This is a genomic window from Microbacterium sp. cx-59 (genome assembly GCF_020805625.1).
GTDB lineage: Bacteria > Actinomycetota > Actinomycetes > Actinomycetales > Microbacteriaceae > Microbacterium.
The window spans coordinates 620345-676445 of the sequence record NZ_JAJHGO010000007.1 but is presented as its reverse complement, the minus strand read 5'-3'; the positions used below and the strand labels follow the sequence as shown (position 1 = coordinate 676445).

Annotated in this window: 58 protein-coding genes (2 of these 58 cut by a window edge); 18 read left to right on the top strand and 40 right to left on the bottom strand. The window is 67.7% G+C overall.

The genetic code is table 11. From position 1 onward, the window contains the following. Positions 1-86 carry the 5' portion of an alpha/beta fold hydrolase gene (locus LMI96_RS10685; protein WP_228361453.1) on the bottom strand. It extends 763 nt beyond the left edge of the window, so the window shows 86 of its 849 coding nt (coding positions 1-86); its start codon is at positions 84-86; its stop codon lies beyond the left edge, outside the window. A gap of 138 nt (positions 87-224) precedes the next feature. On the opposite strand from LMI96_RS10685, the gene LMI96_RS10680 reads away from it, so the two are divergent. From LMI96_RS10680 to LMI96_RS10655, 6 genes are all read left to right on the top strand, one after another. After that, positions 225-902: a response regulator transcription factor gene (locus tag LMI96_RS10680; RefSeq protein WP_223721951.1), complete on the top strand. Its 678-nt coding sequence runs from the start codon at positions 225-227 to the stop codon at positions 900-902. Further along, positions 868-2193, top strand: coding sequence for a HAMP domain-containing sensor histidine kinase (locus tag LMI96_RS10675; protein ID WP_228361452.1), 1326 nt, complete (start codon positions 868-870; stop codon positions 2191-2193). Before LMI96_RS10680 ends, LMI96_RS10675 begins: the two co-directional genes overlap by 35 nt. Positions 2194-2249: 56 nt before the next feature. Next, complete coding sequence (locus LMI96_RS10670) at positions 2250-2927, top strand: PepSY domain-containing protein (protein ID WP_228361451.1); 678 nt, start codon at positions 2250-2252, stop codon at positions 2925-2927. 97 nt (positions 2928-3024) lie between these two features. Further along, on the top strand, positions 3025-3462 hold the full coding sequence (locus tag LMI96_RS10665) for an MmcQ/YjbR family DNA-binding protein (protein WP_228361450.1): 438 nt from the start codon (positions 3025-3027) through the stop codon (positions 3460-3462). Further along, positions 3459-4790 carry a replication-associated recombination protein A gene (locus LMI96_RS10660; protein WP_228361449.1) on the top strand — a complete coding sequence of 444 codons (1332 nt, stop codon included), beginning with the start codon at positions 3459-3461 and terminating at the stop codon, positions 4788-4790. The genes LMI96_RS10665 and LMI96_RS10660 overlap by 4 nt, the downstream gene beginning before the upstream one ends. Positions 4791-4851: 61 nt before the next feature. After that, positions 4852-5388 (top strand): HutD family protein, encoded by a 537-nt coding sequence (locus LMI96_RS10655; protein WP_228361448.1) that lies wholly within the window; start codon positions 4852-4854, stop codon positions 5386-5388. 47 nt (positions 5389-5435) lie between these two features. Here LMI96_RS10655 and LMI96_RS10650 read toward each other — a convergent pair whose 3' ends face one another. The 4 genes from LMI96_RS10650 to LMI96_RS10635 form a co-directional block, all read right to left on the bottom strand. Continuing rightward, positions 5436-6515 (bottom strand): transaldolase family protein, encoded by a 1080-nt coding sequence (locus tag LMI96_RS10650; protein ID WP_228361447.1) that lies wholly within the window; start codon positions 6513-6515, stop codon positions 5436-5438. An 89-nt stretch (positions 6516-6604) separates the two neighbouring features. Further along, positions 6605-7483: an ATP-binding cassette domain-containing protein gene (locus tag LMI96_RS10645; protein WP_228361446.1), complete on the bottom strand. Its 879-nt coding sequence runs from the start codon at positions 7481-7483 to the stop codon at positions 6605-6607. Further along, positions 7480-8523 (bottom strand): ABC transporter permease, encoded by a 1044-nt coding sequence (locus LMI96_RS10640; RefSeq protein WP_228361445.1) that lies wholly within the window; start codon positions 8521-8523, stop codon positions 7480-7482. The genes LMI96_RS10645 and LMI96_RS10640 overlap by 4 nt, the downstream gene beginning before the upstream one ends. A 62-nt stretch (positions 8524-8585) precedes the next feature. Further along, positions 8586-9572 (bottom strand): sugar ABC transporter substrate-binding protein, encoded by a 987-nt coding sequence (locus tag LMI96_RS10635; RefSeq protein ID WP_228361444.1) that lies wholly within the window; start codon positions 9570-9572, stop codon positions 8586-8588. 154 nt (positions 9573-9726) lie between these two features. On the opposite strand from LMI96_RS10635, the gene LMI96_RS10630 reads away from it, so the two are divergent. Next, positions 9727-10911 (top strand): Gfo/Idh/MocA family protein, encoded by a 1185-nt coding sequence (locus LMI96_RS10630; RefSeq protein ID WP_228361443.1) that lies wholly within the window; start codon positions 9727-9729, stop codon positions 10909-10911. A gap of 49 nt (positions 10912-10960) precedes the next feature. On the opposite strand, the gene LMI96_RS10625 is transcribed toward LMI96_RS10630, so the two are convergent. The 8 genes from LMI96_RS10625 to iolC all read right to left on the bottom strand — a co-directional run bounded on the left by LMI96_RS10625 (position 10961) and on the right by iolC (position 20072). Next, positions 10961-11749 (bottom strand): TIM barrel protein, encoded by a 789-nt coding sequence (locus LMI96_RS10625; protein ID WP_228361442.1) that lies wholly within the window; start codon positions 11747-11749, stop codon positions 10961-10963. 12 nt (positions 11750-11761) lie between these two features. After that, positions 11762-12772: an inositol 2-dehydrogenase gene (gene iolG / locus LMI96_RS10620; protein WP_228361441.1), complete on the bottom strand. Its 1011-nt coding sequence runs from the start codon at positions 12770-12772 to the stop codon at positions 11762-11764. A 46-nt stretch (positions 12773-12818) separates the two neighbouring features. After that, the gene (locus LMI96_RS10615) at positions 12819-13736 is read right to left on the bottom strand and encodes a sugar phosphate isomerase/epimerase (protein ID WP_228361440.1); all 918 of its coding nucleotides are present in this window, start codon (positions 13734-13736) and stop codon (positions 12819-12821) included. Continuing rightward, a complete protein-coding gene (gene iolD / locus LMI96_RS10610; protein WP_228361439.1) occupies positions 13733-15661 on the bottom strand; it encodes a 3D-(3,5/4)-trihydroxycyclohexane-1,2-dione acylhydrolase (decyclizing) in 1929 nt (642 codons plus the stop codon). Before iolD ends, LMI96_RS10615 begins: the two co-directional genes overlap by 4 nt. Continuing rightward, positions 15661-16575, bottom strand: a complete 915-nt coding sequence (iolB, locus tag LMI96_RS10605) for a 5-deoxy-glucuronate isomerase (protein WP_228361438.1) — start codon at positions 16573-16575, stop codon at positions 15661-15663. Before iolB ends, iolD begins: the two co-directional genes overlap by 1 nt. Positions 16576-16645: 70 nt before the next feature. Beyond that, positions 16646-18199, bottom strand: coding sequence for a CoA-acylating methylmalonate-semialdehyde dehydrogenase (locus LMI96_RS10600; RefSeq protein ID WP_228361437.1), 1554 nt, complete (start codon positions 18197-18199; stop codon positions 16646-16648). Between the two features lie 17 nt (positions 18200-18216). Next, complete coding sequence (locus LMI96_RS10595) at positions 18217-19116, bottom strand: class I fructose-bisphosphate aldolase (protein WP_228361436.1); 900 nt, start codon at positions 19114-19116, stop codon at positions 18217-18219. Beyond that, entirely contained in the window at positions 19116-20072 is a 957-nt protein-coding gene (gene iolC / locus LMI96_RS10590; RefSeq protein ID WP_228361435.1) for a 5-dehydro-2-deoxygluconokinase, read from the bottom strand. The genes LMI96_RS10595 and iolC overlap by 1 nt, the downstream gene beginning before the upstream one ends. Positions 20073-20241: 169 nt before the next feature. On the opposite strand from iolC, the gene LMI96_RS10585 reads away from it, so the two are divergent. Continuing rightward, on the top strand, positions 20242-21000 hold the full coding sequence (locus LMI96_RS10585; protein WP_228361434.1) for a GntR family transcriptional regulator: 759 nt from the start codon (positions 20242-20244) through the stop codon (positions 20998-21000). Between the two features lie 116 nt (positions 21001-21116). Here the strand turns inward: LMI96_RS10585 and LMI96_RS10580 are convergent, their stop codons facing one another. The 4 genes from LMI96_RS10580 to LMI96_RS10565 all read right to left on the bottom strand — a co-directional run bounded on the left by LMI96_RS10580 (position 21117) and on the right by LMI96_RS10565 (position 24552). After that, positions 21117-22031, bottom strand: coding sequence for an ABC transporter substrate-binding protein (locus LMI96_RS10580; RefSeq protein WP_223721956.1), 915 nt, complete (start codon positions 22029-22031; stop codon positions 21117-21119). Between the two features lie 72 nt (positions 22032-22103). Next, positions 22104-22826, bottom strand: coding sequence for an ABC transporter permease (locus LMI96_RS10575; RefSeq protein ID WP_228361433.1), 723 nt, complete (start codon positions 22824-22826; stop codon positions 22104-22106). Beyond that, positions 22823-23473 (bottom strand): ABC transporter permease, encoded by a 651-nt coding sequence (locus tag LMI96_RS10570; RefSeq protein ID WP_223721958.1) that lies wholly within the window; start codon positions 23471-23473, stop codon positions 22823-22825. The genes LMI96_RS10575 and LMI96_RS10570 overlap by 4 nt, the downstream gene beginning before the upstream one ends. Beyond that, a complete protein-coding gene (locus tag LMI96_RS10565; protein ID WP_228361432.1) occupies positions 23470-24552 on the bottom strand; it encodes an ABC transporter ATP-binding protein in 1083 nt (360 codons plus the stop codon). Before LMI96_RS10565 ends, LMI96_RS10570 begins: the two co-directional genes overlap by 4 nt. A 184-nt stretch (positions 24553-24736) precedes the next feature. Between LMI96_RS10565 and LMI96_RS16165 the strand changes: the two genes are divergently transcribed. Both LMI96_RS16165 and LMI96_RS10560 read left to right on the top strand, forming a co-directional pair. Further along, positions 24737-25207: an aromatic amino acid lyase gene (locus tag LMI96_RS16165; RefSeq protein WP_267059504.1), complete on the top strand. Its 471-nt coding sequence runs from the start codon at positions 24737-24739 to the stop codon at positions 25205-25207. After that, positions 25110-26192 (top strand): aromatic amino acid lyase, encoded by a 1083-nt coding sequence (locus LMI96_RS10560; RefSeq protein ID WP_267059502.1) that lies wholly within the window; start codon positions 25110-25112, stop codon positions 26190-26192. The genes LMI96_RS16165 and LMI96_RS10560 overlap by 98 nt, the downstream gene beginning before the upstream one ends. 15 nt (positions 26193-26207) lie before the next feature. Here the strand turns inward: LMI96_RS10560 and hutI are convergent, their stop codons facing one another. The 5 genes from hutI to LMI96_RS10535 are packed head-to-tail and all read right to left on the bottom strand — an operon-like array spanning position 26208 to position 32718. Continuing rightward, positions 26208-27347 (bottom strand): imidazolonepropionase, encoded by a 1140-nt coding sequence (hutI, locus tag LMI96_RS10555; RefSeq protein ID WP_228361474.1) that lies wholly within the window; start codon positions 27345-27347, stop codon positions 26208-26210. Positions 27348-27385: 38 nt separating this feature from the next. Continuing rightward, on the bottom strand, positions 27386-29092 hold the full coding sequence (hutU, locus tag LMI96_RS10550) for a urocanate hydratase (RefSeq protein WP_228361431.1): 1707 nt from the start codon (positions 29090-29092) through the stop codon (positions 27386-27388). A gap of 27 nt (positions 29093-29119) precedes the next feature. Then, positions 29120-30319: a formimidoylglutamate deiminase gene (locus LMI96_RS10545; RefSeq protein WP_228361430.1), complete on the bottom strand. Its 1200-nt coding sequence runs from the start codon at positions 30317-30319 to the stop codon at positions 29120-29122. Further along, positions 30316-31512 (bottom strand): allantoate amidohydrolase, encoded by a 1197-nt coding sequence (locus LMI96_RS10540; RefSeq protein WP_228361429.1) that lies wholly within the window; start codon positions 31510-31512, stop codon positions 30316-30318. Before LMI96_RS10540 ends, LMI96_RS10545 begins: the two co-directional genes overlap by 4 nt. 3 nt (positions 31513-31515) lie before the next feature. Then, entirely contained in the window at positions 31516-32718 is a 1203-nt protein-coding gene (locus LMI96_RS10535) for a cytochrome P450 (RefSeq protein ID WP_223721964.1), read from the bottom strand. Positions 32719-32885: 167 nt separating this feature from the next. On the opposite strand from LMI96_RS10535, the gene LMI96_RS10530 reads away from it, so the two are divergent. After that, on the top strand, positions 32886-33887 hold the full coding sequence (locus tag LMI96_RS10530) for a PDR/VanB family oxidoreductase (RefSeq protein WP_223721965.1): 1002 nt from the start codon (positions 32886-32888) through the stop codon (positions 33885-33887). Between the two features lie 43 nt (positions 33888-33930). Here LMI96_RS10530 and LMI96_RS10525 read toward each other — a convergent pair whose 3' ends face one another. From LMI96_RS10525 to LMI96_RS10515, 3 genes are all read right to left on the bottom strand, one after another. Further along, a complete protein-coding gene (locus LMI96_RS10525; RefSeq protein WP_223721966.1) occupies positions 33931-34758 on the bottom strand; it encodes an IclR family transcriptional regulator in 828 nt (275 codons plus the stop codon). Then, positions 34755-35441, bottom strand: a complete 687-nt coding sequence (locus LMI96_RS10520) for an IclR family transcriptional regulator (RefSeq protein ID WP_223721967.1) — start codon at positions 35439-35441, stop codon at positions 34755-34757. The genes LMI96_RS10525 and LMI96_RS10520 overlap by 4 nt, the downstream gene beginning before the upstream one ends. A gap of 332 nt (positions 35442-35773) precedes the next feature. Next, on the bottom strand, positions 35774-36043 hold the full coding sequence (locus LMI96_RS10515) for a hypothetical protein (protein WP_228361428.1): 270 nt from the start codon (positions 36041-36043) through the stop codon (positions 35774-35776). 979 nt (positions 36044-37022) lie between these two features. Here LMI96_RS10515 and LMI96_RS10510 point away from each other — a divergent pair. Together LMI96_RS10510 and LMI96_RS10505 are read left to right on the top strand one after the other, a co-directional pair. Then, entirely contained in the window at positions 37023-37688 is a 666-nt protein-coding gene (locus tag LMI96_RS10510; protein ID WP_223721969.1) for a hypothetical protein, read from the top strand. Positions 37689-37714: 26 nt separating this feature from the next. Continuing rightward, complete coding sequence (locus LMI96_RS10505; RefSeq protein ID WP_228361427.1) at positions 37715-38170, top strand: hypothetical protein; 456 nt, start codon at positions 37715-37717, stop codon at positions 38168-38170. Between the two features lie 266 nt (positions 38171-38436). Here the strand turns inward: LMI96_RS10505 and LMI96_RS10500 are convergent, their stop codons facing one another. Then, complete coding sequence (locus LMI96_RS10500) at positions 38437-38799, bottom strand: hypothetical protein (protein WP_223721971.1); 363 nt, start codon at positions 38797-38799, stop codon at positions 38437-38439. 587 nt (positions 38800-39386) lie between these two features. Further along, a complete protein-coding gene (gene dnaB / locus LMI96_RS10495; RefSeq protein WP_223721978.1) occupies positions 39387-40751 on the bottom strand; it encodes a replicative DNA helicase in 1365 nt (454 codons plus the stop codon). A 610-nt stretch (positions 40752-41361) separates the two neighbouring features. Here dnaB and LMI96_RS10490 point away from each other — a divergent pair. Together LMI96_RS10490 and LMI96_RS10485 are read left to right on the top strand one after the other, a co-directional pair. After that, a complete protein-coding gene (locus LMI96_RS10490; RefSeq protein WP_228361426.1) occupies positions 41362-42375 on the top strand; it encodes a hypothetical protein in 1014 nt (337 codons plus the stop codon). 84 nt (positions 42376-42459) lie between these two features. Beyond that, positions 42460-43989: a chaplin family protein gene (locus LMI96_RS10485; RefSeq protein WP_228361425.1), complete on the top strand. Its 1530-nt coding sequence runs from the start codon at positions 42460-42462 to the stop codon at positions 43987-43989. Positions 43990-44152: 163 nt separating this feature from the next. Here LMI96_RS10485 and rplI read toward each other — a convergent pair whose 3' ends face one another. The 6 genes from rplI to LMI96_RS10455 all read right to left on the bottom strand — a co-directional run bounded on the left by rplI (position 44153) and on the right by LMI96_RS10455 (position 47592). Beyond that, positions 44153-44605, bottom strand: coding sequence for a 50S ribosomal protein L9 (rplI, locus tag LMI96_RS10480; RefSeq protein ID WP_228361424.1), 453 nt, complete (start codon positions 44603-44605; stop codon positions 44153-44155). A gap of 11 nt (positions 44606-44616) precedes the next feature. Then, complete coding sequence (gene rpsR, locus LMI96_RS10475) at positions 44617-44871, bottom strand: 30S ribosomal protein S18 (protein ID WP_223721982.1); 255 nt, start codon at positions 44869-44871, stop codon at positions 44617-44619. Positions 44872-44927: 56 nt separating this feature from the next. Next, entirely contained in the window at positions 44928-45482 is a 555-nt protein-coding gene (locus LMI96_RS10470) for a single-stranded DNA-binding protein (protein ID WP_228361423.1), read from the bottom strand. Positions 45483-45487: 5 nt separating this feature from the next. Beyond that, entirely contained in the window at positions 45488-45844 is a 357-nt protein-coding gene (gene rpsF / locus LMI96_RS10465) for a 30S ribosomal protein S6 (RefSeq protein ID WP_223722536.1), read from the bottom strand. A gap of 174 nt (positions 45845-46018) precedes the next feature. Further along, entirely contained in the window at positions 46019-46660 is a 642-nt protein-coding gene (gene ribA, locus LMI96_RS10460; RefSeq protein ID WP_223721984.1) for a GTP cyclohydrolase II, read from the bottom strand. After that, positions 46657-47592, bottom strand: coding sequence for a VOC family protein (locus LMI96_RS10455; protein ID WP_228361422.1), 936 nt, complete (start codon positions 47590-47592; stop codon positions 46657-46659). The genes ribA and LMI96_RS10455 overlap by 4 nt, the downstream gene beginning before the upstream one ends. Positions 47593-47678: 86 nt before the next feature. Here LMI96_RS10455 and LMI96_RS10450 point away from each other — a divergent pair, with 86 nt between their 5' ends. Further along, positions 47679-48167, top strand: coding sequence for a MarR family winged helix-turn-helix transcriptional regulator (locus LMI96_RS10450; RefSeq protein WP_228361421.1), 489 nt, complete (start codon positions 47679-47681; stop codon positions 48165-48167). Positions 48168-48415: 248 nt separating this feature from the next. Here LMI96_RS10450 and LMI96_RS10445 read toward each other — a convergent pair whose 3' ends face one another. From LMI96_RS10445 to LMI96_RS10415, 7 genes are all read right to left on the bottom strand, one after another. Further along, positions 48416-49162: an amino acid ABC transporter ATP-binding protein gene (locus LMI96_RS10445; protein ID WP_308015761.1), complete on the bottom strand. Its 747-nt coding sequence runs from the start codon at positions 49160-49162 to the stop codon at positions 48416-48418. Continuing rightward, complete coding sequence (locus LMI96_RS10440; RefSeq protein ID WP_223721987.1) at positions 49159-50025, bottom strand: amino acid ABC transporter permease; 867 nt, start codon at positions 50023-50025, stop codon at positions 49159-49161. The genes LMI96_RS10445 and LMI96_RS10440 overlap by 4 nt, the downstream gene beginning before the upstream one ends. Before the next feature lie 4 nt (positions 50026-50029). Continuing rightward, positions 50030-50890 (bottom strand): ABC transporter substrate-binding protein, encoded by an 861-nt coding sequence (locus LMI96_RS10435; RefSeq protein WP_228361420.1) that lies wholly within the window; start codon positions 50888-50890, stop codon positions 50030-50032. 73 nt (positions 50891-50963) lie between these two features. Continuing rightward, entirely contained in the window at positions 50964-51404 is a 441-nt protein-coding gene (locus LMI96_RS10430; protein WP_223721989.1) for a cupin domain-containing protein, read from the bottom strand. Next, positions 51401-52705 carry an amidohydrolase family protein gene (locus LMI96_RS10425; RefSeq protein ID WP_223721990.1) on the bottom strand — a complete coding sequence of 435 codons (1305 nt, stop codon included), beginning with the start codon at positions 52703-52705 and terminating at the stop codon, positions 51401-51403. The genes LMI96_RS10430 and LMI96_RS10425 overlap by 4 nt, the downstream gene beginning before the upstream one ends. Continuing rightward, positions 52702-54279 carry an adenosylhomocysteinase gene (locus tag LMI96_RS10420; protein ID WP_228361472.1) on the bottom strand — a complete coding sequence of 526 codons (1578 nt, stop codon included), beginning with the start codon at positions 54277-54279 and terminating at the stop codon, positions 52702-52704. Before LMI96_RS10420 ends, LMI96_RS10425 begins: the two co-directional genes overlap by 4 nt. A 67-nt stretch (positions 54280-54346) precedes the next feature. Further along, positions 54347-54601 (bottom strand): hypothetical protein, encoded by a 255-nt coding sequence (locus tag LMI96_RS10415; RefSeq protein ID WP_228361419.1) that lies wholly within the window; start codon positions 54599-54601, stop codon positions 54347-54349. Positions 54602-54781: 180 nt separating this feature from the next. On the opposite strand from LMI96_RS10415, the gene LMI96_RS10410 reads away from it, so the two are divergent. Both LMI96_RS10410 and LMI96_RS10405 read left to right on the top strand, forming a co-directional pair. Continuing rightward, the gene (locus tag LMI96_RS10410) at positions 54782-55771 is read left to right on the top strand and encodes a hypothetical protein (protein ID WP_228361418.1); all 990 of its coding nucleotides are present in this window, start codon (positions 54782-54784) and stop codon (positions 55769-55771) included. Beyond that, positions 55768-56101 carry the 5' portion of a hypothetical protein gene (locus LMI96_RS10405; protein ID WP_228361417.1) on the top strand. It continues 803 nt past the right edge of the window, so only the first 334 of its 1137 coding nucleotides appear in the window; the start codon lies at positions 55768-55770; its stop codon lies beyond the right edge, outside the window. The genes LMI96_RS10410 and LMI96_RS10405 overlap by 4 nt, the downstream gene beginning before the upstream one ends.

Sequence of the window (56101 nt, the reverse complement as noted above, 5' to 3'; positions counted from 1 at the left end):
AATTCGCGGTAGACGATATCGACTCCGTCGACCGTCACGGTCCGCGTGGCGGCATCGCGGAACCGGATGGTGCCTTCGAGCGTCATGGTCAGCCTTTCGCTAAGTTTTCCGAGCTACCTCAATCCTGAGCGCACTCATATATTTTGTCAAGAGCCACCGTGGCCTCTCGAGGCGTCCGCCGCGCTTCAGCCGCGGTTCAGGCTGCGCCCGCCACACTGAGAAGGATGCGAATTCTGGTGGTGGACGACGAGGTGCGCCTCGCGGATGGCGTACGCCGAGGCCTCGAGGCCGAGGGCTTCGCGGTCGACGTCGCGAACAACGGTGTCGACGGACTCTGGCGGGCGCGCGAGACCCGGTACGACGCGATCGTGCTCGACCTGATGATGCCCGGCATGAGCGGATGGAAGGTCTGCGCCGCCCTCCGCAGCGAAGAGAACTGGACACCCGTCCTGATGCTCACCGCCAAGGATGGCGAGTGGGACCAGGTCGAGGCCCTTGAGACCGGCGCCGACGACTTCGTCACCAAGCCGTTCTCGTTCGTCGTGCTCGTCGCACGACTTCGCGCACTGATCCGCCGCGGCGGTGTCGCGCGGCCGGTCGTGCTCGAAGCGGGCGACCTTCGCGTCGACCCGGGCGCCCGACGGGTGTGGCGCGGCGAGACGCCGATCGAGCTGACCGCGCGCGAGTTCGCGGTGCTGGAGCACCTCATCCGCCACCGCGGTCACGTGCTTTCCAAGCGAGATGTCCTCGATGGCGTGTGGGACGACGATTTCGACGGCGACCCGAACATCGTCGAGGTGTATGTCGGTCACTTGCGACGAAAGGTCGACCGCCCGTTCGGTCGCGAGGCGATCGAGACTGTGCGCGGTGCCGGATACCGACTGGCGGCAGACGGTGGCTAGGCTCCGCTCGGTGCGCGCCCGGGCGACGCTCGGCGCGACGCTCGTGGTGGCGGCGGTCATGATCGTCGGCGCCCTCGGCTTCTCCCACCTGTTGAGCACGAGCATGCGGGATGCCGTCGATCGCGCGGGAGAAGTGCGCGCGGAAGAGCTCGCGGCGCGGATCGAGGCCGAGGGCCCCTCGGCCGTCTCCACCCGCGAAGACGAGATCGTGCAGCTTCTCTCCCCGGACGGCGACATCATCGCGGCCAGTGAGGACGCGGCGGGGCTCGGCGCCGCATCCGCCGATGAATCGCGCGTCGTCACGATCGATGACGAGCCCGTTCTGCTGGTGAGCGAAGAGCTCGACGACGACCGCATCCTTGTCGTCGGCGTCTCGATGGAAGACGACGTGGAGACCCTCGGAACCGCGGCGGCGCTGCTGACGGTCGCCGTGCCCGCGGTGATCCTGCTGGTCGCGGGAACCACGTGGGTCGTCGTGGGTCGCGCGCTCCGCCCGGTCGCGCGCATCCGGGAGAAGGTCGACGTGATCTCGGCGGATCGGCTGAGTGAACGCGTGCCCGTGCCGAGCTCGGGCGACGAGATCGCCGCCCTGGCGACGACGATGAACGGGATGCTCGACCGCCTCGACGACGCCGCGCGAGCGCAGCGCCGATTCGTCTCCGACGCGTCGCACGAATTGCGTTCTCCCCTGGCGACCATCCGTCAGTACGCCGAGCTCGCCGACGCGCACCCGGAGACGACGAGCGTGACCGAACTGGCGCAGGTCGTGCGCGAAGAGGGCCTGCGCCTGCAGGGCCTGGTCGACGCGCTGCTGCTGCTCGCGCGGCTCGACGAGGGCGACGACGGCCGCCGGGAATCCGTCGACCTCGACGACGTCGCGCTGGCGGAGGCCGCACGGTTGCGGGGGATCGGGATGGATGTCGACAGCTCGGGCATCGGCCCGGCGCGGGTGTCTGCGGATCCTCGCTTGATCGGCCAGCTCGCACGCAACCTCGTCGACAATGCCGCGCGTCACGCCCGCGGGCGCATCGCGGTGAGCGTGACGCAGCGCGGGAACGTCGCGGTGCTCGTCGTGGAGGACGACGGGGAGGGGATCGCCCCCGAGGAGCGCGACCGCGTGTTCGAGCGGTTCGTGCGTCTCGACGATGCGCGGGCGCGGGATGCGGGGGGCAGCGGCCTCGGGCTCTCAATCGTGCGCGGCGTCGCGGAGGCCGCACACGGCTCGGTGACCGTCGACGACTCGCGCTGGGCCGGAGCGCGGTTCACGGTGACCCTTCCCGCCGCTTCCTGAAGGACCCTTCAGGAGACTTCAGGTGCGCTTCAGCACCCCGGCGGCACCATCGGGTCATGACCGATTCGCGTAACAACACTCCGACCAGCCCGTCCGACTCCCCCGCCGTCGTCCCCGACGACACGTCGCCCGCACCCACCCGCTCCCGCGGTCGCCGCGGCCTGTGGATCGGCGGCGGCGCGGTTCTCGCCGGCCTCGTGCTCGTCGGCGGCGGTGCCGCGATCGGGGCGGCCATCGCCGATGACCACGACGACGATCGCGACAGCTCGGCCGTCGCGGCCCGAGACGGGCAGACCGGCGCCGTCTCCGCCGCGAACGTGGGCACCGCATCCGCGGCCGACCTCATCCGCGTCGTCGAGAGCGCATCGACCCTCGCGGAGGGCGACGCGATCGCGATCGACGCCGAGCGCGACGGCGCCTGGGACGTCACCTTCGTGACCGCCTCGGGTGACGAGTCCGAGGTGCGGGTGCCCGCATCCGGTGCCCCCTCCGTCCTCTCGACCGAGATCGCCGACGCCGACGACACCCGCCCCGCGGGCGCGCTCGACAACGCGACGATCGAGTCGATCGTGGCCGCGGCCCTCGCCGACACGGATGGCACGGTCACCCAGATCGAGATCGACGACGACGGCCGTGGCACCTACGACGCGGTCGTGCAGGTCGCCGACGGTCGCACGGTCGACATCGAGCTCGACGCCGACCTGACGGTCACGTCGTCGCGCATCGACGACTGACCCGCGGCGCCGCCCTGCGGTCTGCGTGTCGGTGCCCGTGTGTAGCATCGCACGCACATCCGGGTCGTCGTGTGCCGGCCGGGGGAAGGACTCGGACATGGACGGCGATGCGCTGCAGCAGCGCGCCCGGAACCGGGTGAACGAGCTTCCCGGTGCTGACCTCGAGCACCCGTTCGGCCCGGAGTGGGACGTCTTCAAGGTGCGCAACAAGGTGTTCCTGCTCATGACAGAGCGGAACGGCGCGCCGGTCATGACCGTCAAGGTCGACCCGGAAGACGGCAAGGCGCTGTGTGAGCAGTACGCGGGCATCACGCCCGGCTACCACATGAACAAGCGGCACTGGATCACCGTGTATCCCGACGGAGGCGTGCCGGCGTCTCTCCTGGAAGATCTCGTGACGGAGTCCTACCTACTCGTCGTCGGCACGCTTCCGCGCGCGAAGCGGCCGGTCGATCCCGCCCTGTTCGGTGACCACCGCTCCCGAGACATCCCGCCTGAGCGCACCGTCGACGACGCCGGAGAGAGCTCGTCGTGAACGGGCAACCCTCGCTGTTCGACGTCGACGACGCCTCCCGCCCCCTCGCGGATCGCCTCCGCCCGCGCACCCTGGAGGACGTCGTGGGGCAGGGACACGTCTTGGGGGCGGATGCACCGATCGGTCGGATGGTTGCCGCGCAGCGGCTGGCGTCGATGGTGCTCTGGGGTCCGCCCGGATGCGGCAAGACGACCATCGCCCGGCTTCTCGCCGAGCAGACCGACCTCGCGTTCGAACCGCTCTCCGCCACGTTCTCGGGTGTCGCAGATCTGCGCAAGGTGTTCCAGGCCGCGCAACGACGTCGCGAGATCGGTCAGGGCACGCTGTTGTTCGTCGACGAGATCCACCGCTTCAATCGCGCGCAGCAGGACTCGTTCCTCCCCTACGTCGAGGACGGCACGGTCGTGCTCGTCGGGGCGACGACCGAGAACCCCAGCTTCGAGCTCAACGGGGCGCTGCTCTCGCGCACCCAGGTGTTCGTTCTGAAGCGGCTCGACGATGCGGCGCTCGGCACCCTCATCACCCGCGCGGAAGCACTCATCGGGCATCCGCTGCCGCTGACCGATGACGCGCGCCAGGCGCTGATCGCGATGGCGGATGGCGACGGCCGGTACCTGCTGAACATGATCGAGCTGGTGCAGTCCCTGCCCACACCCGTCGACTCCCCCGCGTTGGCCGCTGCCGTGCAGAAACGCGCTCCCCTGTACGACAAGGCGCAGGAGGGGCATTACAACCTCATCTCCGCGCTTCACAAGTCGATGCGCGGTTCCGACCCGGATGCCGCACTGTACTGGTTGGCGCGGATGCTCGACGGCGGAGAGGACCCGCTGTTCATCGCGCGCCGCATCACGCGCTTCGCCACGGAAGACATCGGCATGGCCGACCCGAACGCCGTGCCGCAGGCCCTCGCCGCCTGGGACGTCTACGAACGGCTGGGCTCGCCCGAAGGGGAGCTCGCGATCGCGCAGGCCGTCGTCTACCTCGCGACCGCACCGAAATCGATCGGCGTGTATCGCGCGTTCAGCGCGGCCCGCGCTGCGGCGAAGCGCACGGGATCGCTGATGCCGCCCGCGCACATCCTGAACGCCCCGACCCGGCTGATGAAGAATCTCGGCTACGGTGCAGGGTACGAGTACGATCCCGACACCGCTACCGGGTTCTCGGGCGCGAACTACTTCCCCGACGGGATGCCCCGGCAGACCTACTACGAACCCACATCCGGCGGCTACGAGCGCGCGATCGCCGAACGCCTGCGCCACTGGGCACAGCTTCGCGAGGGCGGACCCGGCCTCGAGAAGCACGAGCCGGATGGCGACGACACGGCGTGATGCGCGTGAGCGGCGCGCGGTGACAGCCGGTCGCCGCTCACCGATTGCCTACACTTCCGAGGTGACCAGTCTCGAGGTGCGCCGGCCCTTTTCGGCGCGTGCCGCCCGCCCATGGGCGAACGGTGCGGGAACGACCACGGAGCTCGTGGATTTCGGCGAGAGCGCCCTCCTCACACCCGAATCATCCCGCTGGCGGCTCAGCGTCGCCCGGCTGGATCGCGCGGCACCGTTTTCGCGATTGCCTGGTCACCGACGGATGTTCGTCCCGATCGGCGGGGACGTGGTCCTCGACATCGACGGACGCGCCCAGGAGGCACCGGAGGGGATGGTGGTCGAGTTCGACGGCGGCTCGGAAGTGACCATGTCCTGGTTGTCGTCGCCCTGCCATGCGGTGAACCTGATGGTCGACGACTTCTCCGCGCGGTCGCCCTCCCTGTCCTCAGCGACGACGGAGTTGGCGATCGATGACGGGGTCGTTGTGGTCGTCGCGTTGAGCGCAGGGCCGGAGTTCGGGATGTTCGATCTGCTTACCCCGTCTCATCGCACGGAGGGCCTCGAGATGCCCGGAAGAGCGTCCGTGGTCACGTTCGGGCGCTGAATACGCCCGGTGGAAGAGCGCACCGAATCATCGACCGTCGACGCACTTCACGCAGCGGGGACGATGACGTCACGGACCAATGCGTCCAGTTGCGCGTCGGCGTCGAGGAACTGGCGCAGCGTATTGCGGGTCGCGCCGAAGTCGCCGAACTCAGCCGGCGCCATCCCCTCCTCGTCGTACGCACGGCGGAACTCGCTCAACGTGAGCAGCTCGTCGAGGATCGTCGGCGCGACGGGTATGGCGATCCGATCCACGGCAGGTATCCCGTTCTCGTTGATCCGAGCCTGCCAATCGAATGGTGGCGAGATGACGAGGTCACCCCCGACGAGTTCACTCCACTGCAGGTGGCTTCTGAACGCTGCCGAAAGGATGCGGCTTCGGTAACCGCGTCGCGTGAAGATCGCGTGCGCATGCTTCAGTGCGGCGACGCCAGCCCAGTCGAGCACCCCCGGAGACGTGAGGATGCGGTGTTGACTCGTCCACCTCTTGAGCCAGTCATCCAAGCGCCCGCCCATGATCGTCACGACATGCCCGAACTCCCGATCGGGAAGACCAGCCGCGGCGCGCCTCTCGAGTGCCCGCTCGAGAGCAGCGCCGACAGCGACGGCCTGCGGAACGCTGAAACTGAGCGTCGCGTTGATGCTCACGCCCCGGAAGGCTGCCTCCTCCATCGCCGCGATGCCGATTTCCGTCGCCGGAATCTTGACGATCATGTTCTCGGCCAACTGCGAGAACTCCACGGCCTGAGCGACGAGCGCCTCGGCATCGCGGTGCAGTCGCGGATCCGTCTGAATCGAAAGCCGACCGTTCCGCCCGCCACTGGCAGCGAACGACGGTTCGAGCAATCGCGCCGCGGTGACCGAGAGCTCTTTGACGGCTTGCCAGCCCAACTCCGACTCACCCCAGGTGGGATGCTCCGCGGCAAGCTCTCGTAGCCGCGGAACCCACACGTCCGGGCTCTGGGTGATCGCGGTGAAAGCGATCACCGGATTGCACGTGGCACCTACCGCTCCGAACTCGATAGAGCGACGCAGCTCGTCGGGATCAGCGGAATCGTTCCACAGAGCCGTCGGCGTGGTGGCCGCCGCACGCGCGAGCGGGGCGAGGAGTTCTTCGGATGTGGACATGATGTTGCTCTCGTCTGAGTCTGAGGATGTCGGGTGCGCCGTGGGAGCACGCCGGCCCATGGGGGTCGCACGCGCCGTCGCGGCAGCCGTCAGCGGCGAACTTCGGGCTCCGCGCGCGAGGCGTCCGGTAGCTCCTCAGCCTCCTTCTCGATCTCACGGACGACCGGAGAGTCCGAGCCCAGCGACTGTTCGAGCTCATGCGCCAGCGAGTCGAGCTCGGCACCACCGGCCATGAGGCTGGTGAGCTCCGCCAGGGTGATCTCCGACTTCTCGTAGTTGCCCATGCTCGTGCCGCGATTGAGGAGGAGGAAGCGGTCTCCTACCGGGAAGGCGTGGTGAGGGTTGTGCGTGATGAACACCACCCCGAGACCGCGGTCGCGCGACCGGGCGATGTACTTCAACACGACGCCAGACTGCTTGACCCCCAACGCAGCGGTCGGTTCGTCGAGGATCAGAACACGCGCCCCGAAGTACACCGCACGGGCGATGGCCACGCACTGGCGTTCACCGCCGGAAAGCGTTCCGATGGGTTGGTCCACATCGCGGAGGTCGATGCCCATGTTGGCGAGCTCGGCATAGGTGATCTGCTTCATGCGCCGCACATCGAGGCGACGGAAGGGCCCGCGGCCTTTCGTGAGCTCGGATCCGAGGAAGAAGTTGCGCCATACGGGCATCAGCGGGACGACCGCGAGGTCCTGATAGACGGTAGCGATCCCCGCATCGAGCGCCGAGCGCGGCGAGGAGAACGAGACAGGCTCGCCATCGAGCAGTATCTCGCCCTCGCTGGGCGTATGAGCACCCGCAAGCATCTTGATGAATGTCGACTTGCCCGCACCGTTGTCGCCGAGCACGCACGTCACCTGGCCGGTGTTCACCGTCGTCGAGACCCCCGCGAGCGCGTTGATCGCCCCGTAGCTCTTCCCGACATTGCGAACCTCGACGATCGGAACTCCCGTGGTCGTTGTCATTTCGTTCCTCCCGCTCGAAGACGTACCCAGTGGTTGAGGAAGACGGCCAACAGCAGCATCGCGCCGAGGAATGTGCGCAGCCAGTTCGTGTCCCACTGAGCGAACGTGATGCCTTGGAACACCATCCCGTAGATGAGCGCGCCGAGCGCTGCGCCGATCGCGGAACCGAAGCCGCCGGTCATGAGGCACCCGCCGACGACGGCGCAGATGATGTAGATGAACTCCTGCCCGACGCCCGTGTTGGCCTGTACCGTCGAGGTGCGGAACAACGAGATCATCCCGACGAGCCATGCGGCACCCGCCGTCACCATGAACAATCCGATCTTGGTTTTGAGCACCGGAACTCCCACCTGACGGGAGGAGTTCAGCGCACCACCGACCGCGAAGATCCAGTTTCCGGCTCGTGTGCGCAGGAGCACCCAGGTGGCCAGCGCGGTGACGGCGAACCACCAGAGTACGGAGACGTAGAACGTGCCGCCGCCCAGCTGCATCGACGAACCGAACACCGGCTGGATCGTGTCGTAGTGCGGAACCTTGGTCATGCCCTGGATGGCGACCTGCCCCGTGATCAGCTTCGTGACCGCGAGGTCGATGCCTGCGAGCACGAAGAACGTCCCGAGCGTGATGATGAAGCTCGGCAGTCCGGTCTTCATGACGAGGAAGCCGTTCAGCGCACCGATGGAGAGCGCCGCGGCCAGCGAGACGACCGCGGCAACCCAGATGTTCACCCCGTAGTGGGTGGTGAGGATCCCGACGATGAGTGCCGTGAAGCCTGTCATCACGCCGGCGGAGAGGTCGAACTCGCCGCCGATCATGAGGAGCGCCACGGCGACCGCCATGATTCCGAACGTGGAGGCTGACTCCAGCCAGACCCCCGCGCCTGCCAACGTCATGAAGGTGCTCGTGTAGAGAGAGAAGAAGATCATCACCGCCAAGGCGGCCACGAGCGCACCGATCTCGGGTCTGGCCAGTAGTCGACGTATCGGCTGCCGCTCCAGACGAGGCCGGGTCGCGATTGTCACTATGTCGGTCGTGGTCATCGTCGCATCCTTGTGTTCTTGTGCCGGAACCGGGAGCATCGCCCCCGGTTCCGGCCGGGTGATCAGCGCGTACCGTTCTTCGCGAACTCGGCGACTTCGGCCGCGTTGTCCTTCGTGACGAACGCCGGGCCGGAGTAGATCGGCTCCCCGCCGCCGATGTCGTTCCCGTTGAGGCTCTTCAGGTAGAGCGCAGTCACTCCGAGGAAGCCCTGGACGTAGGGCTGCTGGTCGACGGCGAACAGGATGCTGCCGGCCTCGATCGCACTGACGACATCTTCTGAGAGATCGAACGTCGCGACCTTCGCAGCGCTGCCGGACTCATCGACCGCGCCGACGGCGTCGATCGCGTACTGACCGCCGAGGGTGAGAACGGCGTCGATCGACGGATCCGCCTGAAGCTTGGACTTGATCGTCGCTTTGACCTCGGCGTCATTCGTGCCGTCGACCTGGAGGTTCTCCATCGAGCCGCTGAATGAATCCGCCGCCGCCGCACACCGTTCCTCGAGTCCGATGTTGCCCGCTTCCTGGATGACGCAGAGCGCCTTCGTCGCCCCCTCGTCTCCGAGTCGCTCACCCACAGCCGCTCCGGCGATCGACTCGCTCTGCCCGATGTGGGTGATCGCCCCGAATTCCTTGAACTTCTCGAGTCCGGAGTTGATCGTGACGACCGGGATACCGGCCTCCACCGCCCGCTCGACACTCGCTTTGACGCCGTCAGGATTCGCCATCGAGACGACGATGCCGTCCACGCCCTGTGCGATCGCGTTGTCGATGAGCTGCGACTGCTTAGCGGGATCAGGGTCGGAGTTGTAGGTCACGTCTGCCCCGTAGTCGCTTCCGGCTTGCTCCGCCCCCGATTTGACGCGATCCCAGAAGGCGTCTCCCGGGGCGGAGTGGGTGACGACAGCGTAGGTGAAGCCTTTCGACTCGGTATTACCGGCCCCACCGCCAGTGCTGTCGGTGGTTTCTTGGCCCGTGCCCGAACAGGCCGACAGCAGCAGGGCCGCAGATGCTGCGAGGGCCAGGCCGCCGAGAAGGCGCTTTTTCATGTGATTTCCCTTTCGGTGAAGACGATGTCGACATCGACTGATCGCATTCCTGTGACATCCGTGTCGGTGCTGATCTTGTCACCGTCCGGAAAACTTTGTCAATACATTCTGTCAATGGCTATCATGAGCGGAGAACGTTGCTGAAAGGACAGCCATGATCAACAGGGCACACATCGGTGTGGGGCTCATCTCCGTCGGATGGATGGGGAGGCTTCATTCACGCGCTTACGTGGAAGCGCCTCGCCACTACCCGGATCTGCCCGTGAGTGTCGGGCTGGTCGTCGCGGCCGACCCCGATGCGACGAGCCGCGCGCACGCGACCGAGGTCCTCGGCTACCGCGAGGCGGTTGCCGACTACAGGCAGGTACTCGATCGAGATGACGTCGATGTGGTGTCGATCTGCTCGCCCAACTTCCTCCACCGCGAGATCGCTCTCGCCGCCATCGCCGCTGGCAAACCGTTCTGGATCGAGAAGCCGATGGGGCGGAGCGCGGTCGAGTCGAGCGAGATCGCGCAGGGTGCGGAAGCGGCCGGATTGGTGACGTCGGTGGGATTCAACTACCGCCACGCGCCAGCGATCGCGCACGCGAGAAAGCTCGTCCGCGAGGGCGCGCTCGGCACCATCACGAACGTTCGGGTCGCCCTCATCGCGGACTACTCCGCCGACCCCGCCGGCGCGCTCACCTGGCGGTTCCAGAGGGATCGGGCGGGGACCGGCGTGCTCGGAGACCTGCTCTCGCACGGGGCCGACCTGGCGCAGTACGTGGTCGGCCGGATCGCCTCGGTCACCGGCCTGACGGAGACGTTCATCCGATCGCGTCCCCTGCCCGCCGCAGCCGCGGCCGGCCACTTCAGCAAGGGCTCCACCGATGGACCGATGGGTGCGGTCGAGAACGAGGACTACGCCGCGATCCTGGCGCGTTTCGATTCCGGTGCCGTCGGGGTGCTCGAATCGAGCCGCGTCGCAATAGGTCCGCGTGCAGAGTACCGACTCGAGGTTTATGGCACTGCTGGCTCGCTGCGATGGGACTTCCAGCGCCTCAACGAGCTCCAGCTAGCCGACAGCACAGCGGGTTACCGCACGATCATGGTCGGACCGGGCTTCGGTGACTTCGCGAATTTCCAGCCGGGCGCGGGCACCAGCATGGGTTTCGACGATCTGAAGACGATCGAGGCATCCCTCTTCCTGCGTTCCGTCGTAGAGGGCAGACAGATCGCCCCCTCCGCCGCCGACGCGTGGTCGGCAGCGGAGATCGTCGATTCCGCACTCCAGAGCGCGGAATCTGGGTCGTGGATCCCGGTAGCGATGGTGGACGGATCGACGACATTCGACGCGTGAGAATTCTGTGGCCGGTGTCGCATGCAGCGACCCGGCCACAGACTCACAGTCAGATCAGAAAGGCGTCACGGAACGCGTGCAGCGCAGCTTCCGGATCGCCCACGGCCCATGCTTCGAGTCCGACCACCCCGTCGTATCCGAGTTCGCGCAAGGCGGCAGCGATCGATTCGAAGCGGATCTCACCGGTGCCCGGTTCGCACCTGCCCGGCACATCGGCGACCTGAATCTCGCCGACCCAGGGGAGTGCTCGGCGCACGAGCTCGATCAGGTTACCCTCGCCGATCTGCGCGTGGTAGAGATCGAGATTCAGGCGGAGCGCCGGCGAATCTACCGCCTGCACGAGCGCGAGCGTGTCTGCCGCCCGCGCGAACGGCGTCCCTGGGTGGTCGACGGCGGTGTTCAGGTTCTCCAAAGTGAACACGCGTCCTGCGCGCTGCCCGAGTTCCGCGAGCCGGCTGAGGGTGTCGGCCGCAACGATCCAGTCCGCACCGCTCACGCTCTCAAGCGGTCGCACCGGAAGGCCCTTCGGATCCAATCCGGTTCCGTGCAGGTTGAGTCGCGGAGAGTCGATGATGTCAGCCATCCGCAACGACTCTTCGGCGGTTGAAAGGAGTTCCGCGATGCCGTCTTCCGTGAGGAGATCGCCGCGGAGGTACCCCGTCATCGACGAGATGACCGCTCCCGTCGCCGCGATGCCCGGCAGATCCTTCGTGCTCCAGTCCCAGATCTCGACCTCGAAGCCGAGCTCGTGGAGGCGCCGCACCCTGTCGACGAAAGGAAGGTCCGTGAAGAGCATCTCGGCCGAAGCCGCCAGACGGAAGGTGCCCTGTGTGATCATCGACTCGCCCGATCAGCCGAGAGCCACGGGGACGACGACCCGTTCGACGGCCGATCGCTGAGCGGCATCGGCGAGCACGAGTGCGGCGCGCCCGTCCTCGAACGTGGGACTGGTGGATGCATGCCCGCGCGCAAGCTTGATGAACTCGCGCAGTTCCGCGGCGTATGCCACCGCGTAACGCTCGAGGAAGAACTGCTCATAGGGCGGCTTCGCCTCGACAGCCTGAGAAGTCGAAAGGCTCACCAGGCTCGACGGCGCATTTGCGACGTGGAGAACGCCCTCCCCGCCGAAGGCCTCCACCCGCTGGTCGTAGCCGACAGAACTGTGCCGAGAGTTGACGATCGTGACGATCGCACCGGATGCCGCGCGGAGCGTCGTGACGGCCGTGTCGAAGTCCCCATGCTCTCGCGCACCGTCATCGAACGTCACGGTACCCACCGCGGACACTTCGACGATCTCGGGCAGAAAGAACCGGGCCATGTCGAAGTCGTGGATCGTCATGTCCCGGAAGATCCCGCCCGAGACCGCGACGTAGGCGGCCGGAGGAGCGGACGGGTCGCGGCTGATGATCGTCAGCTGCTCGAGGGCTCCGATCTCCCCCGCAGCCACTCGTGCACGCGCACTCGCGAACGCGGGGTCGAATCGTCGATTGAAGCCAAGCGCGACGGGCACCCCGGCGCTCGCTACCTTCGAACGCAGCGCGTCGACACGCGAGATATCGAGATCGATGGGCTTCTCGCACAGCACGGGAATCCCGGCATCGATCGCCTGCGCGATCAGGTCCACGTGCGTCGCCGTCGGCGATGCCACGAGAACAGCGTCGATCTCGCCCGAGGCGAACAGCTCGTCGGCCGTGTCGGTAGCCGTTCCGCCGTACGTCGCGGCCACGCGCCGCGCGCCGTCGACGAAGGGGTCGGCCACCCAGCTGAGCACGGCGTCGGGGTCGGCGGCGATGCCGGCCGCGTGAACCTGGCCGATGCGGCCGGTGCCGATCAGACCGAAACGAAGAGGTGCATGAGTCATCGGTTTTCCTTGGATAGTCGAAGGGACGGGAGGGGGAGAATTCTTGTCAGGCCCACGTCGTGAGCGCGGCACGGTTGCGAACCTGGTCGATGGCGCGTGCGGCGCGAAACTCTGCGATGGCGACATCGGGTCCGTTCAGCACGTCTTGCTCCACGACGATCCACCCGTCGAAGTCGCGCTGCTCGACGGCTTCCATCACGGCGGCGAGATCGATGTCGCCCTCACCGAAGGCCACGAACGCCCCAGAGGACCACACCTCGGGCATCCCCCCACCGGCGGCGAGGACGCGTCTCAGCTCGGCGAGATCGACATCCTTCAGATGAAGATGGTTGATCCGGTCACCCCATCGATGCACTGCCTCGATGGGATCCCCACCGGCGATGAACAGGTGCCCCGTGTCGAGCGTCAGGTCGATGTCGACGTTCGCCAGGAACCTTTCGATCTCCTCGGGTGACTCGACGAACGTGCCCGCATGGTGGTGGAATGTGGGCTCGAGACCGACTGCTCGGACCAATGCCGCCGCGCGCTCGGCGTTTGCGAGCAACCGACCCCACGCCGGCCCGGCGAGGGGGTCGACCTCGGCGCCGCGGCCCGGGGCAGCACGGCGTGCGAAGGACCCATCGTCGGCGAGGGTCGGCAGGGGCAGCCGTGACACGCCGCCGTCTGCGGCGTCGGCGAAGATCCTCAGCGCGTCTTTCAGCCCGGGGAGCGCTGCCTCGAACGCGGCGTCGTCCGAGAAGGGCAGCTGCACCCAACCGCCCGCCAGCTCCAGCCCGTGGCGAGCGAGACGCGCGCGCAGTTCCGCCGAACGCCCCAGGTATCCGATCGGGCCGAGGTCGACACCTCGGTAACCGGCCTCGGCGAGCACGTCGAGCATGTCATCGGGCGAGACGATCTCTGCGCCCTCGGGGGTCATCTCGAACACCCCGAAGCTGACGGGCGCACCCGCGACTGCCGCTTTCATGCGCGTGCCTCCGTCCCGAGCAGCGGGCGTTGGGAGGTGCGCTGCTCCTCATAGTCCACGCGGGCGCCCTGGGACGACGCGAGGGTCGAAACCTCGGGGACGGGGACGTCCCACCATCCTTCGCCATCCGGCGCGTACAGCCGAGGATCGCTCTCGATGTGGATCAGGGTCGATCGGTCGGAGGCCTTCGCCGCCGCAACGGCCGCGGCCAGGTGGGAGATGGCGCCCGCGTCCGCAGCGATCTCGACGACGTCGATTCCGTAGCTCCGCGCATTCATCGCGAGATCCACGGGCAGCTTCTTCTCGCCCTGGAAGTTGCGAGCGACGGGATCGTACTCGCGGTACATGGTGCCGAAGCGGCCCGATCCGACGGACTCCGACAAGTGTCCGATGGATGCGTAACCGTGGTTCTGGACCAGCACGACGATGAGTTTGATGCCCTCTGCGACGGCGGTCACGAGCTCGGTGCTGAGCATCAGGTACGACCCGTCGCCGACCATCACGATGACGTCTCGGTCGTCGCCGTCGGCGAGTAGCCCTCGTTTGACGCCGAGACCGCCGGCGATCTCGTAGCCCATGCATGAGAACGCGTACTCGACGTGGTAGCCCAGCGGATCCCGCACGCGCCAGAGTTTGTGCAGATCGCCGGGCAGCGAGCCGGCCGCTTGGACGATGACGTCCTTCGGGGCGCTGGCCGACTGCACGGCGCCGATGATCTCGGGCTGGCCGGGTACGTCGAGCCCGCTCGGGGTGAAGGCCCGATCCACGAGCGAGGTCCACTCCGCCTTCTCACGGACCGCGAGGGCTGCATACTCCGGCGACACCTCGTAGTCGCGGAGCTCGATGGAAAGGGCGGCGAGAGCCTCCCGGGCGTCGGCCACGACGGGGAACCCCGAACCGTGCTTGTACGCGTCGAACGAGGCGATGTTCACGTTGACGAACACCACGTCGGGGTTCTGGAACACCGCGCGTGACGCGGTCGTGAAGTCGCTATAACGGGTGCCGATCCCGATGACGACGTCGGCATCGTGTGCGAGACGGTTGGCAGCTCGTGTGCCCGTGGCGCCGATGCCACCCAGATTCTGCGGGTGATCCCACGACAGCACGCCGCCGCCCGCCTGCGAGGTACCCACCGGGATGCCGGTGGCTTCGACGAACGAGCGGAGCTCGTCCTCGGCGCTCGAGTAGATCACGCCGCCGCCGGCGACGATCAGTGGCTTCTTGGCTCGCCGGATCTCGGCGACGGCGCGGGCGAGCGGCCCACGCTCGGGCACGGGACGCCGGATGTGCCATTCCCGATCCTGCAGGAACTCGACCGGCACATCGATTGCCTCGGCCTGGACGTCTTCCGGAAGAGCGATCGTGACGGCACCGGTCTCGGCAGGATCGGTGAGCACCCGCATCGCGGCCAGCGCGATCGAGTAGAGCTGCTCCGGTCTCTGGACCCGGTCGAAGAACTTGGACAGTGGGCGGAACGCATCATTGACCGTGAGCCCGGTGTCCCACGGCTGTTCGAGTTGCTGCAGCACCGGATCCGCGACGCGCGTGGCGAAGGTATCGCTGGGCAGCAGAAGCGCGGGGAGTCGATTGGTCGTTGCGAGTGCGGCACCGGTGAGCATATTAGCGGCACCGGGACCGACGGAGGCCGCCGACGCCAGCGTCGCGCGGCGGCGATGCACCCGGGCGAATCCGACCGACTGGTGCACCATGGCCTGCTCGTTGCGGGCCTGGTAGTAAGGCATGAGGTCGGGTTGATCGACGTTGAACTGCAGAAGTGCCTGGCCGATGCCCGCCACGTTGCCGTGCCCGAATATGCCCAACATGCCGGGAATGGTGCGCTCACGAACGTCGCCGTCGACCGTCCACTGATGGCCGAGGAACTCCACAAGAGCCTGGCTGACCGTCAACCGCTTCGTCGCCGCCATCAGTGCTGACCTTTCGTCTCAGGGGTGAAGGGCAGGCGAGAATCGATCCCCTGCCCGTTCCAGGTGTCGCGAACCCACGCGTGTACGGGGTCATCGCTGATGAGCCATGCACGCTCGGGGTCTGGGCCAGCCATCACGTTGAGGTAATAGAGGTCGTAGCCCGGGGCCGCGACAGCAGGACCGTGGTAGCCGTGAGGGACGAGAGCGATGTCGCCGGTACGGACCATCGCGTTGATGTCGATGTCTCCGGCGGGCGAGGAGTAGGCGCTGAACATACCGAATGCCGCACTGTCGCCGGCATCCGAACCCCCAACGGGGGCCGCTTCGAAGTAGTAGATCTCCTCGAGGCGTGACTCGCGTCCCGGCACATGCTCGTCGTGCTTATGCGGCGGATAGGACGACCAGTTCTCGGCCGGGGTGATGACTTCGCAGACGATGAGCCGTGCGGCGTCGAGAGCAGAGGGCGTACCGAAGTTGTGCACCTCACGGCTGGATGCCCCTGCACCGCGCAGTTCGACGGGCACCTCGTCCGCCGCGATGTAGCGGCTCGGCGTGATGATCGACGTGGGCGATGTTGCCACAGCGACTCTCCCCTCGCCTTCGATGACGGCCGTCGATCCCGACGAGAGGTAGAGCACGTCGGTCGGGCCGCTGAAAACCGTGGCCCGGCCGTTCAGCCGCGTACGGGTGCGCACCCCGCCGTCGTTGTGCGCGACGATGAACGAGCCCGAAAGGGGCACGACAATGCGCTCGACCCCGGGATCGCTCAGGGCCACGGACTCCCCCGGGGTGAGCTGCGCCACGCAGATGCCGGTGTGCGCCCAGTCGGGTGTGGACCCGTCGACGATGCTCTCCCATCCGTCGCGGGTCAGCTCACCCCTCCGGTGGAACCAGCGTTGATGCGTCGTGCTCATGCTCTGCTCTCGTACGTCGTCCGGACGCCGCCCGCGGTGCTTCCACTCAGCGGGCGGCGTTCGGTCATGATCAGTCGTTCTGCGGGAAGCCGAGATTGATGCCACCATGGCTCGCGGGATCGAGCCAGCGGCTCGTGACGGCCTTCTCCCGCGTGAAGAAGTCGAATCCATGCACGCCGTAGGCCTTGGCATCACCGAAGAGCGACTGCTTCCATCCGCCGAACGAGTGGTAGGCGACCGGAACGGGGATGGGGACATTGATGCCGATCATGCCCACCTGCACCTCGTTCTGGAATCGGCGGGCAGCCCCTCCGTCATTCGTGAAGATCGCGGTCCCGTTCCCGAACTGGCCCGAGTTGATCAGGTCAAGTCCTTCGTCGTACGACGCGACCCGAACGACGGAGAGGACGGGTCCGAAGATCTCTTCCTGGTATGCCCGCGACGTCGTGGGGATCTCGTCGATCAGCGTCGGGCCGAAGAAGAACCCGTCCTCCAATCCCTCGACCGCGAATCCGCGTCCGTCCACGACGATCTTCGCTCCGTCGGCTTCGGCGATGTCCACATAGGACGACACCTTGTCTCGGTGAGCGCCGGTGATCAGCGGACCCATGTCCGGCTCGACACCGTCTACTCCCGCGCCATCGCCGATTCGAAGGCCGGCGATACGTTCTGCGATCTTCTCGATCAGCTCGTCCGCGACCGGTTCTACGGCCAGCACCACGGAGATGGCCATACAGCGTTCGCCGGCCGCTCCGTACCCTGCGTTGACTGCTTGATCTGCGACGAGATCGAGGTCGGCGTCGGGGAGGACCAGCATGTGGTTCTTCGCTCCGCCGAGCGCCTGCACGCGCTTGCCGTGCCGAGACGCGGTTTCGTAGATGTACTGCGCGATCGGCGTCGATCCGACGAATGAGATCGACTGCACGATCGGACTCGTCAGCAGCCCGTCGACGGCCAATTTGTCTCCCTGCAACACCGTGAAGACACCGTCCGGCAGCCCCGCCTCCTTCCACAGCTGTGCGAGCCACAGCGCCGCGGAGGGATCCTTCTCCGAGGGCTTCAGGATGACTGAGTTTCCTGCGGCGATCGCGATGGGGAAGAACCACATCGGCACCATCGCGGGAAAGTTGAACGGCGAGATGACTCCGACGACGCCGAGAGGCTGCTTCAACGAGTAGACGTCGATCCCGGTCGATGCATTCTCGCTGAATGCGCCTTTGATGAGATGGGGAAATCCGGTCGCGAGTTCGACGACCTCTTGCCCACGCAGGATCTCACCCATCGCGTCCGAGCCGACCTTCCCGTGCTCGGCCGTGATGATGCGGGCCAGCTCACCCTTGCGGGAGTTGAGCAGCTCGCGGAAAGCGAACATGACAGTCTGGCGCTTCGCGATCGAGTACCTGCTCCACAGAAGAAATCCGCGCTGGGCCGACGCGATCGCTTCGTCGATCTCGGCCTGGTCCGCGAGAGGGACCTCCGCCCGGACCGCCCCTGTCGCGGGGTTGTAGACGGACGCCGTGCGACCGCTCGTGGACAGCCGCTCCGCTCCGTCGATCCAATGCGTCAGAACGGGGATACCGGCCGTGGCGTGCCCGCCGACGGAGGCAGTCTGTGTCGTGCTCATGTCTACTTCTTTCTTGTTCAGCGGGTCGGGTGAACGAGTCCGGCAGCGATGTCGACCGCGGCGGCGACATCTCCGTCGGGCGGGTAGAGAAGAGTGCGTCCGACGGTGAGGCCCCGCACGCCCGGGAGGCTCAGCGCGTCCTCCCATGCCGCGAAGGTTTCATCGGGATCTACGCCGGAGTCTCCACCGAGCAGGAGCGTCGGCATGGTGGTCGCGGCCATCACGCGCTCCATCTCGGGGACGACGGGCAGTTTCATCCAGGTGTAGGCGCTGGACGAACCCAGCCCGGAGGCGATCGCAATCGAGAGGATGACCGCATCCGTGGACAGATCGTTCACGACCCGCCCGTCGACCCAGCGGCTGAGGAATGGCTCCAGCATGATCGGAAGCCTCGCGGCCGAGGCCAGAGTCACGGCTTCGGCCATCGCGACGAGTGTGCGAGCGGATCCAGCATCGTCGAGGTTCACCCGGATCAAGGTCTTCGCGAAGTCGATCCCCGCATCGACCATGCCCGGCACGCTGTACCCGGTCATCCGATCATCCATTTCGAATGACGCTCCGCGCAGACCGCCGCGGTTCATCGAGCCGACGATGATCTTGTCGTCGAGCAGCCCGAGGGCCGCGAGGTCTTCGATGATGTCGGGGGTACCGAGCACTCCGTCCACACCGGGGCGGGCGAGCGCTGTGGCAAGACGATCGAGGAGGTCGTAACGGTCTGCCATGGCCGTCGGGTTCGCCCCCACCGCGAGCGCCCCGCGTGCGGGGTGGTCGGCGGCGATGATGAACAGCCGTCCGTCGCCGCGCAGAACCTCTCGTCGGCGCCGCGCGGCGAAGATCTCGGCGACGGAGTGCGGAGCCGACGCCCGGAGATCACGGAGACGATCGAAAGCGTCAGGGGTGAGGTACTGCAGGGTCATCAGCGCTCGCCCGTCTCGATCAGGCCGACGACCTCATCGTGCGTCGGCATGGCGGTCGAACATTCGAGGCGAGAGGCGACGATCGCGCCAGCGGCGTTCGCGAACGTCAGGATGCGCTCGAGTCCCCAGCCCTCAAGGAGCCCGTGGCACAACGCGCCGCCGAACGCGTCGCCGGCGCCGAGGCCGTTGACGACGTCGATCAGGTGCGGAGGAACCTCAACACTCTCGTCCCGCGTTTTCGCGAGCACGCCTTTCGGCCCCTGCTTGACGATCGCGAGCCGCACGCCTCGTTCCAGGAGCGCATCTGCGGCGCGTTGCGGCTCGGTTTCACCGACGGCGACGCCGCACTCCTCACGGTTTCCTACGGCGACGGTGACGGATTCGAGCGCGCGCCCGATCTGGACGGTCGCATCCGCGGGATCCCTCCAAAACTTCGCGCGGTAGTCGAGGTCCAGAATCGTGTCACCGGATCTGCGTGCGGTGATCGCCGCGTGGTGGGCAGCGCGACTCGGCTCCTGGCTGAGTCCCGTCGCCGTGAACCAGAGGATCCGTGCGGAACGCACCGCATCCAGATCGAGATCTCCCGCCTCGATGGTGAGGTCTGGAGCCTTCGGCTCCCGATAGAAGTACAACGGGAAGTCATCGGGCGGGAATATCTCACAGAACGTCACGGGTGTCGGTAGCACTCCGTCGATCCGTACGTAGCGGTTGTCGACACCGAGTCGTTCGAGCTCCCTCAACAGATACCGACCGAACGGATCGTCACCCACGCCGGAAACAAGGGCGGTCGAGCGACCGTAGCGCGCCGTAGCGACCGAGACGTTCGCCGCGCTCCCTCCGAGGTACTTGCCGAAGGTCTCGACATCTTCGAGCCCCACACCTGACTGCAGTGGGTAGATGTCGACGCCGAGACGCCCGAGCGCGATCACGTCGAAGGGGGAGGTGTTCTCGGTCATACTTCGGTGTACAACTCTCTGCGGCATTCCACGACATCCGCGTCGGTGACTATTTGTCCTGACAATAGCACAAGGAACAGATCGTGCAACTGTGCGCAGCGCACACGGATCGGACATAGCCCGTAGAATGTAAGATTGTCCCGTCAATCGAACGAGGACGGGGGGAAACATGTCCGATGACGTCGTTGTGCTCGACGGGCTCGTAGCGACGCTGGACCGCACCGGCCCAGTCCCGCTGTATTTTCAGGTCTCGTCAGCGATGGAACGAGCGATCCGCTCCGGAGTGATCGCCCCGGGGGCCCGTCTCGAGAACGAGATCGCGATCGCACAGCGGCTGGGACTCTCGCGCCCGACGATCCGCCGCGCGATGGAAGAACTCGTGGACAAGGGGCTTCTCGTCCGTCGTCGAGGGATCGGCACCCAGGTGGTGCAGGGGCAGGTGACCCGACAGGTGGAGCTGACAAGCCTGTACGAAGACCTGCAGAACGCCCACCACGAACCCAGCACTCGCGTGCTCGAGCACGACACCCGCCCCGCCGACGCCCAGACTGCCGAGGCACTCAGCGTCGAGGTCGGCTCCGACATCATCTACGTTCGGCGGCAGCGATCCACCGACGGCGTGCCCGTCGCGATTCTGATCAACTACCTGCCGATGGAATTCGCTGATATGACCACCGCACAACTGGAGTCCAAGGGGCTGTACCAGCTCCTGCGCGAGCGCGGCGTCACCATCCGGGTCGCGAACCAACGCATCGGGGCGCGCCGAGCGCACGGAGATGAGGGCGCGCTCCTCGACATCGATAAGGGCGGCCCTGTCCTGACAATGGAGCGTGTGGCCTACGACGCCTCGGGGAAAGCCGTGGAGTTCGGGCACCATTGCTATCGGCCGGACATGTACAGCTTCGAGACGACACTCGTCGCGAAGTAGAAGTTCTCACGTTGGCGGCTTCCCGACTGCCGCGGCGTGCGAACTGCCGCCGTGGGCGATGATGGCGTCCGGGCGGTCTGTCTCGTCCGCCCGGACGCCATCGAGGATCGGTCGTTCTAGACCAGATCGTTGTCCTGCAGCCAGCCGAGGGCGACGGCGGCGATGTCTTCACCGTCGGCGATCTGGGTGTTGAGGTCGATCAGGTCCTGGGTCGTGAGAATCGCCGACACCGCGTTCAGCGCGTCGGACACCTCCGGCGTGACCTTGTCGGCGTTGATGACCGGGACGACGCTCTCGGCCAGGAAGAGTCCCTTGTCGTCGTCCAGGACGACGAACCCTCGACTGGAGATCGCGGGATCGGTGCTGAACACGTTCGCCACCTGAACCTGGCCGTTGGTGAGCGCGTCGACGGTGAGCGGGCCGCCCGCATCCAGCGGCACGAACTCTCCGAAGGTCAGGCCGTACACGGACTGGAGGCCGAGAACGCCGTTCTGTCGGGTCTGCCATTCGGCAGCGGCACCGAGCGCGAGCTGGCCGGCGACCGGTTCGAGGTCGGACATGTTCGCCAGACCGTATTCGTCCGCCGTCGCCTGTGTGACGGCGAGCACATCCTTGTCTTCCGCATCGGCGGGCTCGAGCATGGCCAGGCCCTCCGGGAGCTTCGCGTCGAGCTCGTCGAGCACCTCGTCACGCGTGACCACGGTCGTCTCGGGCTCCAGGTAGGAGAGGAAGGCTCCGGAGTATTCGGGCATGAGGTCGAGCGATCCGTCGAGCAGGGCCGGGACCGTGATCTCGCGGCTTCCGACATTGAACCTCTCGGTCACGTCGACGCCGGCCGCGCTCAGCGCCTGCGAGTAGATGCTCGCCAGCAGCTGGCTCTCCGGGAAGTCGGCCGAGCCGATGACGATCGATGAGCTCGAGGCACTGGAGTCGTCTCCCGCATCCAGCGGGTCCGAGCCTCCGGAGCAACCTGCGAGGGCGACGGCCGTGACGGCGAGACCCGTAGCGAGGAGAAGGGCTTTCTTCTTCATGCTGTGTTCCTTGTCATGTTCGGGTGGAGCATCGGGGTGGTGCATCGGGTGGGTGGTGCGGTTCGTGTGGACTCAGTGAGTCGCGGGCTCTTCGGCCAAGGCGACGCGGGGGCTGCGGCGCGCGGACCGCGTCAATCCGGGCGAGACGATCAGTCGTGTGGCAGCGATGAGAGCCACCTCGAGGAGGATGGCCAGGAGCGCGACGAGAATCGCGCCGGCTGCCATTTCCGAGTAGTTCTGCGACGCCCGGCCATCCAAGATGAATCGCCCCAGGCCACCGAGCGACACGAATGCCGCGATCGTCGCGGTGGAAACGACCTGCAGGGTGGACGACCGGATGCCGGACATGATCAGGGGAAGCGCACCGGGAATCTGCACGTGCAGCAGGATCTGCCAGCGCGTGTATCCCATTCCGCGCGCCGCGTCCACGGCGCCGTCGTCGACGGACTGCACTCCGGCGTACGTGTTGGTGAGGATCGGGGGCACGGCCAGGAGGACGAGCACGATGATGCTCGGGATGACGTACGCGAGACGGGAGGAGATGACGGGCGAGATGATCATCACGGCGAGGATCAGGAGACCGAGCGACGGCAGCGCACGCAACGCGTTCGCCATACCGGCCACGACGACTCGGCCCCGTCCGGTGTGGCCGACGTAGAGCCCGATCGGCAGACCGATGACGACGGCGATCCCGAGGGCGATGCCCGAGTAGATCAGGTGGATGAGGACCTGTGCCGGGATCCCTCCGGATCCGGTCCAGTTCTGAGGGTCCGCGAACCAATCCACGACGCTCATGCGGCGACATCCGTCCGACGCCAGGGGGTGAGACGTTTGGTGATCCAGATCACGATCAGGTCGAGGAGGACCGCGAGCACGACGCTCAGGACGATCCCGAGAATCACGGGCGTGATCAACCGGAGTTGGAAGCCTTGGGTGAAGAGAGATCCCAGCTGCGGAATCCCCAGGAGCGCCGCCATCGACACGATGCTGACGTTGGCGACGACGGCGACGCGCAGGCCCGCGCCGATCACCGGAACGGCCGCCGGCAGCTGCACGAGGAGCAGGCGTTGCCAGCTCCGGTAGCCCATCGCTTCCGCCGCTTGCACCGACTCGTACGGGACGGATGACAGGCCGTCGGCCACGACTCGAACGAGGAGGGCGACCGTGTACACGGAGAGCGCGACCACGACGTTGAGGGGGTCGAGGATCCGTGTGTGCAGGATCTGCGGGAGGAGCACGAAGAGCGCCAGCGAAGGAACGGTGTACAGCAGAGACGAGGCACCGACGAGGATCGGGTAGGCGACTCTGCTGCGCTGAGCCACCCAGCCGAGCGGGAGCGCGACGATCAGGCCGACGACGACCGGGATGACCGACAGCAGAAGATGGGATCCCGTGAGCTCGAGGAGCCGCGCCGCGTTATTCGCGATCCAGTCCAGGTTCATGCGACGGGGGCCTTGAGCGTTTCCATCGCCGCACTCACTGCCGCGAGTCGGACGGTTCCCTTGTATCGGCCGTCGTCGCCAGCGATCAGGGCACGCCCCGTAGGGGAGGAGAGCGCGGCATCGAAGAGTTCACGCAAGCTCGACGACTCTCGAGCCACCGTGCCGCTGACATCGATATCGGCGACGCCGACAGCCGTCCCGGCGCCGCCGGAGGATCGCACCCATCCCAACGGCTTGCCGCCGACATCCACCACCACGGAGTCATCGCGCCCGGGAATGCCGCCGACCGGAACGGGTTCCTCCCACTCGGTGTCGATGACGTGGGCCCATCGGTGGAACTGGAGCGACCGATAGCCGCGCCCGTTACCAATGAAATCCGCGACGAACTGGTCGGCGGGACGCGTCAGAAGCTCCTCGGGCGTCGCGAACTGAGCCAGGTGGCCGCCCTCGCGCATGACGGCGACGTAGTCGCCGAGCTTCAGTGCTTCGTCGATGTCGTGAGTGACCATGACGATCGTCTTGCTGAGTTCTTGCTGCAGGCGCAGGAACTCGTCCTGGAGCTGATTGCGCACGATGGGGTCGACCGCGCTGAAGGGCTCGTCCATGAGCAGGAACGGCGGATCGGTGGCCAGTGCCCGAGCGACTCCGACGCGCTGCTGTTGCCCGCCCGAGAGCTGCCAGGGGTAGCGGCGAGCGTGGCGTTCGGTGAGGCCCACTCGGGTGAGGAGCTCCATCGCGCTCTCGCGCGCCGCTTTCTTCGATGCACCGAGGAGTCGCGGGAATGCGGCGACGTTGTCGAGTGCCGTGCGGTGCGGGAAGAGCCCGGCTCCCTGGATCACGTACCCGATCCTTCGCCGGAGGGCGACGCGATCGGTCGTCTGGGTGTCCTGGTCGCCGACCAGCACGCGACCGCCCGTGGGATCGACCAAGCGGTTGATCATCCGCATCGTCGTGGTCTTGCCGCATCCGGATGGGCCGACGAGCACGGTGAGCTTGCCGCTGGGGGCGACGAAGTTCAGGCCGGACACCGCGACCGTGCCATCGGGGTACTGCTTCGACACGTCTTCAAAGGTGATCACTCGGGTGCTCCCGCCATTCGCTCGGATTGCCGATCTTTACTGAGGTTATGAAGAGTGCATTTCGGCTCGTTGTGCCGGTTGTTACCGTTTAGTAAAAGACTCTTGCCGTACCGTGAAAAGCTTTCGTCCTCCTGTGATGATGAAAGCTCCGCTCCGCGTTCGCCCTTCGAGCCCCGAGGATCTGATGATCACCATCACCGCCCGAACTCCCGTGACCCAGATCGTCGAGATCGCACGGAACATCGCCCCCGTCGAGGTGTCACCCGACGTGGTCGCCGCCGTCTCCCGCGCGCACCTCGAATCGGCCGCGCTCTCGGCTCGCATCCCGACCTACGGCCGCACCACCGGGTTCGGCGCGAACAAGACCGAGGCCGTCGCCGACGATGACGCGGAACACGGTCTCCGTCTCCTCCGCAGCAGCGCCGTCGACGCCGGATCGCCTCTCCCCGATGACGCGGTCCGAGCGATGCTCGCCGTGCGACTGGTGCAGCTGTGCACCCCCGGCGCCGGCCTCGACGCGAACATCCTGCCCGCCCTCGCCGCGATGCTCACGAAGAATGCGCTCCCCTGCGCTCCCCCGCATCCTGGAATTCGGCTCCATCGGCACCGCGGACCTCGCCGCGTTGTGCGGAACGGCGCTCACCCTCATGGGTGAGCGCCCCGCCACGGCGCCGCTGGAAGCGATGGCCCCGTGGAGCAAGGAGAGCGCCCTGCCGTTCGTCTCCAGCAACGCCCTCACGATCGGGCGCGCCATCCTCGCCGCACACGATCTCCGAGAGCTCGTCGATGCGGGGCTCGTCGTTTACGCGCTCACTGCTGCCGGACTGGAGTGCAACCCCTCACCGTTCCATCCCGCCGCCGCTCGAGGAGTGGGATTGGCCGGATCGGAACGGTTGGCCGAGCGCGTCCGCGCGCTCCTTCACGACGGTGCTCCTCGCCGCATCCAGGACCCCTACGGACTCCGCGCCTTCCTCCCCTCGACCATCGGCCTCGTCGAGGCACTCGACCGCCTGGATCACCTGCTCGACGCGATCTCGCACGCGGCGCAAGAGAACCCGTTGTTCGTGTTCGACGAGGAGGGAAAGGGTCTCACCGTCGCCCACAACAGCAACTTCCTGCAGGCACCGCTCTCGCTCACGGTGGATGCGGTGAAGGTCGCTCTGGCCCAGACCGTGCCGCTGAATGTGTCCCGCATCCGGATGATGACCGAACCCGAACACACCGGACTCGCCCCGTTCCTCGCGACCGGTGCGGCGAGCGCGTCGGGGGTCATGATGATCGAGTACGTCGTGGCCGGCGCGTACGGTTCCCTCCACTCCGCCGCGCAGCCGAACAGCCTCACCACCGTCGTGCTCTCGCGCGGCGCGGAAGAGGATGCGAGCTTCGCGAACGAAAGCGTGGTGCAGCTCGAGCGAGCGGTGCATGCCTACCGCGCCGTCATCGCCGGCGAACTCGTCATCGCCGCGCGGTTGTTGCGTCAGCGCGGCATCGCACCGGAAGCCCTGACGTCTCCGTCACTCGCTGCGGCATACCGCGCCACCGCGCAGCTCGACCCCGACGACAGTGATCGTGACCAGCGACCCGACCTGCAGGAGGCCGAGCGACTGATCCCGGTCCTCGCCGCGCTCGCGCGGGACTGAGCCGGCCGGCAGACCTCACACCATCCGGACGCCCTGGCGCCACACGCCCCAGGTCAACGGCATTCCCGGTCGATAAGCCAGGTGGATCGCCGCCGGCGCATTCAGCACGTGGAGGTCTGCCCGGTGCCCCACCGCGACCGACCCGACGGGGGCAACTCCGGCGGCCACTTGTGCGACATCACGCCCCAGCGCGCGGGCGCCCCCGCGCGTACCCGCGCGGACGGCTTCGACGATGGTGAGTCCCATCTGCAACACCGCAGTGGCGACGCAGAAGTTCATCGACGTCGTGTACGACGTGCCCGGATTGCAGTTGGATGCGAGGGCCAGGACGGCGCCCGCATCCAGCAGTCGGCGGGCCGGTGCGAGCGGTGCCCGCGTCGACAGGTCGCAGGCGGGCAGGACCGTCGCCACGGTCTGCGATCCTGCGAGGGCGTCGACATCGCCCGCCGACAAGAAGTTGCAGTGGTCGACACTTGCCGCGTCGTACTCCACCGCGAGCTGAACGCCCTGCCCGGGACCCATCTGGTTTCCGTGCACGCGCAACCCGAGCCCGGCCGCGCGCGCCGCCGACAGCACGCGCGCGGTCTGGTCGGGCGTGAACGCTCCGCTCTCGCAGAAGACATCCGCCCATCGCACGTGCGGGCGGACCGCGTCGAGCATCTCGCCGCACACGAGGTCGGTGTACTCGTCAGCATCCATCCCGTCGGGAACCAGGTGGGCACCGAGGTAGGTCACCTCATCGACGAGGTCGGCGGCGACGACCGCCGACCTCGTTTCCTGCTCGACGTTCAAGCCGTAGCCCGTCTTCGTCTCGAGGTAGGTCGTCCCCCCGGCGACCGCCTCGGCGACACGGCCACCGACGAGCGCGCGCAGGCGCTCATCGGTGGCCGCACGTGTCGCCGACGTCGTCACGGCGATACCGCCCGCAGCGTAGGGCCGACCCGCCATCCGGGCTTCGAACTCCGCTGACCGGTCGCCGTCGAAGACGAGGTGAGTGTGCGAGTCGACCCACCCCGGAAGCATCGCGCGACCGCCGACATCCGTCCGTCGATCGGCCGCCGGAACCTCGGACGAATGCCCGACCCAGGCGATCAGCCCCTCCTCGACCACGACGGCGCCGTCTCGGATCGTCCCGAGATCGTCGTCCTGCGTCATCAATTCACTGATGCCCGTGATCAGTTCTGCGGTCACGATCAGTCCTCGGGGAGCATCGGGATTCGCACGCCACGATCGCGGGCGACGTCGATCGCCTTCTCGTAGCCCGCATCAGCGTGCCGGATCACGCCCATGCCGGGGTCGTTGGTGAGGAGCCGTTCGAGCTTCGCCGCGGCGAGCTCGGTGCCGTCGGCAAGGCCCACCTGGCCGGCGTGGATGGAACGACCGATGCCGACACCTCCGCCGTGGTGGATCGAGACCCAGGACGCACCCGAGGATGCGGCCGTCAGTGCGTTCAGGAGGGGCCAGTCGGCGATCGCATCCGAGCCGTCCTTCATCGCCTCGGTCTCCCGGTAGGGCGAGGCGACCGAACCCGAGTCCAGATGATCCCGACCGATGACGATGGGCGCGGATACCTTGCCCTCGGCGACGAGCCGGTTGAACAGCAGACCGGCCTGGTGACGCTCTCCGTAGCCGAGCCAGCAGATCCGGGCGGGAAGCCCTTCGAACTCGACATGCTTCTGCGCGGCATCCAACCAGCGATGCAGGTGCTCGTTCTCGGGGAACAGCTCCTTGAGCGCCTGGTCGGTCACCTCGATGTCACGCGGGTCTCCCGACAGCGCGACCCAGCGGAACGGGCCGAGGCCCTCGCAGAACAGCGGACGGATGTAGGCCGGCACGAAGCCGGGAAAGTCGAAGGCCCGGTCGTATCCGCCCTGCCGTGCCTCGTCACGGATCGAGTTACCGTAATCGAACACTTCGGCACCCGCATCCAGAAAGCCCACCATCGCTTCCACGTGCGCTGCCATCGAGGCTCGTGCACGGTCGGTGAAGGCGACGGGGTCCGCCTCTGACGCCGCAACCCACTGGTCCACGGAAATGCCCACCGGAAGGTACGAGAGCGGATCGTGGGCGGACGTCTGATCGGTCACGATGTCGACCGTGAATTCGCCTGCCCGGTGGCGGCGCAACAACTCGGGGAACACCTCCGCGGCGTTGCCGACCAGACCGACCGACAGCGCCCGCTTCTCCGCCTTGGCCGCCAGGACCTTCGCCAGGGCGGCATCGATGTCGGTCTCGACGTCATCGAGGTAGCGCTTGCCCTGCCGACGGCGCAAACGGGTCTCGTCCACGTCGACGATGAGGACAGCGCCCCCGTTCAGCGTCACCGAGAGCGGCTGCGCACCGCCCATGCCGCCGCATCCGCCGGTGAGGGTGAACGTTCCCGCCAGCGTGCCGCCGAACCGCTTCTCGGCGATCGCGGCGAAGGTCTCGTAGGTCCCCTGCAGGATTCCCTGGGTACCGATGTAGATCCATGACCCTGCGGTCATCTGGCCGTACATCATGAGGCCCTCCGCCTCGAGCCGGCGGAACTCGGGCCAGTTCGCCCAGTCGCCGACGAGGTTCGAGTTCGCGATGAGTACGCGCGGCGCCCACACGTTCGTCCGGAGCACCCCCACCGGCTTACCGGACTGGACCAGCAGCGTCTCATCGTCTTCCAGCGTCTTGAGCGTTTCGACGATCGCGTCGAAGGCCTCCCAGCTGCGCGCAGCGCGCCCGGTGCCGCCGTACACGACGAGATCCTCCGGGCGTTCGGCGACCTCGGGATCGAGATTGTTCATCAGCATCCGAAGCGGCGCCTCCGTCTGCCAGCTGCGAGTCGTCAGCTCCGTGCCCCGCGGCGCGCGGATGGTGCGAGTGGGGTCGTGCCGGGTGAACGTGGCCGGGGTGGTCGTGATGCTCATGGTGTCCTTCGGATCGGGGCGAGTGGGTCAGAGATCGAGGCGGGTCAGGGCGTCGGCGTACAACCTGCCGGGGTCGCCCAGCGAGGTGTGTTCGCCGTCTCGGGCGACGACGGTGCCGGCGATGCGAACCTCGGCGATGTCGGCAGCGGTCGCGGTCAAGGGAAGCTGGTCGAGGTCGGAACCCGCGGTGCGTGCGGTGTTCCGCCGCACGAGCAGCACGTCGTCGGAGAGGCCGAGCCCGAGGCTGCGGCGTCCGCCGTCGACCGCCGCCGAGATGATCTCCGCGGGGGTGAAACGTCCACGGAGCTGGGCGCCGAGGCGCTCGTGGTGCTCGAGCCCGCGCATCTCGAGGAACGGATCGAGCACGGCGTGCTGGTCGCTGCCCAGGGCGATCGTCGCGCCGGCGTCGTGGAGTGCCCGCGCCGGCCCGATGCCGTCACCCAGATCGGCTTCGGTCGTCGGGCACATGACGATGGTGACCTCTCGTCGACCGAGCAACGCGATGTCGGCGTCGGTCAGGTGGGTGGCGTGGACCGCGGAAAGGCGAGGACTGAGGAGTCCGCTTCGTTCGAGAAGCTCCGTGGGGGTGACCCCGTGGGCATCGAGACACGCGACGTTCTCCGCTTGTTGCTCCGACAGGTGTACGTGCAACGGCAGCGCCGGATCGAGGTCGGAGGCGATCACGGTCAACTGATCCGCGGGCACGGCGCGCACCGAGTGAATGGCCGTGCCGACGGTCACGAGTGCACCGGCTTCTTCGGCCAGGGCGGCGCGCAGCGAATGAACCCGACGCACCCAGGCCGCAGCATCCCCGTCGGAGAAGCGTGTCTGGGCGGCGGCGAGCGGCTGACCGATACCGCCGGCGAGGTAGCAGGTGTCGAGCAGGACCAACCGGATGCCGGCGGCCGCGGCGGCACGTGCCAGCGCGCGCTCCATGTCGTGATCGGCGTAGGGCGTCCCGTCCGGGCGGTGGTGCACGTAGTGGAATTCGCCGACCGCGGTCCAGCCGGAGACGACCATCTCGGCGAACACCGCCGTCGCGAGCCGCTCGTAGCCCGCCGGGGTGAGCGCCGATGCCGCGGAGTACATCTGTTCGCGCCACGTCCAGAAACTTCCCTGCTCCCGGTGGGTGCGTCCGCGAAGAACGCGATGGAAGGCGTGGGAGTGCGCGTTCACCGGGCCGGGAACGAGGGCGATCGTGGAATCGACGGCGGTGATCGCGGTCACAGCAGCGCCTCCAGGACATCAGCGAGCGCACGCGCGCCGGCCTCCGCATCCGAGTCCTCCACGTGTTCTTCGGGCGAGTGACTGATGCCCTCCGCATTCCGGGTGAAGAGCATGCCGCTCGGCACCACGGCAGAAAGAACGGCCGCATCGTGGCCGGCCCCGGTGTCGAGCACGCGCCCACCCGGCAGCGCGAGCGCCATCTGTGCGCGCAGCCCCGGGTTCAGGTGCACGGTCGGGCTCAGCGACTCCTCGATCAGCATCGACTCACAGCCCTCCTCGGCCGCGGCAGTCTCGGCCGCCGAGGCGATCCGCGCGACGAGGTCGGCCGTCACCAGGTCGTCCGGGTGACGAACGTCGAGCCATACTTCGACGCGGCTGGCGATCACGTTCGCGCCGCCGGGCACCGGCAGGATTCGACCGACCGTGGCGCGCGCATGGGGAACGGATGCAGCGAGCTGCCGCACGGCGAGCACCACCTTGGCCGCGACGATCATGGGGTCACGGCGATCATCCATCAGCGTGGTCCCCGCATGGTTGCCCTGGCCGGTGAGGAGGAATCGCCACCGACCGTGTCCGAGGACGGCGTCACCGATCGCGACCGGGGGCCCGCAGTGACCCAGCCCGCGACCCTGCTCGACGTGGAGTTCGACGAACTGTCCGATCCGCGCCACCGCGGCAGGGTCGGCGCCGATGTGCGCCGGATCGATGCCGTGGTCGCGGGCGGCCTCGGCGAACGTGCGACCGTCGGCATCGACCAGCGCACGGGCTCGGTCGGGGTCGAGCGCGCCGGTCATCAGACGAGATCCGAGACAGGCGACGCCGAATCTCGACCCCTCCTCCTCGGGGAAGACCACGGCCGCGATGCTGCGGGTGAGCTGCAGCCCACGGTCCCGGAGATGATCGATCGCGGCGAGCGCCGAGGCGACGCCGAGCGGCCCATCGAATGCGCCGCCGCCGGGAACGGAGTCCAGGTGCGACCCGGTCACGAGAGCGCCATCGTGGGGCGCGCCCCACCACGCCCAGATGACCCCGTTCCGATCCGTCTCCACGTCCAGGTCCCGCGCGTGCGCGGCCGCGCGGAACCAGTCGCGCAGATCGGTCTCGGCGGCAGAGAAGACCGGACGGGTGTAGCCGCCACGCACGGGATCACGCCCGGTGTCTGCGATCTCCCCGAGGAGCGATGTGACCGACATCGGTTATGCCGCGTCAATCGAGACGGGAAGGCTCGCGTAGCCCTTGAGCGTGGTGTGGACGAACGGCTTCACGTCGCCGGTGAACTCGATCCGCTTGACGCGTTTGGCGAAGGTCGTCAGCAGCACATCCATCTCCAGCCGGGAGATGGGCTGTCCGACGCACTGGTGGATGCCCATGCCGAACGTCAGGTGACCGGAGGAGTCGCGGTCGATGTCGAAATCGGCGGCGGTCGGACCCCACTTCGCTTCGTCGCGATTGGCCGAACCGATGAACAGCAGCACCTTCGACTCCGCGGGCAGAGCGATACCCCCGAGCTCGGTGTCGACACTCGTGGTGCGGTAGAACGATTGGAAGGGAGAGTCGTAGCGGAACGCCTCGTCGATGGCGAACTTCATCAGACGGGGATTCTCGTGGACTCGCGCGTATTGATCGGGGTGCGCGGCGAGCGCGCGCAGCGTGTTCCCGAGGGCGATCACGGTGGTGTCGAGTCCGGCGGAGAGCATGGCTCGCACCAGAAGCGTCGCCTCTTCCGGCGGGATGTTGCCGGCGTCGGCCTCCGCCCAGATGCCGGCGCCCATTCCGGTCGGATCGAGGCGTTCGCGGGCGCAGTTCTGCAGCACCCACTCGTAGGTGCCCTCCGCGTCATTGCGGTGCTCGAGGGCGATTTCGTTCAGGGGACCGAACGTGGCGAAGTTGGCCGCGCCCTGAGGAATGAGGTTTTCCGCGCGACCCTCGCGAGGAATCCCCACCGCATCGGCGAAGACGCGCAGCGGGTAGACCTCCGCGAAGTCGGACACCGCGTCGAATGAACCGAGATCGATGACCCGAGTCACGAGCTCATCGGCGAACTCCTGGAAGCCGGCGCGGAGCGAGCGCATGTTCTTCGGGTTGATGACCGAGGTCATCGCCGCGCGCATGCTGGTGTGGTTCGGGGGGTCGACTTCGAGGATGCCGGGCTGTCGCAGCGGTGGCGCATGATGGATGTTGACGATCCCCACCCCCGCCCCGGAGATGAACGTGCGGTAGTCCTCGAGGATCGCCCGTACCTCCGCGTCGCGGCCGAATGCATGGACGCCGTACTGCTCCAGCCATGCGGCGGGACCCGCACCGCGCAGCCGGTCGAAGAAGGGATACGGATCCACGAGGATCTCCCGCTCGTAGGGGTCTTCGTGCATACGCGGGGCGTGGCTGCTCACGATGGACATGAAGATTCCTCTCGATCGGGGCCCCGCGACGCGGAGCGTTCGTACGGTATCCGCGCGATCCCGGGCGGCAACATGGGCATTCCCACGCTGCAAGAACGGGCGTTGCGGCCCCTTCTTGCTCCGTCGTTCACTTCAGCTACGACCCCGTTCTCCAGGAGGAACCCGCGATGACGAACGACGCGCAACGGCATTCCCCGCCGGAGTTGCCCCGAGGTTTCGTGGACGCACGAGTCGTCCGCCGCAGGCAGATCTCCGACGGCGTCGTGTTGCTCGATCTCGACGTGCCGACGAACTCGGGCACGACGACCGCGGCAGGCTCGCACATCGAGGTCTTCCTCCCGCTCGGAGTCGGGGGTGAAGTCCGCCACTACTCGGTGTGCCGGGCGGAAGAGGGCACCATCCAGATCGCCGTGCTGCGGGAAACGGACGGTCGCGGCGGATCGGCGTGGATGCACGATCACGCTGACGTCGGCGTCACTCTCATGGCCCGTGGGCCGCGCAACACGTTCACGTACGCGCCGACGGGCCCCGCCCTGTTCATCGCGGGCGGGATCGGGATCACACCCATCCTGCCGATGATCGAGGAGGCACGAGAAGCCGCCATCGACTGGAAGCTGGTCTATGCCGGGCGTTCGCTCGCGAGCATGGTGTTCGCGGACGAACTCGTCCGCGCCGGCGGAGACATCGCCCTGTGGCCGGCGGACACGCGAGGGCGCGTAGACCTGGGCGAGGTCATCGCGCACACCTCCGCGGAGACGACGATCTACGCGTGCGGTCCCGACCGGATGCTGACAGAGCTGCGTGCGCTGTGCGCGGTGAGTGGCCACACTCTGGTCTCGGAGGACTTCTCGATCGGTCGGATGGAGGAGGCCGCATCCGTCGACGTCCGGGTGGAATCCGACGACCGGGAGTTCACGGTCGAACTGGCTGACGGCACCGAGGTTGTCGTTCCGCGCGGGTGCTCCATCCTCACCGCGCTCGGGGGCGCGGGGATCCGGACGCTCAGCTCCTGCCAACGCGGAGAGTGCGGAACCTGCGAGACGCCGATCATCTCCGGCGAAGCCGACCATCGAGACAGGGTGCTGTCGGAAGAGGAGCGAGCGGCGAACGAGGTCATGATGATCTGCATCTCCCGAGCCAAGGGAGACCGGCTCGTCTTGGACCTCTGATTCCCTCGACACCATCCGGATGCTCTTCGCTTCGCCGTCGGGGTCAGCTGGCGATGAGCCGCGAGGCGGCGACCGGCGAATCGAGGAGCGCAGAGAGGCTGGCGGCAGCCCGCAGCAGCCGCGCGCGCGTCTTCGCAATCCACGCGTCGTCACAGCGCGACTCGACCCCGGCGACAGCGAGAGAACAGACGACTTCGCCGCCCAGGGCGAAGACCGGCACGGCCACAGCGACAGCACCCTCCGTGAGTTCGCCCCGCGACACAGCCCATCCACGCTCGCGAATCTGTTGCAGTTCACGCACCAGGGCGTCAGCACGCAGCGTTCGATCGGTGACCTGGCGGATTCTGCCGGATACGACATGAGTGATCACGCTGGCCGGGGCGTGCGCCAGCAGGACCCGCTGACCCGTTCCCGCGTGGAGAGGAAGAAGCTGATTGGTACGGAAGGCGATCCGCTCCGGTTTGGGCGACTCCACCTGACGCAGGCACATGGCGTTGGTGCCGATCCGCGCCGTCATCACCGACGTCTCACCGGTTGCCCGGGTGAGTTGGTCGAGAATCGTGAACCCGACTTCGACGAGGCGGGCACGCGCTCGGTCGTGTCCGGAAAGCTCCGCGAGGCGCCATCCCGCGACGTACGAGCCGTCGTGTTCTTCGACGAGTGCGAACTCCCGGAGGGTCCGCAGGTAGCGGTAAACCGTGCTGAGCGGAAGGCCGAGATCGTCCGCGATGTCGACGGCACGCGCCTCGCCGCTGTCGGTGACCGACGTGAGGATCTTCAGCCCCCGAACGAACGCGCTCTCGCGCCGCGTTGCTGTTTCGGCACCGATGTCGGCGATCGATGCACCGGTGGGCTCACCGGCCTGCGTCACGTCACCGACTCCGGCCCCGATCCGACAGCATCCAGCTCGGGCGTCGCGACGGAGAACAGGTCCGCTGTCTCCGCCTGCAGCAACGCACCCCAGTCGGCGATCGCGCCAGGCGTGCAGCGGAAGCTCGGCGCAACGATGCTGATGGCTCCGAGGATCCGGCCTTCGGATCGGATCGGAACGGCCACCGCCGTCGCATCCGTCTCCACGCCACCCTCCGCGACGGCGAACCCTCGCGGAAGAGGTGCACCACTCAACACGAGTCCGGCCGCCGTCCCCTCCATCGGGATCGTCGCTCCCGTCCATGTGCGGTGACGAACGGCGCGCGTGCCTTCGAGTGTCGCGATGTAGGTCGCGCTGCCCGGCTGGCCCCGAACGCTCAGGTAGACCGACTCCCCCGTCTGGTCCACGAGACGACCCATAGCCGGCCAGGCGAGATCGACGAGAGAATCCTGGCTGAGCGCGCGCAGACCGAGCTGGAAGATTCGTCCGCCGGGCACGTATTCGCCGGACTCGTCTCTGCGGACGAACCCCGACATCTCCAACGTGCGCAACAATCTCAGCGAAGTGCTGGGGGAAAGATCCGTGCGACGGGCGGCTTCCGAGAGCGTGACCCGGCCCCGGTCGCACACGACAGCAAGGAGCGCGAGTGTCCGTTCCGCAGAACGAGTTGCAACCTCAGCCATAGCAATGCCTCCGTGTTCAAGGCCGAAGATATCGGCGCGATGTGATGTCGGCTTTTCCAGCGTGTTTCCAACAGGCAACAGTTGCTTGCCACTCTATGACAAGCGTGAACTGGCGCTCGGATGCGGGCACGCGACCGTGCGCCGTGCGTGACAGCAGACCCGCAGACCGACGCGGCGAACGCACGAGCTGCGTCGGCTCTGGCCCGCGCTATCTCATAAGGACGGCCCCGGGCATCGCTCTTCGGGGTTGCGCCATCAGATTCGGCCGTTGATGCGGAGGTCTATCATAAGCGCCGAATGCGGCACGGCACGAGCTCTGTGCAGCCGGCCACCTACCAGATGGTGCCGCCGCCGACGGAGATCCCACCCCAGGTGAGCGCGATGAAGATGGCCGCGAACACGACGGGCGCGATGCCCTTGCCGCTACGCGCGAGCCCTTTGAGGAGGGCGATCACGGCGAGAACAGCGGCCACGACAGAGAGGCCACCGCCGAGGATCAGCCCGATGAACAAGGGGATCGGCATGAGCACGAGGCCGATCAGTGCGAACCAGAACGCGGCCCAGGCCGTGGGATTGGAGCGGCGTTCAAGAAAGGACGACATGCCTCATTATCCCGCGTCACCGCTGTGGCGCGATCTACCGATGGGCGCTATGGGAGCATCCCGGGTGCACGCTCTCGCTTTTCGCGGGGTGCGTCTATTGATTTTCTGGCAGTTGATAGTCCGGTGGCATCGAGTGGCTACACCTATTCACGTTGACCTTTCTTGGAGTATCGGAATAGAGCGGGCTAAATGTCCGCTCGACGGGGAGCCGCCAACCCCGCTCAATCATGCCGTCGTGGTCAGTCACACCCAAGAGTCCGAGACTTCACGGCTGACGACTCGGAGTTTCGGATCTCGTCGGGTTCGGAGCACCGCACGGCGCTCGGACGCCTGGTCATCCCCCCATGCCGGGCAAAGCCGCCACAGCAGACAATGATCCCGCTTCATCACAAGCGCCTTTTGCTTCCGCGACCGCGGCCCCGAAGGCAGGATGGGCGGCCCCGACCCCGTCCTTCGCCGCTTCGACGACTCGACGCATGGATGACGAAACGTCTGTGTCTCCGAGAATGAAATAGAGCCACGCGTCCCGTACAGCGTCCAACCGAGCCTCGTACGCCGTCGCGTCGATAACGCCCGTCTGGTGTTGCCATTCAGTGCGAAAAACAATCCCGTCAAGCGCACCGAGTTCTCCGCACTCCCAGTCAACGTCCGGCAGTCCGTCAGCCGGCCTTTCCTGGCTGACAGGAGCTTCCTCGACAGGGGCAGCGCTCGGTTTGCTTGTCACGGCGGGAGAAGCAGATTGTGCGGCGCAACCGGATAGGAGCAGCGCCCCGCTTGCAAGAATGCACGGCACCAGTAGCCGTCCAGCGGGTCGTCGTTGCGAGAAAGTCATACGAGCACGATACGACACGAAGGCAGGTATCTGCAGCGCGACGCGACAAGAACAATCGTCAATGCATCCTTCACTTGTTCGAATGAATGTGGGACGCTGTGGATCCAGACGCCACTGAGAAGCCGACAAACAATGTGACAACGGCGAATGGTGACCAACGAACAGGGGGACTTCTTGAGTAGAGAAAGCCGGACTTCCGGCGCACGGCGTCGCATTTCACGGTCCGATTCACATTCTTCTGCCGACGACGGGAACCGAAGCCGAGGACGAATAAAGCGTGCACTTTCGACGTCCGCCGCGACGGGCGTCGGCGCGATTATCGGCCTAGCTGCCGTTGTCGGGGTCTCGTCCGTCGCGTCCGCCGAGGCCGCCCCTGATGTGCCGCCGAATCTCGTCTCTCAGGCAGATGTGTCCGAAAAGTGGGCGGAGACGGTCAGGAGCAGCGAGCTAGTTCTACCCGTCGGGGTGACGCTTCCAGACACGCCGCCATGGATCTTCTCCACCGACGATGCGGCGGCGGACACCTACTACGAGGCCACCATGTTCGACCAGGTGGCGCTGCAGTACTCGCGATGCGCGTGGCTGAAGGAAGAGCTTGGCTCGATCCCTGCAGGGCAACTGCGAGCCCCGGCCGACGACGGTGTGTATGCGGAGGTCGAGGCCTCGTTTGAGGAGGCGCTGCCGGCGACTTCGCAATCTGAGTACCAGGAGTATCAGCAGGTCCTGACTGACGAGGCAGCGCAGCTGGGCGTCTCCAGCGCAGAACTCGAGTACGCGGACAACTGCATGCTCTACACGGGAGAGGCGAACTGATCATGGATAGGACTCGCACTCGAACGATGGCACTCGTGCGCGCCGCGCTGTGCGGCGCGCTCCTCACCGGGTTGGCTGCTGGAGGCGCCGGCGCTGCAGCCGCCGCCGAGCTGAATACCGGCGGCACCCAATCCGGAGTCTCGTACGTTTACTGGGGAACGCCTCGGTACAACAGTCACCAGCAGAACGGCATGCAGGGCCGTTCGATCTCGACAAGCGGCTGGGGAGGAAGTTGGGAAGCCTTCACGCTCGGTGCCCGCAACGGAAGTGCCTCGTCCGCGACGCAAATCGCACGCGTAGACCTCACGAGCGTCGTCGGTGCGGGTGTATGGAGGACGTTCACTACTCCCAGCGGCAGCTCGGCAATTCCCAGAGGGAACTTCTGGCTCACGACGCACCTCGACACCTTCTGCGTCACTGGCGTCGATTGCCCTGGAACGCAGCAGGTGTCTTTCAACATCGGTCTGCGTTGGGATCTCTAGCAGTCGCCTCTGCCAGCATGGTCGGCGCCCGGCATGGCCTCCTCTGACTGTTAGGCGACCAGACCTCCTGACTAGAGCCGACGCGGGCGACGCCCGTGCCGGCTCTAGTCAGGCGGAGATCTCGCAGCGAGACTTCGGCCGGGGAAGGGCCGCCCGGCATCGGGCACGAACCGTCGCCGTTCGCACGCCGTTGGCGGACCGATTCTTGAACGCTCGGCGGCTACCGCGAGCTTCAGACTCACACAAACGTGCTCAGCTGTGGGGTGCTAAATCAGGCACGAAGCGGCGGCGGCTCCGCCAACAAACAGCTGTCCGGCGAGAAGGAACTGGGCTACAGCGATTCCAATCGCGGTGCCCGCAATCATCACAACCAGAACATGGCCGACTGCCGATGACCGGGTGCGCTTTCCGGCCGCCGCTGTCGACCAAAGCACCACTGCCCCAATGGCGTACACGACGATGAGTGGCACCAGGCCGAGCAAAGCCCCGTATCCACCCATACTCGTTCCGGCTGCCAATGCCCGGCACTCGTCAGTGCGCTCCTCGCTGAACGCCCATCCGAACCACGTCCACGCCACCGGCATGACGAGCACAGCTCCCAGCGTGCCGAACACCCAGAACAGCGTCATTGCCAGACGTGGTCGCGTCGTCCGCGGAACTGACGGAGCGGGCGGGTGTGCTCCAAGCGCATCGTTCACCCCTGAAGGCTACCCACCGGTCGTCCAAATTCTTGCTTTGTCAACGCATTCAAAGGGGACGCTCCGCAGGAGCAACTCGATTTCAGGTCTCACCGGCTGCTGCAAACGACACTGGAGCCCGGTTCCTCCGACTTGCCGAGCGAATTTTCTCGAACAATGTCCCCCAAATGGCCTACACGGAGATTGCTGCGGGGAATGGTAGGAATGATCCAAGCTTCGCTCATATGGCCCTCAGACGTCATTTCCGCAAGGAATCCGCTGGCCGCCTGCTGCGTTTGTTTTCGGTACACATGACCCGCTCCAAGAACGTAGGTGGCCCTTGAGTTCTTTCACACGCACACCTTTGACCCGCCGTGTTGTTCTGCAGGTCGGAGCGCTCTTTTCAGCCATCTGTCGCTGATGCGAAAGGAGGGCGAACGCGCAGTCAGTCTGCTGCCGCCTTTGGACTTGTCAAAATTGTCATCTCTGGACAAGTGCGATGGGAATTTGACATGTTCAGCGGGAATTTACAACCGTCGCTACATCCCCGCGGCCATGTCGGTGAAGCGGGAGAAGTGGCCCTGGAAGGCGATCTCGATCGTGGCTGTGGGGCCGTTACGGTGCTTGGCGACGATCAGGTCGGCCTCGCCCGGGCGCACCTCTTTGTCGTAGACCGAGTCGCGGTGCAGCAGCATGACCATGTCGGCATCCTGCTCGATCGAGCCAGACTCACGCAGGTCGCTGACCTGCGGGCGCTTGTCGGTGCGCTGCTCGGAACCACGATTCAACTGCGACAGCGCGATGACCGGAACCTGCAGCTCCTTCGCGAGCAGCTTGAGCGCACGCGAGAACTCGCTGACCTCCTGTTGGCGCGATTCGACCTTCTTACCGCTCGTCATGAGCTGGAGGTAGTCGATGATCACCATCTTCAGACCCACGCGCTGCTTCAGGCGTCGGCACTTCGCCCGGATCTCCACGAGCGTCATGTTCGGGCTGTCGTCGATGTAGAGGGGCGCGTCGTTGATGCGGCCACGGGTCGCGGCGACCGTCGTCCAGTCGCGCTGGTCGAGCGTGCCCTTGCGCATGTTCTGCAGCGGGATGGCGCCCTCGGCGCTCATCAGACGCATCGCGATCTCGCTACGACCCATTTCGAGCGAGAAGAAGATCGTCGGCATGTCGTGCTTGATGGCTGCGGCACGGGCGAAGTCGAGCGCGAGCGTCGACTTACCCATCGCCGGACGCGCGGCGACGACGATCATCTGCCCGCCGTGCAGACCGTTCGTGAGCTCATCGAGCTGCGCGAAGCCGGTGGGGATGCCCGTCATCGAGCCGTCGCGACCGCGAGCCGCCTCGATCTCCTCGACGGCCGCGTCGACAGCGATCGTGAGGGGCACGTAGTCTTCGGCAGTCTCGGCGCCCGTGACAGCGTAGATCTCGGCCTGCGCGGAGTTGACCAGCTCGGTCGCTTCGCCCTGACCGGCGTACCCCATCTGCACGATGCGCGTGCCGGCCTCGACCAGACGGCGCAGCAGCGCGCGCTCCGAAACGATCGTCGCGTAGTAGCCCGCGTTGGCGGCCGTCGGCACGATCGAGGTCAGCGTGTGCAGGTAGTCGGCACCGCCGGCACGCTGCAGATCGCCGGTCTTGATGAGCTCATCGGTGACGGCGATGACGTCTGTCGGCTCACCGTGCGAGTAGAGCGTGAGAATCGCTTCGAAGATCAGCTCGTGCTTGGGCACGTAGAAATCGGTGCCCCGGATGCTCTCGATGACGTCGGCAACGGCGTCCTTCGAAAGCAGCATGCCACCGAGGGTGCTCTGCTCGGCGAGGGTGTCGTGAGGAGGGGTGCGCTCGTGCTCGCGGGGCTTACCCAGGCGGTCCTGCGGGATCTCGGCGATGGACACGGTTGTCCGCTCCCCTTCTCCGCGCGCAGGCGGTGTCGTTCTCAAAGCGTGGTCGACCGCGGATGCGGTTCGGGCACTGAATCGCATTCTCGTTCGGGTCGAAATGATGCAATCACGGACATCCGACACGGGCGCGCGCGGTACTGGCGCCCTGGTGCGATCGGGTTCCCCCTGAGGTGCACCCCACGCTAAGCTCGCCGGTTCCCGGGCGCAAACCGGCCTGTGGATAACCATGTGGACAGATTGCGTGAAACGCCGCGAGAGCTGTGCACAACTCCTGTGGAGAACTTCGCTCGCTCGACTCCGCGCAGCCAATTTTCTGCTCTGGACCTGGTGTTTCTGTTTCCACATCCGGTGAGTTTCGCTGTGATTAAAGTCCACCTTTAAAGTTGCGGCAGGACCGGAGTTGTGCACAGGTGGCTGTGGGCAACTCTCGCCCCGTCCTCGCCTGCTGACCCGCCGATCTTCGCCATCCGATCGCGCTTGGAGACGCCCGCATCCGGCGTCCCGCGTGCAAAATTTTTGCCGCACCCCCTCGCGCATCGGCGTCCGCAGGAGTATGTTCCTGTGAACCGGCTGAGCCTCGACACGGATGCACAGGGGGTGACACGTGAGCGAGATCGCAACGACGCGACCGAGACATGCGCTGCGGCTAACGCTGCTCGCGACGGGCGCCGGCGTGCTCTGGGCCGCGGTCGCTCTGTTCTCGCCGACCGACGCGCACGCCGACGCACCGCAGGACGACCCCGGTGGTCTGGTGGGCCTGGTCTCCGGCGTCACGAACGGCGCCTCGGGGCTCGTCGGATCGGTCACCGAGACCGTGGCCGTCGCTGTTCCCCCGCTCGCGCCCGTCGTGGACGCGGTCTCCCAGACGGTCACTCACGTCACGGATGCGGCGGATCACACCGTGCAGGCCGTGCCCGAGGTCGTGCCGCCGGTGGCCGCGGTCGTCGAACCCATCGTCACCGAGGTCGTGCAGCCCGTCGTCAGCGAGGCTGTCACCGAGGTCGTGCAGCCGGTCGTCGATACCGCCGTCACGGTCACCGCGCCCGTCCCCGTCGTTGGCGAACTCGTCGACGGCATCGTCGCCGCGGTCGATCTTCCCGGCGCAGTGGCGACCGTGCCGGGCATCGCAGAGGCAATCGACGGCGTCGTCACGGCCATCCTCACCGGACCGGTGAGCGGGTCGACGTCGCCCGGCCTGCCGGGCCTTCCGGGGCTCCCCACGACCATCGGCCTCCCGAGCGCCGCGGGTGATTCCTCCGCGGCCGGGGTCGACGCCGAAGCCACGGCTGGTCTCGACACCGCCGCCATCTTCTCCGGCACCTTCGCCCCGTTCGGGAAGACCACGGGGCTCAGCTCCCTCGCCCTCCCGGGTACGGTCGTCGGCGAGCGCAGCGCGGCGGACACCGCTCCGCCCGCTGGTGCACCCGAACCACCGTCTCCGGGCAGCACAGCTCCGCCCGCGAACAGCGGCGCCTACTCGTCGGGCGGCCAGGCAGCGGCGGCGCTGCACCCCTCGGCGCATCACCTCGTCGTCCCCGACTCGTCCTTCCGCTCGCATGTCGCGAGCGATCGCCTCCCCGCGTGCCCGGTCGCTGAGACCGACACCTCTCCCGACTGATCGCCGACCGGCCGCGCCTCGCGCACGGCACATGGTCATCGCGCGCTCTCGCGCGCACCCCAACGATCAATCAGGAGAACAATCATGCGTACATTCGTGAAGCGAGCGCTCCTCGGAGCACTCATCGGAGGCGGCCTCGCCGTCTGCGGAGCAACGGTCGCCACCGCGGCCGAGACCGACGGGCAGGACGGCATCCTCTCCGGTACTCAGGCCCTCATCGGCGTCGACGTGCCCGTCACCATCGGCGGTAACGCGATCTCGGTGCTGGGCGACAGTGCGTCGTCGGATGCGGCCACCACCGCACCGGCGCCGGCGCCCGCCCCCGTCACGACGACGGACGGCGCCCACGCGATCGGCTCGGGCACCCAGGCCCTCATCGAGGTCGTCGTGCCGGTGACCGTCGCCGGAAACGGCATCTCGATACTCGGCGACAGCGAGTCGACGGATGCCGAAACGGCCGCACCGGCGCCTGCCGCGGCTGCGCCGGCTGCACCGGCGCCCGCCGCGTCGGCCGAGACGTCGGGGGAGGACGGCATCGTCTCCGGCACGCAGGTCGTCGCGCCCGTCCAGGCACCGATCACGGTCGGCGGCAACGCCATCTCCGTGCTCGGCGACAGCGAGTCGACGGGATCGGATGCGGGTACGAGCGGCGGAGCCGCAGCATCCGGTGCCGACGCCACCACGGACGGCACCAAGAGCGTTCTCGGCGGCACGCAGGCGATCATCCCCGTGACGGCTCCCGTGACGGTGGGCGGGAACGCCATCTCCGTCCTCGGCGACAGCCAGTCGACGGGGTCCGGTGCGGGTACGGCCGGCGGAACCGGTGCCACGACGGGCACGTCGTCGACCGACGGTACCGACGGCGTCGCTGGCGGTACCCAGGTCGTTGCGCCCGTGACGGCACCCGTGACCGTGGGCGGCAACGCCATCTCGGTCATCGGCGACAGCCAGTCGACCGACTCGAATGCGGGTACGAGCGGCGGAGCCGCAGCATCCGGTGACGACGCCACCACGGACGGCACCGAGAGCATTCTCGGCGGCACGCAGGCCATCGTCCCCGTGACCGCACCCGTCACCGTAGGCGGGAACGCCATCTCCGTCGTCGGCGACAGCGAGTCGACCGACTCGACGACGGCGGTCCCCGCCACGGGCACGACCGACGGACCGGTCACCGCGGGTGGCGACAGCATCCTGGGCGGCACGCAGGTCGCCGTTCCGGTGACGCTGCCCGTGACGATCGGCGGCAACGCCGTGGCGGTCATCGGTGACACGACGACCACCGGGCCCACCGTCCCGACCACCCCGGTCACCCCGGTGACGCCGGTCATCCCGGTCACGCCGGTTACGCCGGTTACGCCGGTTACGCCGGTCACCCCGGTCACGCCGGTCACGCCGGTGACGCCGGTGACGCCGACCGTCCCCACCACGGGCGACGGTGACGCACTGGCCCCGACCGCACGCGGTATCGCGGTCGTCGCCGCAACGGCCGTGTCGGCAGGCAACGGCGCGACGCTCGCCGAGACCGGAGGCACGGACGCAGGTCTCCTGCCCCTCGTCGCCGGACTGCTGATCGCCGCCGGTCTGCTGCTCACCGCCGCTCGCCGCCGCGCCTGAGCACACGCCGACCCACCCCTCTGCGCCCGAACCACCCCTTTACGAGCCGCCCATAACGGGGCCGCTCGGCGATAAGGGGGTGGGTCTGCGCAGGGAGCAAAAAACGGATGGCGCGGAGTCGATCGGACTCCGCGCCATCCGGTGTGCCCGTGAGGGCGAGGTATTACTTCGCGGCGACCACCTGGAGGGTGATCACGGCGGTGACGTCGTCACGCAGACGAACAGTCGCCTCGTGCGAGCCCACCGACTTGATCGGGGAGGTGATCTGAACCTTGCGCTTGTCGATCTCGCCGATGCCGGCGGACTTGACAGCGTCAGCGACGTCGCCGGTCTTGACCGAACCGAACAGACGCCCTTCGGCACCCGCCTTGACGGTCAGCGTGACCTTGCTCGACTCGAGCGCGTTCTTGAGAGCCACAGCGTCTTCGTGTGCGTGGATCGCGCGGGCGTCGCGAGCGGCGCGAATCGACGCCACCTGCTTCTCGCCACCGCGGGACCAGGTCACAGCGAAGCCCTGGGGAATGAGGTAGTTGCGGGCGTACCCGCTCTTGACCTCGACCACGTCACCGGCGCTACCGAGCCCGGTGACTTCGTTCGTGAGAATCAGCTTTGCCATCTCGATACCCCTTAGCGGCCAGCGCCGGCGTAGGGCAGGAGCGCCATTTCGCGCGCGTTCTTGATCGCACGGGCGATCAGACGCTGCTCCTGCACCGAGACTCCGGTGATACGACGGGCGCGGATCTTGCCACGCTCCGAGATGAACTTGCGAAGCGTGCTGACGTCCTTGTAATCAATGACGCCAACGCGGATCGCCTTCGCGGGAGCAGCGTTCTTCGCGCCCTTCCGCGGCTTGCGGCGGTCGCCGCTCGACTTTCCAGCCATGTTGGTTCCTTAGAAGTTGTGTCGGATGCAGCGATGCTGCATCCGGAATCGTGAGATCAGAACGGGGTGTCGTCGCCGTAGGTGCCAGGAGCACCCCAGGCGTCGGCTCCGCCGCCGCTGTTCGAGCTGTTGTTCGCGTTCGCGTTGGTGTTGCCACCTGCGGAGCCGGGGGTGGCCCACGGCTCATCCGCGACCTGGCCGCGAGACTGTCCGCCGCCGCCGCCGCCGTTGCCGCCGCCGCTTCCACCGGCTGCGCGCGTCACCTGTGCGGTGGCGTAACGCAGGCTCGGGCCGATTTCGTCGACCTCGAGTTCGATGGACGTGCGGTTCTGGCCCTCGCGGTCCTGGTAGGAGCGCTGCTTCAGGCGACCGGTCGCGATGACACGGCTTCCCTTCGTCAGCGATCCCGCCACGTGCTCAGCGAATTCACGCCAGACACTCGCGCGGAGGAACAGCGCGTCGCCGTCCTTCCACTCCCCCGACGCACGGTCGAAGTTGCGCGGAGTCGAGGCGATCGTGAAGTTCGCGACGGGCAGCCCGTTCTGCGTGTAACGCAGTTCGGGGTCGGCCGTGAGGTTTCCCACGACGGTGATGACAGTTTCGCCAGCCATGAGGCTTACGCCTTTGCAGCCTTCGCGGGAGCAGCAGCCTTGCGGGCAGCCTTCTCCTCGGCACGCTTCGCTTCGGAGGCGACCAGTGCGATGGCCTCTTCTGCGCGGAGGACCTTCGTACGCATGATGAGCTCGCTCAGCTTCAGCTGGCGGTCGAGCTCCTGCGTGGCCTCGCTCGTGGCGGTGAAGTTGACGACGGCGTAGATGCCCTCGGTCTTCTTCTGGATCTCGTATGCGAGCCGACGACGACCCCATACCTCGACACCGTCGATCGAGCCACCATCATTCGTGATGACCTTCAGGAACTTGTCGAGGTTCGGGGTGACCTGACGCTCGTCTACCTCGGGGTCGAGGATGACCATGAGTTCGTACTGGTGTGAGTGCGTCACTAACCCACCTCCTTCGGACTAGAACGGCTACCGGGCATTTCCCGGCAGCAGGAGGGTTGATGCACGTCGTCGGGGCTTACGCAGGCATGGCTGCGACCAGACAACCTCCACAGTCTAGCGGATGCCGACTGTCGGCGTGTCGGCGGCTCACGCGGCCGGAAGCTGCAGCGTGTGAGCGGTGTGGTCGCGCTTGGCCGCGAGGTACCGCGCGTTGCCGCTCGTCAGGTGCACGCCGGTCGGGATGACCTCGTCGATGCGGATGCCGTCGGCCTGCAGCTGCAACGCCTTCTCGGGGTTGTTGGTGAGCAGGCGCACGCGCGGGATGTTCTGCGCCGCCAGCATCTGGGCGGCCACCGTGTAGTCGCGCTCGTCCTCGCCGTGACCGAGCGCCACATTCGCCTCGTAGGTGTCGAGGCCGCTGTCCTGCAGCGCGTAGGCGTCGAGCTTCTCGTAGAGTCCGATGCCTCGACCCTCCTGGCGGAGGTAGAGGAGGAACCCGCCCTCGCGGGACAGCCGCTCGAGCGCCTCGTGCAGTTGCGGGCCGCAGTCGCAGCGCTCGGATCCGAAGACGTCCCCGGTGAGGCACTCGCTGTGCAGACGCACGAGCGGCGCGGCCGCATCCGTCTCCGCACCGACGAGTCCTCGCCACGGGCCGAGGGCGAGGAGCAGGTGCTCCTTCCCGTCGACCAGTCCGTCGAACGTGAAGACGTCGGCGTCGACCGTGCCCCCGCCGAGCGGCAGGGTGACGGGCACTCGAACCGTCGTGCGTACCTGGGCTGCCGGAATCATGCGGCACCGTCCTCTCCTGCGCGCCGCGCGGCGGCGGCGATCTCGATCTCGTTGTTCCAGGGGTCCGACACGCGAATCGACTGCCCGTCGTCGCGGACCGCATGCCCGTAGTGCGTCAGCCGCTCGCGCACGGCGGTCAGATCGTCGGCGCCGGGCACTTCGATCCGCACCGAACCGAGCCCGAGCGAAGGAACCCGGGGTCCGGCTCCGCGCGAACGCCACACGTTCATGGCCATGTGGTGGTGGTAGCCACCGGCGCTCACGAAGAGCGCAGAACCCGGCATCTCGATCACCGAATCGAACCCGAGGCGTGTGACGTAGAACTCGCGCGCCGTGTCGACGTCGCCCACCTGGAGGTGGATGTGCCCGACCTTCGCGCCGGATGCGGGCGCCTCCGCATCCGGATCCGTCCCCAGGTGCTCGGCGAGGTAGCGGTTCGGATCGAGGGGGAGCGTGCCCATCTGCAGCGTGCCGTCGACCCACCGGTAGGTGCTGCGGGGGCGATCCCAGTAGAGCTCGACGCCGTTTCCTTCCGGGTCGTCGAAGTAGAAGGCCTTGCTCACGATGTGGTCGGCCGACCCGGTGAAACTGCCGGGGAACTTCTGCGCCACCGAGAGCAGCGCGCGGGCGAGGTCTCGCTCCGAGTCGAAGACGATCGCCGTGTGGTACAGACCTGCGTCGGCGGGGGAGGCGAGCCGCAGCAGCGGCGAGTGCTCGAGCACGACGATCGGCATCCCGCCGCGACCGAGGGTCACGACCGCGCCGGAGTCGGAGAGCACATCGAGGCCGACACCCGCGGCGAAGTAGGTGCGCATACGGTCGAGGTCGGCGACGCGCAGCGTCACCGCGCCCATCTCGGTGGCCGCGTGCAGCAGGTGCGCGTCGGACGCCGGGTGCGGGGTGGATGATGCCGTTCGGACACCGGTGGTCATGTCGTTCTCCTCGTGAATACTTTCCTCGTCACGTGAATTCTGGCCCAGAATACTTGCCTGGTCAAGTTTTCCGATACGCTCAGAGCGTGGCCGATGCACTGATCCCCGGGATGACTACCGAGCAGACGCGCGCCTGGCGGGCACTGATGGGCATGACCACCTGGCTCCCCGCGGCCCTCGACATCCAGCTGCAGCGAGACGCCGGCATCAGCAACGCCGAGTACGGCGCCCTGTCGGCCCTCGCTCTCGCCGAGACGAGGTCGATGCGGCTCACCGAGCTCGCGCGGATGGCCAACAGCGCGCTCTCGCGCATCTCGAAGATGGTCAGCCGGTTCGAGGAGCAGGGCTGGGTGCGCCGGGAAGCCGACCCCGACGACCGCCGCGCGACCCGCGCCGTGCTCACCCGCGACGGCTACCGGAAGGTCGCCGCAGCCACCCCGGATCACGTCGAGTTCGTGCAGCGGCTCGTGTTCGCGGCGCTGACGCCGGAGCAGATCCGTGGACTCGCCGAGGCGGCGGAATCCATCACCGCCGCCGCCGGCCCCGACGGCGCCTGCTCCTCGCGCATGAGCTGAGCCGGTTCACGCCTGCGCACTGCCGGTCGCGGGCTCGCGGTCGCGGGCTTGCGCGGGCTCAGGCGCTCGCTCGCTCGCTCGCTCCGGGAGGGCGCCAGTTTCCTGCTCGCGCGCCAGTAATTTCTGGCGCGACAACAGGAAAGTGGCGCCATTGCAGGAAAGGTCCGGCATAGCCGGAGCCGGCGCGGCCGCGACGCGCGGGCGGGAAGGGTCAGACCCGGCGCGAGGTCGGTCGCGCGGGCGACGCGTCAGACGACCTCGCCGCCGCGGCGCTCGCGTTCGAGGAAGCGGATGGTCTCCGGATGCTGGGGGTGATCGAGCAGCTCACGGGGCGCGCCCTGTTCGACGATCCGCCCGCCCTGCATGAACACGATGCGGTCGGCGACCTCGCGGGCGAACGACATCTCGTGCGTCGCCATCAGCATCGTCGAGCCCCGCACCTTCAGCGTGCGAACGAGATCCAGCACCTCGCCGACGAGCTGCGGGTCGAGGGCGCTCGTGATCTCGTCGAGGAGGAGGAGTTCCGGGTCGGTCATGATCGCCCGCACGATCGCGACGCGCTGCTGCTGCCCGCCCGACAACCGGTCGGGGTACTCGCGCGCCTTCGCCGCGAGCCCGAGCGTCTCGAGGAGCTCCATCGCGCGGGCCCGCGCCGCATCCTTCGGGATGCCATGGACGCGCCGCGCGGCGAGGGTGATGTTCTCGATGACGCGAAGGTGGGGGAACAGGTTGAAGTGCTGGAACACGACGCCGATCCGAGCGCGCACCGCATCCGGATCCGCGAGCGGATCGGTGATGTCGTCGCCGCCGAGCAGGATCTGCCCGTCGTCCACCTGCTCGATCAGGTTGATCGTGCGCAGCAGCGTCGACTTGCCCGATCCGGACGCACCGATCAGAACCACGACTTCGTGCTTGTCGAGCGACAGGTCGATGCCGTCCAGCACCACGTGATCGCCGAAGCTCTTGCGGACGCCGGTCACCTCGAGCACGCTCACACGACACCGCCCATCTGCTCACGACGGGCCAGGCGCGCGGCCACCGCATCCGTCAGTCGGATCATCGGAAGGCTCAGGATCACGAAGAGGAGCCCCGCGACGATGTAGGGCGTGAAGTTGTAGCTCTGTGCGACCGCGATCTGTGCCGCGCGCACCGCGTCGACCGCGCCGAGAACGGAGATCAGACCCACGTCCTTCTGCATCGACACGAAGTCGTTCATGAGGGCGGGAACGACCTTACGCACGCCCTGCGGGATGACGACGATCCGGAGGGTCTGCGCGTGCGAGAGCCCGAGCGACCGGGCGGCGATGCGCTGCGAGGGGTGCACGGCTTCCATTCCCGCGCGCAGCACCTCGGCGACGTACGCCGAGTAGGTGAGAACGATCGCGATGGTTCCCCAGAGCACGACCGGAACGCGGCCGAAGATTCCGAGTGCCGGGATGCCGAAGCCGACCAGGTAGAGCACGATCAGCAGCGGGATGCCGCGGAACAGGTCGGTGTATACCGTCGCGAGCGCCCGGAGCGGGAAGAACACGGGCCCGCGCAGCGAACGCAGCACCGCCAGCAGGGTGCCGAGCAGCGCGACGGCGATCGCGGCGACGAACAGCACCTGGATGTTGACCCACAACCCCGCGAGGATCGCGGGGAAGCTCGCGATCGCGACGTCGAGGTCGAAGAAGCTCGCCCGGACGCTCTCCCACCCGGGGCTGGAGAGGATCGCGAAACCGATGACGCCGACGAACACGACCGTGCTCACCAGCGCGATCAGCACCGACTTCGTGGATTGACGACGCCGCGTGGCGCGCCGAGCGACTTCGAGGTCGCTCGGGCGCCACGCGGCGTCCGCCCTGGGCAACGTCATCGGATCAGGAGAGCACCGGCACGTCGACCGCGTCGCTGAGCCACGTCTGCTCGAGCTCGGCGAGCGTGCCGTCCTCGCGCAGCGCGTCGACCGCATCCGACACGGCGGACGTGAGCTCGGAGCCCTTCGGCAGCACGAACGCGAGCTCGTCGCCCCCGGCCGACGAGTCCGGGAACTGACCGACGACCTTGCCGTCGTCGAGCACGGCACCGGCGAGGTAGAACGCGGTCGGCAGGTCGACGACGATCGCGTCGACCTGGCCGGACTGGAGCGCGGCGACGGCGTCGTCGTTCGAGTTGTAGACGCTGAGGCGGTCGGCGCCCAGCTGCTCTTCGGCGACCGTGTAGCTCGTCGTCGCGGTCATGACGCCGACGGTGTAGTCCTTCAGCTCTGCGACGCTGGTCGCGGATGCGGCGGGCGAGGCCGCCGTCGTCACGACCGCCTGCGTCGTCGTGTAGTACGGCGAAGAGAAGTCGAGGGCCTGCTTGCGCTCGTCGGTGACGGAGAACTGCTGGATGTTGAGATCCCAGTCCTTCGCGCCGGGTGCGATGGCGGAGTCGAAGGTGCTGCGCACCCAGACGACGTCGTCCTTCGCGAAACCGAGCTTCTCGGCGACCGCGTACGCGACGGCCGACTCGAATCCTTCACCCGAGGACGGGTCGTCACCGATGACCCACGGCTCGAAGGCCGGTTCGCCGGTGGCGATCGTGAGGCTGCCGGCGGTGACCGTGGGCAGGTCTCCCTCTGCGCCACCCGACGCGGCGGGGGCGTCGCCGGCGAAGGCGCAGGCGGTCAGGGCGAGAGCGGTTGCGGCGGTCACGGCGGCGAACGCCGCCGTCCGGCGCAGGCGTGCGAAAGCGGTCACGGAGTCTCCTCGTGGACGATGGTGCGGGGGCGGGTTCCGAGACTGCTGCGGTCGCGGAGTGCGCTCAGCCTAGTCATTCTGCGAGGCGCCAGTCGTCGAAGCTGAAACCGGGCGACACGATGCAGCTGACGAGCACCTCGGCGTCGCCCGCGAGGCGGGCGGCCTGCCAGGTGCCCGCCGGCACGACGGCCTGCGCGAGATCACCGGCCGCGAGGTCGGGGCCGAGCCGCACGATGGTGGCGTCGGCGGGCTCGGCGCCGGTGCCGCCGAACGAGAGCTCGAGCGTTCCCGGACCGTGCCACAGCCAGATCTCGTCACTCGAGACGACATGCCAGGCGCTCTGCTCACCGGGGGTCAGCAGGTAGTGGATGCACGTCGCCGCCGGGCGGATGCCCGCCGGGGTGGACACCGCATCCGTCGCCGTCCACGTGCGGCGGAACCAGCCGCCCTCCGGATGCGGGTCGAGTCCGAGTCGATCGGCGGTCAGGGGCCGGATGCTGCTCGCGTCGCTCATACGGTGACTCCTGTCTGCTGTGTGAATGCGGGGCTCGCGAAGCGCGGCTCGCCGGCGACGACCGTCGCCGCGGCACGCCCGGCGCCATCCGTGACGAGGCCCTCGAGCGTGTCGAACGGATCGCTCGCCGCGATGTCGAAGAAGGCCAGATCGGCGACCGCGCCGACGGCGAGGTAGCCGATGCGCTCCGGACCGGTGTCGAGCCCCATGGCGTGCGCGCCGCCGAGCGTCGCCGCCCGCAGCAGCTGCTCGGGAAGGTCGCGGTTCGCGTACCCCTGCGCGCGGGCGATGCGGTGCAGCGCGGCCACGTCGCCCATCAGGTCGAGCGACGGGCTGGACGCACGGGAGTCGGTGCCGACGGCGATCGGGTTGCCCTCGGCGAGGTAGGCCGCGACCGGCGGCTCGTCGAGGCCGATGACCTCGTTCGAGCGCGGGCAGAGCGCGACCGTCGTGCCGCGAGCCCGGAGGATCGCCCGGTCCCGCGCGGTCATATAGACGCCGTGCGCGATGTGGCAGTCGGGGCCGAGCACCCCGAGCGCGTCGACGAACTCGGTCGCCCCGACCCCGTACCCGGCGTCGCGGAGCTGGCGGAAACTCTCGGGTTTGCGGTCCTGCCAGGCGACCGCGTGAGTGTGCGCGAACTCGCGTTCGAGCGCCGCTTCACCGAGGTGGAGATGGATGCGGCCGCCGCGCTCGCGCACAATGTCGGGGATCTCGAGGAGGGGTTCGATGTCGAGGGAGTACGGCGCATGCGGCGAGAGTCCCGTGCCGGGCGGGGCCGGGAGCGCATCGAGCGCGGCCTCGACTTCGGCGCGCCCGCGGGTCGCCCACGCGGCGTTCGTCCAGCTCATCACCTCCCAGTAGGTGATGCCGTGCAGCCGCGCATCGTGGAGCGCGCCGCTGGCCGACGCGTCGGTGGCGATGTCTGCCACCGCGGTCGTGCCGGCCGTGATCATCGCCGCCGCTCCCGCCGCCGCATCCGCTGCCCAGTCCCGGCCGGCGTCGTAGACCGGCGTGAACGAACGCGCCCAGTCGTCGAAGCCCTGATACCGCCCCTCGCCGACCGACCCCATGCCCGAGTACTGCAGGTGCGTGTGCGCGTTGACGAGTCCGGGCATGAGCACGCCCGGCCAGTGCACCTCGTCGAAATCGAGGCCGCGCTCGCGCAGTTCGCGGCGCACCCACGCGCCGTCGCCGACGTGCAGGATGCGGTCGCCCCGGACGGCGATGGCGCCGGAGGGGATGGGGGGCGCGGTGATCGGCACCACGAGGGCAGCCGAGTACAGCACGATCGGGTTCATGCGGGTCTTTCCGTCGCAGGGGCACGGACAGCGGGCGCGCCGGGATCAGGGGTGGTCGCACCGTCTAGGGCGCCCGACGGGTCGGGGGCGCCCGGGCGGTCGTAGCGCGGGGAGTACCAGTCGGACGGCGCCCCTGACCCGGCTGCGAGCGGGTCGGCGCGGAGGTCGATGGCGACGCCTCGAGCGTCGAGCGCCGCACGGGCGACGACATCGTCGATCTCGGCGGGAAGGGCGTGCACCCCGATCGGGGGGCGCGTGCGCACGAGGTGATCGAGCGCGGCGAGCTGCACGGCGAACGAGAGGTCCATGATCTCGATCGGGTTGCCCTCTGCGCCGGTGATGTTCACCCCGCCGCCGCGATCGATGAGCAGTGCGCCGCCCGGCGACACGCGCTCCACGTGCCGCGATACCGCACCGTCGAGCCGGGAGACCGGCGACAACTCGGCTCCTGCCAGGTCGACCTCGCCCGGCACCCCGCCCGCGACCGCGACGATGCGTGCGGCCGTCCGGATGCCGACGGTCACGGTCTCCGGAACGCCCGTCGCCGACACCACCAGCGCATCCGGCGCGGCGACGAGCGCGGGCTCGACGACGAAACCGTCGTGGCGCGCGACGAGCGCGCGCACCGGGTCGGTCTCGGCGACCCGCACCTCGGCGCCGAACGCGGCGAGCTGCGCGGCGACCCCTTCGCCGACCGGGCCGTACCCGATCACGAGTGCCGGCTGGTCGCGGAGCGAGATTCCGACCTCGTCGAGCAGGTCGGCGATCGCGAAGACGCAGGACTGCCCGGTGCCGTACCGGTTGTCGAACCGGGTCTTGGTGAGCGCGTCGTTGACCGCGAGCACGGGGATGCGGAGGGCGCCGGCGCGTTCCATCGCCCGCAGCGGCGTCAGCCCGCTCGTGGTCTCCTCGTTCGCGCCGATCCAGCCGTCGACGATCGCGGGGTCCACCTCGTGCGCGAGCCGGATCAGGTGCGAGCCGTCATCGATCAGCACGTCGAAGCCGCGTCGCAAAAACCCGAGCGCGCTCTGCCGCTCGCGTTCGCCCGACAGCGCCGCATCCGCATCGACGGGCATGCCGTCGGCGCGGAGCGCGGCGGCGACGTCCGCATCCGTCTCGTCCGGGTGCGCGTAGACCGCGACCTCGGCACCGGCCGCGCGCAGAAGGAGCGCGAGCTGAGCCGTCTTCGGTTCGAGCACCATCGCCACGCCCACCCGGAGCCCGCGGAGATCGAGTCCCGCGGCGACCCGGCGCGACACGGGCATGTGCGCCCCGGCGAACGCGATCCGCCCCGCGGCGTCGCCGCGATCGGGGAGCGGGGCGCCGTCCAGCAGGAGGGGAACGTCGACGGGATCCGCACCGGCCGGGAGCAGGTCGAACGCGTACTCGACGGTTCCCGCCCCCGCGGAATCCGTCACGATCACGGCGCCCAGGGCGCGCAGCATCCGCTCGAGCTCCTCCGCGAGGGGTGCGATCCCGGCGTCGAGCGGGCGGCGGATGCGGGCGGGTCGCCCGGCGATCAGCAGGTTCGTGCCGCGGGCGAACCGACGGACGATCCGCTCGGCGGTCTGCATGTCGCTCACGCACACAGCCTAGATCGGGAGGGGTCCGAACTCGCCCGTGTAACTGGGGCCGAGCCGGTCAGCGCCGGTAGTCGATCTTGTGCAGAAAGGCCTTGATCAGATTGGTCTTCGTCGCGGGTCCTTCGTCCAGCACCCGCACCCATACCCGCTGCTCGAGCGCCGGATCGGCGAGCGCCAGATCCACGTGTTCGAGGGTGAGGGCCGTCGTCACCCCCGAAATCTCCTCGGCCACGATCTCGCAGAGATCGCGAACCGCCGCGTGCTGCACCGACTCGTCGCCGACCCGGCCGCGGCACACCCGGGGGTTCTCCACCAGGTAGTCGATGAGGGCAAGGGTGCGGATGTGGGGTTGAACGTCGAACTCGATGGAGATCTCCTCAGGTGGGCATTGCGCGCGACCGTGGAAACTCTCGCGACGTCTGGCGTCGACCTCAGCTAACCACGAGTCGGGTGGCGGGATGCATCCGTGCGCACGGCCGGTAGCGTGTGCCGCATGCAGTGGACCCCCGAGGTACCGAACGCCGACTGGCTGCGCGCGAGCCTGGACGAACCGTGGCGCGGCACGATGCACGACGCGGTTCCGCGATACTTTCCCGCCTACGCCCGCATCTTCCATCCCGCGACCCGGGACCGGCCCGTCGGACGCCCGTGGCCGGGCCTGCCCTACGCCGCGCACCGCCGCGAGTGGGACGCATTCCATGATGCGGCCCCCGAGATCGACGTCGAACGCGTCGGCTGGGCCGAGACCGCCGCCGCCTTCGGCACCACCTTCCATCCGCTGGCCCAGTGGCAGCGGGTCGTCGCGCCGGGCGTCGCCGTCGAGCACGAGGACGGACCCCGGGATGCCTCGGGCTGGCGGTACGGCGCTCCCGCGATCGGCGAGTTGGACGCCGACGTTCTCGCCGCGCTCGCGGGTGTGCTCGCCGCGCACACCACGACCCCGGACGACGGCGTGGTCGCGCTGTGGGAAGGGTGGGGCGACCTGGTCGGCCACCTCGGCGTCACTCCGTCCCGCTCGTTCCTCTCCCTCACCACGGCCGACGACGGCTCGGACCGGCACGACGAACTCCTCGCTCGCAGCATCCGGGATCCGCTGAACGACGCGTTCCGCAAGCCCCGCTGGCAGCCGGGCATTCTGTCGGACGAGATCTCGCGCGGGGGAAGGCTCAGCACGCTCGGTCGGGACTACGTCGTGTTCCGCGGCGGCATCGCGGAGTTCGCGGCAGAGGGGTGGGTGGAGCGGATGCCGTGGCGCGACCGTGACGCGGAAGCCGCCGGATTCGGGCCGACCGCGCATTCCCCGAACCTCGTGTGGCCGGCCGACCGGGCCTGGGCGCTCGTCTCGGAGATCGACTGGGACTCGACGATCGTCGCGGGGAGCACCGCGCTCGTCTCCGCGCTCTGCGCGCACCCCGCTCTCGAGGCGGTCCCGATCGAGCAGAACTCCTCGCTGCAGTGGGACGCGGATCGGATCAACGCGTGACCCCGCCCTCGTTCGACGCGAGCGCCCTCACCGCTCCCGTCGACAAGGCCGCCGTGCGCGCGTTTCGCGCGTCACGACCGGATGCGGGCGGCTCCGTCGGCAGAGTCCTCGGGATCGTGTTCCTCGTCATGGTCATCGGCGCGTTCCTCCTCATCTCGATGCCGCTGCTCGCCACCGCCGTCATCTCGATGATCGGCGGCAGCGACTCGGCCGCTGCCCTCGTGCCGGCCGTTCTGACGTTCGGACTCGTCGCCCTCGGGGTGGTGCTCGCCGTCCGGGCGTTTCGCAACGTCGGTGTTCGCGCGTACCGCCTCGCGATGTTCGCACGCG

Coding starts and splice junctions, on each gene's coding strand:
- LMI96_RS10410 (WP_228361418.1), top strand. CDS start 54,782: ATGCAGTGGACCCCCGAGGTACCGAACGCCGACTGGCTGCGCGCGAGC.
- LMI96_RS16165 (WP_267059504.1), top strand. CDS start 24,737: ATGATCACCATCACCGCCCGAACTCCCGTGACCCAGATCGTCGAGATC.
- LMI96_RS10635 (WP_228361444.1), bottom strand. CDS start 9,572: ATGAAAAAGCGCCTTCTCGGCGGCCTGGCCCTCGCAGCATCTGCGGCC.
- iolG (WP_228361441.1), bottom strand. CDS start 12,772: ATGACTCATGCACCTCTTCGTTTCGGTCTGATCGGCACCGGCCGCATC.
- LMI96_RS10535 (WP_223721964.1), bottom strand. CDS start 32,718: ATGTCCATCGTGAGCAGCCACGCCCCGCGTATGCACGAAGACCCCTAC.
- hutI (WP_228361474.1), bottom strand. CDS start 27,347: ATGACGCAGGACGACGATCTCGGGACGATCCGAGACGGCGCCGTCGTG.
- LMI96_RS10515 (WP_228361428.1), bottom strand. CDS start 36,043: ATGTCGTCCTTTCTTGAACGCCGCTCCAATCCCACGGCCTGGGCCGCG.
- LMI96_RS10470 (WP_228361423.1), bottom strand. CDS start 45,482: ATGGCTGGCGAAACTGTCATCACCGTCGTGGGAAACCTCACGGCCGAC.
- LMI96_RS10580 (WP_223721956.1), bottom strand. CDS start 22,031: ATGAAGAAGAAAGCCCTTCTCCTCGCTACGGGTCTCGCCGTCACGGCC.
- rpsR (WP_223721982.1), bottom strand. CDS start 44,871: ATGGCTGGAAAGTCGAGCGGCGACCGCCGCAAGCCGCGGAAGGGCGCG.
- LMI96_RS10455 (WP_228361422.1), bottom strand. CDS start 47,592: ATGACCACCGGTGTCCGAACGGCATCATCCACCCCGCACCCGGCGTCC.
- LMI96_RS10650 (WP_228361447.1), bottom strand. CDS start 6,515: ATGTCCACATCCGAAGAACTCCTCGCCCCGCTCGCGCGTGCGGCGGCC.
- rplI (WP_228361424.1), bottom strand. CDS start 44,605: ATGGCAAAGCTGATTCTCACGAACGAAGTCACCGGGCTCGGTAGCGCC.
- LMI96_RS10645 (WP_228361446.1), bottom strand. CDS start 7,483: ATGACAACGACCACGGGAGTTCCGATCGTCGAGGTTCGCAATGTCGGG.
- LMI96_RS10485 (WP_228361425.1), top strand. CDS start 42,460: ATGCGTACATTCGTGAAGCGAGCGCTCCTCGGAGCACTCATCGGAGGC.
- LMI96_RS10500 (WP_223721971.1), bottom strand. CDS start 38,799: ATGACGCTGTTCTGGGTGTTCGGCACGCTGGGAGCTGTGCTCGTCATG.
- LMI96_RS10585 (WP_228361434.1), top strand. CDS start 20,242: ATGTCCGATGACGTCGTTGTGCTCGACGGGCTCGTAGCGACGCTGGAC.
- LMI96_RS10440 (WP_223721987.1), bottom strand. CDS start 50,025: ATGACGTTGCCCAGGGCGGACGCCGCGTGGCGCCCGAGCGACCTCGAA.
- rpsF (WP_223722536.1), bottom strand. CDS start 45,844: ATGGTCATCCTCGACCCCGAGGTAGACGAGCGTCAGGTCACCCCGAAC.
- LMI96_RS10510 (WP_223721969.1), top strand. CDS start 37,023: ATGGTGACCAACGAACAGGGGGACTTCTTGAGTAGAGAAAGCCGGACT.
- LMI96_RS10600 (WP_228361437.1), bottom strand. CDS start 18,199: ATGAGCACGACACAGACTGCCTCCGTCGGCGGGCACGCCACGGCCGGT.
- iolD (WP_228361439.1), bottom strand. CDS start 15,661: ATGGCGGCGACGAAGCGGTTGACGGTCAGCCAGGCTCTTGTGGAGTTC.
- hutU (WP_228361431.1), bottom strand. CDS start 29,092: ATGAGCATCACGACCACCCCGGCCACGTTCACCCGGCACGACCCCACT.
- LMI96_RS10640 (WP_228361445.1), bottom strand. CDS start 8,523: ATGACCACGACCGACATAGTGACAATCGCGACCCGGCCTCGTCTGGAG.
- ribA (WP_223721984.1), bottom strand. CDS start 46,660: ATGATTCCGGCAGCCCAGGTACGCACGACGGTTCGAGTGCCCGTCACC.
- LMI96_RS10595 (WP_228361436.1), bottom strand. CDS start 19,116: ATGACCCTGCAGTACCTCACCCCTGACGCTTTCGATCGTCTCCGTGAT.
- LMI96_RS10420 (WP_228361472.1), bottom strand. CDS start 54,279: ATGCAGACCGCCGAGCGGATCGTCCGTCGGTTCGCCCGCGGCACGAAC.
- LMI96_RS10665 (WP_228361450.1), top strand. CDS start 3,025: ATGGACGGCGATGCGCTGCAGCAGCGCGCCCGGAACCGGGTGAACGAG.
- LMI96_RS10680 (WP_223721951.1), top strand. CDS start 225: ATGCGAATTCTGGTGGTGGACGACGAGGTGCGCCTCGCGGATGGCGTA.
- LMI96_RS10430 (WP_223721989.1), bottom strand. CDS start 51,404: ATGAGCGACGCGAGCAGCATCCGGCCCCTGACCGCCGATCGACTCGGA.
- LMI96_RS10615 (WP_228361440.1), bottom strand. CDS start 13,736: ATGAAAGCGGCAGTCGCGGGTGCGCCCGTCAGCTTCGGGGTGTTCGAG.
- LMI96_RS10625 (WP_228361442.1), bottom strand. CDS start 11,749: ATGATCACACAGGGCACCTTCCGTCTGGCGGCTTCGGCCGAGATGCTC.
- iolC (WP_228361435.1), bottom strand. CDS start 20,072: ATGACCGAGAACACCTCCCCCTTCGACGTGATCGCGCTCGGGCGTCTC.
- LMI96_RS10570 (WP_223721958.1), bottom strand. CDS start 23,473: ATGAACCTGGACTGGATCGCGAATAACGCGGCGCGGCTCCTCGAGCTC.
- LMI96_RS10560 (WP_267059502.1), top strand. CDS start 25,110: ATGCGCTCCCCTGCGCTCCCCCGCATCCTGGAATTCGGCTCCATCGGC.
- LMI96_RS10575 (WP_228361433.1), bottom strand. CDS start 22,826: ATGAGCGTCGTGGATTGGTTCGCGGACCCTCAGAACTGGACCGGATCC.
- LMI96_RS10630 (WP_228361443.1), top strand. CDS start 9,727: ATGATCAACAGGGCACACATCGGTGTGGGGCTCATCTCCGTCGGATGG.
- LMI96_RS10425 (WP_223721990.1), bottom strand. CDS start 52,705: ATGAACCCGATCGTGCTGTACTCGGCTGCCCTCGTGGTGCCGATCACC.
- LMI96_RS10505 (WP_228361427.1), top strand. CDS start 37,715: ATGGCACTCGTGCGCGCCGCGCTGTGCGGCGCGCTCCTCACCGGGTTG.
- LMI96_RS10670 (WP_228361451.1), top strand. CDS start 2,250: ATGACCGATTCGCGTAACAACACTCCGACCAGCCCGTCCGACTCCCCC.
- LMI96_RS10540 (WP_228361429.1), bottom strand. CDS start 31,512: ATGTCGGTCACATCGCTCCTCGGGGAGATCGCAGACACCGGGCGTGAT.
- LMI96_RS10530 (WP_223721965.1), top strand. CDS start 32,886: ATGACGAACGACGCGCAACGGCATTCCCCGCCGGAGTTGCCCCGAGGT.
- iolB (WP_228361438.1), bottom strand. CDS start 16,575: ATGAGCACGACGCATCAACGCTGGTTCCACCGGAGGGGTGAGCTGACC.
- LMI96_RS10520 (WP_223721967.1), bottom strand. CDS start 35,441: ATGGCTGAGGTTGCAACTCGTTCTGCGGAACGGACACTCGCGCTCCTT.